Here is a 41304-nt window from a genome sequence, read left to right as displayed (position 1 = left end):
GGACTTGTCATGTATGTGGGCAGCGAAAATTTTGTCCAGGATGTTTACACAGTGGCCTATTTGACCGTTTCCGGAGCAGCGCAAACGGATTCACTGCTGGATGAGTATGACGATGTAGTCGACGATATCGTTGACAAAATTGAGGATATCAGCGCAGCTCGTTGTGAGATTCGTTACGATGAAGTCAAAACGGAAGCGCAGCAGGAGCTGGACGACGCTCGTGCCGAATATGAGGAGAAAAAGGCAGACGCCGAGCAACAACTGGCAGAGGCGCAGCAGGAGCTGGACGATGGACGCGCAGAAATTGAATCGGGCGAAAAAGAGCTGGCAGATGCCAAAAACCAGATTGAGAGCGGAGAAAAAGAGCTGGAACAGAATCGGGAGACACTTCCCGATACATTGGCTCAGGAAAAAGATAAACTGACCCAGGCAAAAAATAGCCTGATTGATGCAAAGGCTCAATACGAAGACGGTGTGAAAGAGCTGGAGGACAAAGAGCAGGCGTTAGAAGATGCCAAGGTACAGTTGGAAAACGGTCGGGAACAAATCGAGCTGTTGGAGTCTGCTTTAAAGGAAGCAGAGAGTCTGTTGCCTTCCCTGGAAACTCAGTATCAAGCGTTAGAAGCTGCTGCACAGACGGCCGAGCAGGCGGCACAGGAAGGCCATGCCAACAGCAATATTGGAGATCTTCAGGCATCTGAGAGCGAGGCAAAGGCTGCCTATGAGGCGGCATACAATCAGCGTGTAGCGCTTGAAGAACAACTGGCCGGAATGACTCCGGAAGACCCCGATTATGCTGCAGTGCAGGAACAACTGGCACAAGCGCAAGCTTTGGAACAAAAAGAGCAACAAACGTATGAAGCTGCACAGCAGGCAGTTCAAACAGAACAAAGCCGATTGGATGCGCTGGATTCGGCCGCAGCTACTGCACGTTCCCAGGCCGATAGCGCAAAGCAAATTTATGATGAGGCGGTCACTCAGCTAAACAACGGTCGGGTTCAGTTGGAGACTGCCAAACAGGAACTGGAGGCCAACGAACAGAAGATTGCTGATGGCGAGTCGCAGTTGGCCGCAGGCAAGGCAAAGCTGGCAGAGGCCAAAAAGCAGATTACCGAGGCCGAAAAGCTGATTGCCGCGGGCGAGACGGAGCTGAATTTGGCACCGGGATTGGCCCAACTGGAATTTGAACAAGCACAACAGAAATTGGATGCTGCTCAGGAGCAGTATGAGCAGGGAATTGCCGAACTCGAAGATGCGAAAAAGCAATGGGAGGACGGCGAAAACGAATATCAGGTGCAGAAACAGGACGCGGAACAGGAACTGGCGGATGCAGAGCGGCAATTGGATGATGCTCAAAAGACTATTGATGAGCTTGAAATGCCCGAGTGGTATGTTTTGACCAGGGATACGAACGTGAGTTTTGCATCTTTTGAATCCAATGTTCAGAAAGTAGATGCCATTGCCAAAGTATTTCCTGTGTTCTTCTTCTTGGTAGCTGCTTTGGTGGCCTTAACGACGATGACCCGCATGGTGGAAGAGGAACGTCTTGAGATTGGCACAATGAAGGCCTTGGGATATACCAAACGGGCCATTATGCTCAAATATATTCTTTATGCCATGACTGCTTCCATTGTGGGATGTGTTGTCGGCTTGACCGTAGGTTTCCATTTGTTCCCCACGGTCATCTGGAACGCTTATTCCATGATGTATAATTTGCCGGATTTATACTGTCAGTTTAATGTAAAATATGCGGTTTTGTCATCGGCAGCAGCCATTATATGTACGCTGATGGCCACACTGAATGCCGGATGGGCTACATTGAAGGAAACACCTGCTCAACTGATGCTTCCCAAAGCTCCCAAAGCGGGAAAACGCATTTTGCTGGAGCGGATACCGGCTGTGTGGAAGCGTATGAAATTTACTTACAAGGTGACCGCACGGAATCTGTTCCGCTACAAAAAGAGATTCTTCATGACGGTTGTAGGAATTGCAGGATGTACGGCACTGTTAGTAACGGGATTTGGGCTGCATGATTCCATCAGTGACATTGTCTACAAGCAATTCGGCGAGGTGTTTACTTACGATGTTTCCATCTCGCTGAAAAATCAGCAGGCTTTGGATAAGGATGGTATGCAGGAGATTCTCAATGACACACAACTGGTAGAAGGATACTTGCCGATTCATCAGGAGCAGAGTACCAACTCCATTGGATCGGACAGCTTTACCACTTATCTCGTAGTTCCGCAGACGATGGAAGACTTGCCGCAATTTGTCGATTTGCACACCCGAAAGGGCGGCGATCCGGTGGATGTCCCGCAGGATGGACAGGTGGTCATCACAGAGAAGATGAGCCAGCGGATGGATGTAGGCATAGGTGATACGGTGGAATTGGAGAACAATGACGGACAGACTGCGAGCTTCACGGTCAGCGGCATTGTAGAGAATTACGTGGAAAATTATGTTTACATGACGGCCAATACCTATCGGGACGGATTTGGAGAGGAACCGGAGTTCAACACTGTGTACGCTAGATCGGCAGACTCAAGTCAGGAAGGCCGAGATACTCTGAGCGAGGCTCTGTTGAGCGCAGAGGGAGTGTCTTCTGTTAGCTTTACAGAAGATTTGAAAGAAACCTTCTCCAATATGCTGGAAAAAATCGACACAATTGTTGTAGTTTTAATTGTATCGGCGGGAGTACTCGCCTTTGTGGTGCTGTATAACTTGACCAATATCAATATTACCGAACGAGTGAAAGAAATCGCGACCATTAAAGTTTTGGGCTTCTATGACAAAGAGGTCTCGGCTTATGTGTACCGCGAATCCATTGCACTGAGTGTGATTGGAACACTCGCAGGACTGGTACTGGGAATCTTTTTGCATATGTTTGTCATTCGTACCGCTGAGGTGGATGCCGTGATGTTTGGGCGCAGCATAAAAGTTATGAGTTATGTGTATAGCGCGATTTTGACGATGGTGTTTAGCTGCCTTGTCAATTTGGTTATGCACCGGAAATTGCGTTCCATCAGCATGGTAGAAAGCATGAAAGCACCAGAATAAAGCACAGAGCGGGCGCGCCGCACAGGACTTGTTCTTGTACGGCGCGCCCGCTTTTTCATATCTGGCAAGGGCGCCGGCATATCTATTCCCAGAGGGGGGATAAAAATGCTGTTTGCGTTGCTGCTCAGCGGTCTTGCCGGTTTATCCACAGGGATCGGTGGTCTGGCGGTCCTTTTTTTTCGTCGTCCGGGAAATAGAATGATGTCTTTTTCCATGGGCTTTGCCGCCGGTGTTATGATGACAGTATCTTTGTCGGATATGTTGCCTCATACGGTGGAAACCTATGGAGAGACGATGCCAATTACGCAAGCGGCATTTTATTCGGCGAGTTTGTGTCTGATGGGAATGATCGTGGCATTGCTTTTGGAGCGCTGCATTCCCTCAGAGTGTGAACTTGCGGCTGGTCGCGAAGGCGCGTCAGCAGGTGCTTTGCGAAGCGCTATGGTCACCACGGCCGCAATTGTGATGCATAATCTTCCCGAAGGAATTCTTACGCTGTTCACAACTTATGCGGACCCAACGCTGGGGCTTACATTGGCGGCGGCAGTAGCCTTGCATAATATTCCAGAAGGGTTTGCGATTTCCGTACCGGTATATTACGCAACAGGCAGCCGCGCGCGAGGCGTTTTGTATGCACTGTTTTCCGGTTTGGCCGAACCGGCAGGCGCAGTATTGGCATTTTTATTTTTGAGAAGTTTTTTGTCTGCGCTGTTTCTCAACGGGCTGATCGCCCTTATTGCCGGAGTGATGTTGTATGTGTCGGTGAGTGAACTGATTCCGCAAGGATTCTCAAGCGGAGATCGCGGCGGTACTGTGGCGGGGCTTTGCGTGGGAATCTTAATTATGAGCATTGGGATTCATCTTGTTTAAAGAGTACATGTATGGTATACTATTTGTAACTGTTTTTTTACTTTTTGAACAGAAAAGGAGGGGCGGCGATGGCTGTCTGGAAACGGCTGGCCGCTCTTGTGGCGACTGTGGCTCTGCTGACTGGATGTGGCGGATTTCCTCCAGGAGAAGATGTGGAGGAGATGTTGCGCGTTCCGCAGGCCACACAGCAGCAGAGCGCTGTGCAGAAAGCACTGACCGCAGCCATGGGGGATACCCTTCAGCTTAAATACCCCCGAGGCGGGGATGAGATGGCGCCATTGCTCTTGGATGATTTTGATGCCGATGGTGAGACCGAGGCTCTAGTATTTTATACGTTGAAAAATAAAAGCCAAAATGTGAATTTTGCTGTATTGGAACAACAGGAAGGCGAATGGGTCGTCGTTCAGCAGGTCAGCGGTCTTTCCAGTGAGTTGGCAAGCGTGGAGCGTGTGAGCTTTTTACAGACGGGGATTCAGTTCGTTGTAGGTTACGCCAACACCAATTTAGCGGACAAGTATTTGGCGATTTATTCATACGATGGGCAGCAGGTATCAACTCTCTATACACAGGCGTACGACTCGTATGTGGTTGCTGACTTCACAGGCAGTGGAACACCCGAACTGGTTTTGATTCCTACGGTGGCTGAGTCTGGCGCTTTGAGTATTCAGCTAGCGGGTGTGACCAATGGAAAAATGGAGCTTTGGCACACGGTTCAGATGGATGAACGGTTTACTTCTTGTTCCAGTTTGATGTTGTCCATCTACGGAAATGTTCGTGGACTTGTGGTGGATGGAACGTTTTCGTCCGGAGCACATGCCAGCCAAGTTTGGCGCGTCATGGGAAAAAGTTTGGTGGAGTGTGCTGGCTCCAATGCGGAGGATATCCCTCGGCAATCCGTCCGTTATATTACATCTTTGAATTCTACGGATATGAGCAATAACGGGTTGATCTTAGTCCCGCAGGTCTTGGGAAGCGCGGCTCCGGATCAATTGGTAAATCGGCTGTACTACGTACAGTGGAACAATTATCTGGCAGTGGATTCAGCACTTCAGTTTGGCATTTATGATTCAGAATACAGTTATTACATCCGGCTTCCGGAAGCATGGCGGGATACCATAGAAATTTCTTTGAGTACGGCTCAAGATGATTCGTGGAGCGTGTTGGACGCACAGACGCAAAGGATTCTTGTAAATGTTCGGATTGTAGAAAGTCCTTCAACACTTCCCAACTCCTTTGTACAGGGAATACGTGTAGGAGATAAGTATGTAATGTTCTATTTCAGCGGCGAATGTTCTACTCTGGATGCCCAGATAATTCAGCGCGGCATCCGCGTGATTGAATGATGAGGAAGGCGAAGCGGCATGAGAAAGATACTGGTAGTAGAAGACGAAGAAGCGATTCGTGAGGTAGTGGGGCTGAATCTGCGATTGGCAGGGTACGAGGTATATGAAGCGGCCAGCGCCGAGGAGGCGTTGTCGGTGTTTAAAGAGCATAAGCCCTTTGATGTGGCGGTGCTGGATATTATGTTGCCTGGAATGAACGGCTTTTCCCTATGCGAGAATATTCGGCGGGATTCTGCTACGGTGGGAATTATTATGCTCAGCGCAAAAAGCCAGGAAACGGATAAAATTCGCGGCCTGTCTATCGGCGCGGATGATTATATGACCAAACCGTTTAGCATTAGCGAATTTTTGGCCCGTGTGGATGCTTTGGTGAGACGGGTTGCCCGAAATGCGCCTCAAACCCAAGACGAGGACGATGGGCGTATGGTGTCCGGTGTGTTTGTACTGGACCAAAAAAGCCGCATTCTTTATAAAAATGGACAACCCATTGATTTGACACAGGTAGAGTTTCAGATTATGGAATTGTTTTTTGCCAATCCAGGCGTTGCCTTGGTTCGCGAGAAAATTTTGGAGGGCGTTTGGGGCGAAAATTATTTCGGCGACGTAAAAATTGTAGACGTAAATATTCGGCGTTTGCGCATGAAAATTGAGGACGAACCTTCGGCGCCTAAGCATATTATGACGGTCTGGGGATACGGATATCGATGGAATGGCTAAGCGGAAGCCGGAGAGGAGCAAAAAGGAGGCGGCCTTGGCTTGAACAGCATTACAAAACGTTGGGTGCGTGGTAGCCTTCTTATCACCATTTTGGTGCTGCTGCTGGCAGAAACCGTATTTTTGTATTTTTCCATTTCCAATTATTATGAAGGTGCGCGCCGTGCGCTGGCGTCCCGGAGCAGTACCATTCTTACGCAACTTTCTGCATCAGGAAGTCAGACAGGGGAAAGCCGTGAGAATGTGCTACGCCGCATGGTGGAGCAGTTTTCAGAAAAAGACAAGTTTGAGTTGATGCTGGTAGATAATAACGGTCGGGTTGCCGTTTCAACGACTGGTTTTTCTCGGGATACCGTAGCAGGAAGTGATTTGGTAAAGGCTCTATCCAGCGAGGACGGTACCGGATATGCAGTTTATGAGAGTGAGATGGGCGAAAAGGTGATGGCCATGACGGCGCTTTTGCCTTACCCTTCTGGCGATTTATTGGCGGTGCGCCTGGTTACCAGTTTGGCTCTAGTGGACCGCAGCATCGAAACCTTGATTCTTCTCAGCTTGGCAGTGGTGGCGGCCATTGTTATGTTCAGCATTTGGTCGGGTATGTTTTTTATCCGCAGCATCGTGCGGCCTTTGAATGAAATCGAAGCAACCACTGCAAAAATAGCATTGGGTGATTTGTCTATTCGGTTGGAACAAAAGTCGGATGACGAGATTGGAAAATTGTCCGCTGCAATTAACCACATGGCGGGCGAACTGGACAAAACCGAACGCATGAAAAATGATTTTATCTCTTCGGTGTCCCACGAACTGCGCACGCCGCTTACTTCTATCAAAGGTTGGATCGAGACCATTGCGGCCATTGAGGATCCAAAAGATCCCGCTTATAAGCGGGGCGTACAAGTAATTGCCAATGAAACGGATCGATTGTATGCGATGGTAGAGGAATTGCTGGATTTCTCTCGTATGCAAAACGGACTTACCCTGAAGCCAGAACTTTTGGATTTGGCCGCTGAAATTTCGGACGCTGTCATTATGATGGAGCGTCGCGTGGAATTGGAAGGGCTGCATCTGATCTGGGAAGAACCTGCACAGCCCGTACCGGTGCGGGGAGATCCGGCACGTTTGCGCCAGGTATTTGTCAATGTCTTGGACAATGCGGTCAAATACTCGCCTAAGGATGGCTCCATCACGATCGAACTTTTGACCGATTCTAGCAATGCTTATGTAAGCATTGCGGACCAAGGGCCGGGCATATCTCCTGAGGATTTGGAGAATGTGCGTATTAAGTTTTACAAGGGAAAGGGCGCTGTGCGCGGGTCCGGCATTGGTTTGGCGGTGGTGGACGAGATTATGCAGGCACACGGCGGTGCCTTGGACATTCAAAGCGAATTGGGCAACGGCACAGTGGTGACACTGCGCTTACCCATTTACCGAAAGGAAAAAGAAGCGGAAGAACGGAAAGGAACTTTGATTTGAAACAATATACACCAGAAGAAAAATTTAAAACAAGTGTAGGCGGTCAGGCGCTGATTGAAGGCATCATGATGCGAGGACCTAAAAAAATGGCTTTGGCTGTGAGAAAGCCGGATGGTGAAATTTACATCGAAACGAAGGAATTATCTACACATACTTGGCAGAAGTGGCCGCTTGTGCGTGGGGTATGCGCTTTTGTGGAAAGCTTGGTGAGCGGATACCAGTGCTTGATGAAAAGCGCAGAGATCTCCATGGGTGAGGAGGCGTTTGAGCAGGAAGAAAGCCGATTTGATAAATGGGTAAATGACACATTTGGCGATAAAGCAGGAAATTTTATTATGACATTGGCCGCAATCGCGGGTGGCGCACTGGCACTGGTGTTGTTTTTGGTCATTCCTACTGCGTTGACCGGACTTTTAGGAAAGTTCGTAGAACTTGGTTTGTGGCGTGCGTGGATTGAAGGCATTTTAAAAATCGTTATGCTTGTGGGTTATATGGCGCTTGTCAGCCGTATGAAAGACATTAAACGAATGTTTGCTTATCATGGGGCAGAGCATAAGACCATCGCCTGTTATGAGGCTGGTTTGGAATTGAAAGTAGAAAATATTCGTCGTTGTTCCCGTTTTCACCCTCGCTGCGGTACAAGCTTCTTATTGATTGTTGTGCTTTTAAGCATTTTGGTTGGGGCATTGATTACTAGTACGAACACCTTGCTTCGCATCGCACTGAAATTGCTCCTTTTACCGGTGGTCATGGGAGTAGGTTATGAGATCATTAAATTTTGCGGTCGTCACAACAATGTGATTACCCGTGCAATTTCCGCACCTGGCCTGTGGTTGCAGCACATTACAACCAATGAGCCAGATGACAGCATGATCGAATGCGCCATTGCTGCGGTTCAGCCGGTTTTGCCGGACGACCCCAACGAGGGAAAATGGTGACCGCGCGTGAGCTTTGGCGTGATGCAGTATGCCGTTTAAAGCAAATGCAGGTGGAAGATGCAGAATTTGATGCTGCACAGCTTGTCTATTTCGTGACTGGACTAAATGCGTACAGCGAAACCGGTGTTCCACCTGAGAGTCAAACAGTGCTGGACGGCTTGCTTGAACGGCGCTGTCATCATGAACCATTGCAATATTTGCTTGGCGAGTGGGATTTTTTGGATTTGACGCTTTGCGTAGGGCCAGGCGTTTTGATTCCACGGCCGGATACAGAATTGGTGGCACAGCAGGCGATTGAGGCTGCGCGCAAGAAAGAAGCTGCACGGGTAGTGGATCTTTGCAGCGGAAGTGGAGCCATCGCATTGGCGGTAGCATGTCATGTGCCGGATTCGCAGGTAACTGCGGTGGAGCTTTCTTCACAGGCGCTAAAGTATCTTGACAGGAATAATCAAAAGTATGGTTCACCTTTGCGTGTGGTGCAGGCGGATGTGCTTTGCTGGGACAGCGGGTTAGAAGATGAGAGTTTTGACATCATCGTTTCTAATCCGCCCTATATTTCTCCGGATGAAATGCAACAGTTAGCGCCAGAGTTGGCTTTTGAGCCACGTATGGCTTTGGAGGCCGGGGAAAGAGGATTGGAATTTTATTCTCACATTGCACCGGCTTATTTTTCCAAACTTTCTCCTGGCGGTGTTCTTATATTTGAAATTGGATGGCTTCAGGGCAAGGATGTGAGCTGTATCTGCCAAAAAGCCGGATATATTGACGTAACGGTCTTAAAGGACCTGGGTGGCCGCGATCGATGTGTGTGTGCCAAACGTCCCAGAGGGGAAGCTATACCGGAAAACTCGGAATAAATTGCATTTTGTACGTGTTTGGGGTATACTAATTCCGTTCTCCATAGAATTTCTTTACAAGTCCGATTTATTGGACATATGATGTGATATTTTAAAGATATACTAAAACAGCATTTTGGAGGAAACAATGGCAGAGAAAAAAGCAATCGTGTCTCCCACCAAGAAGGCGGCGGGCGATAAGAAAACAGCGCTTGAAACGGCGCTTTCGCAAATTGAAAAGCAGTTTGGCAAAGGCGCTGTTATGAAATTGGGCCAAAATGTGACTATGAACGTGGATGCAATTTCCACGGGCAGTTTGTCACTGGATTTGGCACTGGGGATTGGTGGCCTGCCTCGCGGACGCATCGTGGAGATTTATGGACCGGAGTCTTCCGGTAAGACGACGCTGGCGCTCCACTGCATTGCTGAGGCTCAGAAAAACGGTGGTGAAGTTGCGTTCATCGATGTAGAGCACGCATTGGATCCAGTTTATGCAAAGGCGTTGGGCGTGGATATTGATTCTCTGCTTGTCAGCCAACCGGATACCGGTGAGCAGGCTATGGAGATTTGTGAGGCGTTGGTCCGTTCGGGTGCGATTGATGCCGTTGTAATCGACTCGGTGGCTGCTATGGTGCCGCGCGCCGAAATCGAAGGTGAAATGGGCGATTCTCATGTTGGTCTGCAGGCCCGCTTGATGAGTCAGGCCCTGCGAAAACTGACGGGTGTAATTGGAAAGACGGGCACAATTGCGATTTTCATCAACCAGTTGCGCGAAAAAGTTGGCGTAATGTATGGAAATCCGGAGACGACGCCTGGCGGCCGTGCATTGAAATACTATTCTTCCGTACGTATCGATGTTCGCCGAATCGAAGGATTAAAGGATTCCACAGGTTCGTTTATTGGCAACCGCACACGTGCAAAAGTGGTCAAAAATAAAGTGGCTCCGCCTTTTAAAGAAGCGGAATTTGATATTATGTTCGGTCAGGGTATTTCAAAGACCGGAGAATTGCTGGATCTGGCTGTCAAATTGGGCTTTATTCAGAAAAGCGGCGCATGGTTTTCTTATGGCGATACGCGTCTGGGACAAGGACGTGATAATACAAAAGTCTATTTGGATGAACATCCCGAAATGTTCGAAGAGATTGAGAAGCTGGTACGTGAAAATGCCGGCAAATTGTATACGCTGAAAAAAGGAGAAGTGCTGAAACGCCCGGCCAATTTGGACGATGCGCCCAGTAAGGCGCCTGTCAGTGCGCAAGCACCGGATGACAAAATTGAAGTTAAGCCCGCCAAACGTCCGGAGAAAGCCAACATCGATATCATGGTTGAGGATGACGAGGCATGATGATCGGCAGCATCCGCGAGACAAGAAGAGGCAGATATGCGTTGTTCGATGAAGAGGAACGTTTCTTGTTTTCGGTGGACGATGAGACATTTGTTAAAAATCACATCCGTGAGGGAATGACGCTGGATGCGGCGGCCCTGGCGGAACTGCAACGACAAAGCGATACCCGCAGGGCCAAGGAAAAGGCCCTGGGGTATCTTTCTTTGCGCGACTATTCTTCCGGTGAGCTGTACCAAAAACTTTGTCGTGTATTTGATGAGCATTCTGCTGCAGCGGCTGTGGCAGAAATGAATCGTTTGGACTTACTGGACGATGAGCGTTTTGCCCGCAGCAGAGTTGCTTGGCTGGTAGGACAGAACAAATCGGTCCGAGAGATTCGATACCAGTTGGAACAAAAGGGCCTTGATCGGGAAATGATAGAGCGTGTATTGACCGAATTGGAGCCAAATGAGTTCGAGGCGTGCTGTGCGTTGATCCGCAAAAGTTATCTGCGGAAGCTGGCAAACGGTGAGAGAGAAAAAGTGTTGGCGGCTCTAGCGCGCCGCGGATTTGCTTATGGAACGGCGCGGGAAGCACTGGAGTGTTGCTTTGAAGAATTGGAACGGGAAAGAGAGGACTTTGAATGACAATCGCCATGATTTCATTAGGCTGCCCCAAAAATCAGGTGGACGCCGACGTGATGTGTCATGCGCTGATCAGCGCCGGGCACACTACTACCGCGGATTTAGACGAGGCGGATGTAATCTTGGTCAATACCTGCGGGTTTATTGAAAGTGCTAAGCAGGAGGCCATTGAAAATATCCTGCAAGCATGTAGTTACAAACAGGATCATCCGGCGTTGAAGGTAGTCGTCACCGGTTGTTTGGCGGAGCGTTATCGGTCGGAGATCCTAAAGGAGATTCCCGAGGTGGATGCAGTGGTCGGAATCGGTTCCAATGCGGCCATTGTACAAATTTTGGAGCGCCTGGCAGGAGAGACGCACATTGAGAGTTACGGCGCAAAAGAAGCACTGCCCTTGGGTGGACGCCGTGTGATTTCAACGCCGCATCATTACGCATACTTAAAAATTGCCGAAGGTTGTTCCAACGGATGTTACTATTGTGCGATTCCATTGATTCGCGGCGGTCTGCGGAGCCGTACCGTAGAAGATTTGGTAGCAGAGGCACGGTTCTTGGCATCTGAAGGCGTGAAAGAACTGATTGTAGTTGCCCAGGATGTAACTGCGTTTGGTGCAGATCGCGGAAACGTTGAGATTGCTCAGTTGCTGGACGCTTTGAATCAGGTGGAGGGCATTCAGTGGATTCGTCTTTTGTATGCTTATCCCGAACGCATCACCGATGAATTTATCGACGCTATGGTGCGCAATGAAAAGGTGTTGCACTATTTGGATGTTCCCATTCAGCATATCAATTCAGAAGTTTTGAAGAACATGAACCGTAAGGGCGATCGTCAGACCGTTCTAAACGCTCTGGATCGTTTGCGCGCTTCTATGCCGGATTTGACGTTACGTACCACTCTGATTGCTGGCTATCCGGGCGAGACCGAAGCACAGTTTGAAGAGCTATGTGATTTTGTGCGCCAGTATCGTTTCGATCGGTTGGGCTGTTTTGCATACAGTGAGGAAGAAGGCACTGTGGCTGCCCGGATGGAGCAATTGCCCCAGGAATTGCGTCAGCAACGTGCAGATACGATTATGCGTATTCAAACCGAGATTATGGCGCAAAAGCAGGCTGAAAAATTGGGATGTGAACTCACAGTACTGTGTGATGAATACGATGAAGAGAATGATTTGTATTTGTGCCGCAGCAAAGCGGATGCGCCGGATATTGATGCCGTAGTGTGTGTAGCCAGCGAGAGCCCTATTGAGCCGGGAACCATGCTGCGTGTGCGGGTAACAGACAGCGATTTGTACGATTTGTACGCTGAACCTGTGGAGGAATAAAGGGAGGATACAACAATGAATCTGCCAAATAAATTGACGATGTTGCGTATTTTGCTGGTGCCAGTATTTATGCTTTGCGCTGCTTATCACTGGATGTTGGCTGCGGGAATCGTGTTTGCAGTGGCAAGTTTTACGGATTTTTTGGATGGAAATTTAGCACGAAAGTATCACTTGGTCACCGACTTCGGAAAGTTTGCCGATCCACTGGCGGATAAGTTGCTGACCACAACGGCTTTTGTGTATATGATGGCGGATGGTGTGTGTCATCCGGTGGTGATCGTACTGATTTTGGCACGAGAGTTTGCAGTGTCCGGCTTGCGGATGGTAGCTGCCGGTGCCCCTGGCGGCAAGGTCATTGCTGCGAATATGTGGGGAAAGGTCAAAACCGTATTGCAGATGCTCACCATTATTTTCTATTATTTTGGTTATGCCATTGAGCAGGCGGTGTCGGACGGCGCATACAGCGTGTACACTACGCAGGTTATTTCCTTTATTCTGTGCTGGGGTGTGGCGGCCATTACGCTTATTTCCGGCGCGAAATATCTATGGGACAACCGCTCCTTTATCAATACCGCAAAATAAAAAAAGCCCCGGATTTGATCCGGGGCTTTTTTATTGTGAACTTTCCATGTTTCATGACATCTGATGAGAAGAGAAAACGGGCGCTTCTACCCATCAGACTTTGAAAAGAAAAACTGATGGCCACTGCTCAAAATTACTTTTCTTCCTGAGCCAGAGCAAATTCCTCCATCACGGTAGCAGCCATCTTGATGGCGTTAATATAGTCTTCCAAAATAATATTTTCATTCGGAGCGTGAATGTTGGAGCCCTCGTTGCCGGCGCCGAACATTACTGCATCCAAATTGGCCTCATGGCAGAACTGATACATGGCCGTAGTACCTGAGCTGCTCACGAAAACTTCCGGATCCATGCCATATACGGGTTTGACACATTTGATTACTGTTTTGGCAAACAAACACTCCGGATCGGCACGGAAAGGAGGTTCTCCGGAAATAGGCACTACTTCAATATCCGTGAAACCATGGCGGTCCAAATGCTCGCGTACAAGTTTCAAAATTTCCTCGGGTTTTTGATCCGGTACCAAACGCAGGTCCATTTTAACCACTGCCTGTCCCGGCATGATGGTTTTAGCGCCATCACCCAAGTAACCAGCTTTGAATCCAGCGATGTTAGCAGTGGGTTCGTAGTAAAGTTTCTTTAAAAGAGGAATTCCTGTCAGATCATTGATAAATCCATCCAGTCCCATACGTTCTTTGGTTTCCTCTTCACGGAACTGCAACGTTTTCAGACAGTCCATCTCATATTGGGTGGGTTCTTTTACGCTGTCATAGAAGCCGTCGATAGTGACATGATCGTTTGCGTCTTTCATGGTGGCCAATGCCTGTACGAGCCGCCAAGCCGGATTCTTTACAATGGCAGCGTTGCAGGAATGCAGATCACTGGCCGCTGTTTTGCAACGCAATTCAATGTACAACAGACCTTTAACACCGAAGCATACTTCCAGCGGTCCATTTAATTGCTTGGAACCACCTTCCCAAGCGAATCCATCTGTTTTCAGACGATCGGGGTACTTTTGTGCAAATTCCGACAGATGAGGACTTCCGATTTCCTCTTCTCCCTCATAAATGAATTTCAGATTCAATGGAAGTTTGCCGTAAACCGCCTGATAAGCTTTTACAGCGCATAAACGGCTCAAAAGGCTTCCCTTGTTGTCTGTAGCACCGCGGGCATACATTTTTCCATCACGGATTTCCGCACCAAAGGGGTCGCTTTTCCACTCCTCCAGTGGCTCAGCCGGCTGAACGTCGTAATGATTGTAAAAAGAAAGTGTGCGTTCGCTGTTTTTGCCGGGTAGTTCTGCGTAGATGATAGGATTTCCGCTGGTTTCAATAATCTCGGGGTTCACACCAATGGAATGCATTTCTTCTTGAATCATATCCACCATTTCCCGGATTCCCAAGTTCTGGGCGGAAATACTGGGTTGCCGGCAGAATTTTTGCAAAAGCTCAATGTATTCCTGGGCGTGAGCATCTACATAGTCGTATAGTTCTTTTAAGTCAGCCATTCTTTTTCATCCCTTCTTCCGCACAGAGAGAACCATGGAGTGTGCGGATGTTTTATTGCTAAATGATTTAGAAGCTTGGAGTCATCATAGCACGCACGGAAAATGAAGTCAATAAAAAAACAGGAATTGTGAATATGTGTCCTTGAACGAAATACAAGTATTTCGTTCAAAATAGAAAGTTGACTTTGTAGGACACAGCGTTTATAATGAAAAACAATGCCAAAATTCGCCAAAAGCGCTTGCATTGAGGAGGCTACCCTATGATGCCGAACAAAGAAGAGAAAATTGAGGAAATGGTTTACCATTCCGCACATAGACCTGGATTGGTGTATGATTTTGTCACAGTGTGTAGTTCTATGAACGGAATTCCAAAAGCATATTCACCAGAACTAACATTGACGATGACAGAAGCAAGTACGGTAGAAGAGATTGCCGAACATCCGGGTGTCACAGCCGCCCAACTTTGCAAAAAATGGAATCGGACGCGGGGAGCCCTCTCTCAATTACTGAAAAAATTGGAACAAAAAGGTTTTATTTGTCGGGAAAAGTGTGAAGATAACGATCGTATGCAACTTTTGTACCCTACAGTAAAGGGAATGCAACTTCACCGCATGATGGAAGTGAACGAAAAAAAATATCATGTGGAGCTTTTTAGCGAGCTTTTGGAAAGAGGATGCTCCCGTGAGGAAATAGAAGCGTTTTACAAAGTGATGGCAGGCTATACGGATGTCCTGCAAGCTCGTCAGGATTTGCGGTGGAACAACATTTTGCCCCAGGCAGGTAAGTGAAGAAAGGCTTTCAGAAGGAGTCGTCAAGTTTTGACGACTCCTTTTTTGTGCAATTTGTCGATTTGTACGCCCACGGAAGATGGTTTATATGAATATATAAACGAATTTGTACATGGTTTGTTCATAAAGAATTGACAAGTGCGCCTTTTTTGTATAAACTGTGTTCAACGACTAAACACAGTTGTACAAGTGGACCGGACAATAATGTGTTGGCCGTCAAGGAGGGTGTGGGCACCTGGAAGAGGAGGGTGTACCACGGCGAAAAGCAAAATGATGAAAGAGGTGTCTTAGATGAAAAAGAAGCTGGCTTTTGCGATGGCGCTGGTGATGGCGTGTTCGATGCTTCTTGCCGGCTGTGGCGGATCGAGTTCGTCCAGTGGGCAGAGTGGTTCCACGGCGGGCAGTACGGCTGTCCAGACGGATGCAGATTCGAAAGTATTGACGATTGGAGCCGCGAGCGACATTATTACTACGGATCCACACAATCAGAACCAGACAAACAACCAGGACTTGTTTTCCAGCATTGGTTCTACGATGTTCCATCGTGACCTTGATTTCCAGTTGGTAAATGATTTGTGCGTAGAGTATTCCCAGGAAAGCGATACGACTTGGGTATTTAAAATTCGCGACGATGTAAAATTCAACAATGGCGATCCCCTTACCGCGGAGGATGTAAAGTTCTCTTATGATCGTGTAAGCCAGGATGCTTCTCTGGTAGGCAATACTTATTTGAAGTGCATTGTCAGCACAGAGGTAGTGGATGATTACACCGTGCGTGTGACTACGGATACAGCGCGCCCCGATTTGCCGACGCTGTTGTCTATGTCCTGCTCGATGATCCTGCCGAAAAATTACGTTGAAGAAAATGGCATCGATGCTTATATGGATTCTCCGGTTACTTCGGGATGCTACAATTTGAAAGAGTGGATTCCGGATGACCATTACACCCTGGTTCCCAATCCTGATTACTATGGCGAAGCCGCAACTTGGGATGAAGTTACCTACCGTGTAATTCCTGAATCTTCCACGCGTGTTTCCGAGCTGCTGGCCGGCGGTGTTGATTTGATTTACAACGTGCCTGTCAATGAATGGGAGCGTGTCGGCAATAACACCGATGGTTTTGGCACATCTCTTGTATACGGCGAAACTTCTCGAATCATGCTGCTGATTTTGCGTTGCACCGATGGTTGGGCTTGCTCCGATCCCAAGGTCCGCGAGGCTCTGGAGTATGCCATCGACAAGGATGCCATTTGCGAGACTCTGCTTCAGGGCGCAGGCACCCCGACCCGTACTCGTGTAGGCAGCGATGTTCCGGGCTTTAATGAGAGCTTGTATGGCAGTGAGAATGCAAACCTGTATGATCCCGAAAAGGCTAAAGAACTGTTGGCCGAAGCTGGATACGGCGAAGGCGGTAAGACACTGGAACTGGATATGCAGTCTCCCAACGGCCGTTATCTGATGGACAGTGAGATGGCTCAGATGATCGCTGCTTATCTGGAAGCTGTTGGCGTGAAGGTCAATCTGGAACTGATTGATGGCACTGTTTTGAACAATACGTTCACAAGCAAAGAGAATAAGGACCTGCTGTTCATCGGTTTGTCGGATGGACAGTACGACGGTCTGTATGCGTTGGGCAACAATGCTGACCCGCAGCGTGCTACCGGCCAAACAGACTATTTCAACGATGAATTGACAGAACTGTACAATTCTGCTCGTGTAGAGATGGATGAGGCGGCTCGTACCGAGATGGAAGAACGTATGCAGGAAATCCTGGCAGAAGATCGTCCTTTCATTCAGGTCTGTCAGATGAAAGCCATCTTTGGCGTGAGCAACCGTGTGCAATTGGATCCGAGAATGGATTCGAATATTAGGCCGGACGAAGTCACTTTGGCGCAATAATTTTCGTTCGAGCGGAAAGCGATTGTTGAAAGGCAGGTTCGCAGGTGTCAGCTTGCGGACCTGTCGCTTTTGAGAGGTGAAATCCATGGGAAAATATCTGGTGAAGCGTGTCCTACAGATCATTCCGGTACTGTTGATTATCACGCTGATTGTATTTTTGCTGGTCAATGTGGCGGGCGATCCAACCGCCTCTATGCTGCCTTTGGATGCTACGGAAGCGGATCGGCAGGCGCTGCGGGAGGCTCTAGGTTTGAACCGTCCATTGTATGTGCAATATTTTGATTTCTTGGGCGACGCGGTCACCGGAGATTTCGGAGATTCTTATCGATATGGAAAGCCCGCAATGGAGCTTGCATGGCAGCGTATTCCTGCTTCGGTACAACTGGCAGGCGCAGCATTGCTGTTTTCAATTGTTCTTTCCATTCCTTTGGGAATTCTCAGTGCCCAATTTGTAAATTCCCCCTTCGATTTGGTCGTTAGTGGCGTTTCGGTTTTGGGCCGTGCTATGCCGAACTTCTGGGTTGGCATTATGCTGATTCTTCTGTTCTCGGTTGAACTCAAGTGGTTCCCGGTTTCGGGGTCAGGAACGTTGGCACACCTTGTGCTTCCGGCTCTAACGCTTTCCATACAGTCGGCCGCACAGATCATCCCTTTGATACGCTCTAACATGCTGTCCATTATGCACGAGGATTATATCCGGACTGCGCGTTCCAAAGGCCTGAAGGAGAGCGCGGTGGTTTGCATTCATGCCTTTAAAAACGCATTGGTGCCGGTTGTAACCATCGTGGCATTGGAAATCCCCGGTCTGATCGGTGGCGCGCTGATCACGGAGACTGTATTTGCATGGCCTGGCCTTGGTCAATTTTTGATCCAGTCCATCAACAATCAGGATATGAGTGTGGTGCAGGTATGTATTTTCCTGATCGCACTGATTACTCTTGTAGCCAATCTGATTGCGGACATCGTGTATTGCCTCATCGATCCGCGTATCCGTTATTCGTAAGGGGGGCATTTTTGTGAAGAAGAAAACATCGACCGGAACCGGGAACAAGCGTCATGTGTTTCCGCGTTGGATGCGTATGCTGTGGCGCAGTAAGACGGGTCTTGTAGGATTTATCATTGTTTCGGTGGCCATGATTTTTGCGATTTTTGCACCTTGGATTGCGCCTTTTGATCCGAACCAGATGAACCCGCTGGCAATGCTCAAACCGCCTGCCTTTATGGAGGGCGGTGACCCGCAGTATCTGCTGGGAACGGATAATCTGGGACATGATATTTTTAGCCGCATTGTGTATGGCGCACGTGTTTCTATGCTGATTGGTGTATTCAGCGTAGTAGTGGCCGGAATTATCGGAACCTTGTTTGGCCTTTTGGCCGGTTATTACGGCGGCATCTTGGATTCCATCATTATGCGTATCACCGATGCGTTTCATTCCATTCCGCGTACATTGCTCGCACTGGTGGCTGTCAGTGTAATGAGCGGAAGTGTCTTGACTTTGATTATTGTCATTGGTGTTACTGGGTGGATTACCTATGCCCGTCTGATCCGAAGCGAAGTATTAAGCTTGAAACAAAGAGAATTTGTGAAGGCGGCAATCACCATTGGTACGCCGGATTATAAAATTATTTTGAAACACATTCTGCCCAACGTTTTTTCTTCTTTTATTGTAGTATCCACGTTGGCGGTCGCAACCAGTATCATTGCCGAGTCGAGCCTGAGCTTTTTGGGCCTTGGAATCCAGCCGCCGAATGTTTCTTGGGGCGGAATGCTCAGCGATGGCCGCGACTATTTGGCAACCAACTGGTGGGTGGCTACAATGCCTGGTATTGCACTGACGGTGACGGTTCTCGGAATTATGTTCTTGGGTAACTGGCTGCGCGATTTGCTGGACCCGTACAATCAGGGCTTACAGTGAGGAGGCGCGTTTTATGAACGAGAGAAAAGACGTATTGCTGCAGGTTGAGCAGCTCAATACATATTTTAAAACGGAGAATGGACGCCTGCAGGCTGTTCGCGACGTTTCTTTTCAGGTGCGAAAAGGCGAACTGTTGGGTGTCGTAGGCGAGTCCGGATGCGGAAAAAGTATTACATCTCTGTCCATTATGGGGCTGCAGGCCAAAAACTGCGAGGTAGAAGCAAAGCATCTTTTGTTCGAAGGAAAAGATCTGGTGGGAATGAGCGACAAAGAGATGCGGATGATGCGCGGCAAAGATATGGCGATGATTTTTCAGGAGCCGCTCACAAGTCTGAACCCGCTGTTTACCATTGGTTATCAATTGACGGAAACCTTGCGTCTGCATAATAAGGTCAGCAAGAAACAGGCTACCGATATGGCGATAGAGATGCTTAAAAAGGTGGAAATTCCTCGTCCCGAACATGTGATGAAGGAATATCCCAATGCGCTGTCCGGCGGTATGCGCCAGCGTGTGATGATTGCCATTGCACTGGCCAATAATCCGAAACTGCTGATTGCCGATGAGCCAACTACAGCATTGGATGTGACCATTCAAGCGCAAATTTTGCGCCTGATGAAGCACTTGATGAAAGAATATGATACCGCGATTATGCTGATTACCCACGATCTCGGTGTGGTAGCAGAAGTGGCGGATTATGTGTTGGTCATGTATGCAGGCCAGGTAGTGGAAGAAGCGAGCGTATACGATTTGTTTGCCAAACCGCTTCATCCGTATACCAAGGGCCTGATGAATAGCACCATTAAGGTAAATCAGACCAATCACAAACTGGATACCATCAAGGGAACCGTGCCCAGTTTGGCAGATATGCCGGAAGGATGCCGATTCCATCCGCGCTGTCCTTATGCTACGGATGCTTGTCGGTCAACGGCTCCCGATTTGTTGGAAGTTGCACCTGGCAGAAAGGTGCGCTGCCTGCGCTGGCAGGAAATAGGAGGTGGAAAAAATGGCTGAAAATTTGCTAGAAGTGCGCCATTTGAAAACCTATTTTAAAATCGGCGGCGGTTTTGGAAAAAAAGCAGAATACCTGCGTGCGGTGGATGATGTCAGTTTCACTTTGAAAAAAGGAGAGACATTGGGCATTGTAGGTGAATCCGGCTGCGGCAAATCTACTTTGGGAAACACGATCATTCGTCTGTTGGAACCGACCGATGGCGAGATTTTGTTTGAAGGAAAAAATATTGTAAAAATGAGCAAACGGGAGCTGGCACGCCTGCGTCCCAATATTCAGATGATTTTTCAGGATCCTTTCTCTTCTTTGGATCCTCATATGCGAGTGTTCGATATCATTGCGGAACCTCTTCGGGCCCACCATGTTATGCATGGCAAAGAGCTGGAAGACCGGGTAATGGAATTGATGCATGTAGTAGGATTGGATCCTTCGTATGCAAAACGCTTCCCGCATGAGTTTTCCGGTGGTCAACGTCAACGTATTGGAATCGCACGAGCCTTGGCTTTACGGCCGAAATTGGTGATCTGCGATGAACCTGTTTCCGCTTTGGACGTTTCCATTCAGGCCCAAATTTTGAATTTGATTTATGAATTGCAAGAAAAGTTCGATCTTACCTATATTTTTATTGCGCATGGTTTGCCCAGTGTTAAGCACATCAGTAGCAAAGTGGCGGTCATGTATTTAGGTAAAATCGTGGAATTGGCGGACAGAGATGATTTGTTCAGTCACCCCATGCATCCGTATACCCATGGCCTTTTTGAGGCGATTCCTATTCCGGATCCTAAATTCCGTTCGCAGGAAGATAACAGGGAAATTTTGAGCGGTGATATTCCCAATGCGCTTCATCCGCCCAAAGGATGCTATTTCCATCCGCGTTGCCCGTATGCTACGGAAGAATGCAAGTGCAATACACCGGAGTTCCGTGAACTGGAGCCCAATCATTTTGTGGCATGCCATCACCCACTGGCTTGCGGGCAGGGGACTTTGAAAGAATGAAGAAATATTTACCTTTGCTTGCAAACCTGGTTTCTCAGGTGCTGTTTGGATTTGCCTATCTGTTTATGAAGATGGGCATGGCAGTGGTAAATCAAAACACCGTCAAATTCCTCTCTTTTCGATTTACTTTGGGCTTTTTGGTCATGAGCCTGCTTTTGATTGTAGGTCTAAAAAAGGTCCATTACAAAGCGCGTCCGATTGGTTTGATCGTGTTGTGCGGACTGTTCAATCCATTGATCAGCCAAATTTTGGAAACGACGTCTACTACTTATGCGCCTACATCGCAGATTGCCATGTATAATAGTATCTTACCGGTGATCATGTTGGTGTTTTCGGCACTAATCAATCATGAATACCCTACGCGCAGACAGTTTTTGTTTGTTTTGGTGACTGTGCTTGGCGTTTTCATCACGACGTTGGTCGACAAAGCAGAAAGCGGCATGACCACTTTGGGCCTTGTGCTCATCATAGCCACGATGTTGGCGGTATCCATCAATCGCGTTTTGGTGCGGCGTGCGTCCGCTCAGTTTTCCTCATTTGAGATTATCTATTTGACAACTGGAATGGGAGCTGTTGCTTTTACAGGTGTTTCCCTGGGAAGCCATGCGTTGACTGCACCACTTTCCACCTATTTTGATGGACTTTTGTGCCCGGAATTTGCGATTGCCGTTTTGTATATGGGAATTGGTTCTTGCGTATGTGCATTTTTGCTCATGACGTATGCATCGGCCAATCTTCCGTTTGCGGTTTATGCATCAACTTGTACGTTGAGTACTGTGGTTGGAATTCTGTCTGGCGTTTTTTTACTGCACGAAGTCTTTTTGCCGGTGGAGATCGTGGGTACGATTGTGATTTTGGCAGGAATCATCGGCATCAGTTTCTCTTATGATAAACAAGATGCCGAAGGAAATAAGTTTCACTTGAAAAAAACAAGCAAATCAAAATAGAAGAGGTAATTGTCCAATGAATCACGTGAAAATGATTGCAAAAGAACAGATTGAGAAAATTTTGGATATGAAGCGCTCCATCGATATGGTGGAAAAAGTATACGAGCTGCACGGAAAAGACCAAGTGCTGATGCCGGCCAAAATTACTTTGGATACCGGCGAGAGCAATGATTGGCCTCCCTATGGCGGTTCTTACAATGCAATGCCCGCTTATATTGGCGGTGACATTGACATTTCCGGTATCAAATGGGTGTGGGGCTTCAACGATAACCGTGCCAAGGGTATCCCTTACATCGGCGGTGTGATTATTCTGAATGAGGCTCGCACCGGCGAGGTGCTGTCCATTATGGACGGCAGTTACATTACCGATATCCGCACGGGTGCCTCTGCCGGTGTGGCGGCGCGGGATCTGGCCAATAAGGATTCCAAAGTTTTGGCCATCATCGGTGCCGGTGTGCAGGGACGCATGAATGCCCGTGCGATTATGGAAGAGCTGGACATCGAGGAATTGCGCATCACAGACATTCGTCCGGGAGCAGCGGAAGAGTACGCCAAAGAGATGAGCGCCGAGTTGGGTGTGCGAGTGGTACCTTGCGCTACCAACGAAGAGGCGTGCCGCGGTGCAGATGTGATCATTACGGTCACCATCGCAGATGAACCGCTGGTTATGAACGAATGGCTGAAGCCTGGCTGCACGGTATTGAGCTTGGGCTCTTTCCAAGAGCTTGATGAAGAAATTCCTCTGCGCTGCGATAAATTGGTGGTGGATAGCTGGGCCCAGAACGCCCATCGCGGAGAGCTTTTGAAATTGGTGAAAGCGGGCCGTTTGACCGAGGCTGATGTGCATGCTGAGATGCCTGACATTGTGGTGGGCAAAAAGGCCGGTCGTGAGAGCCACGACGAGATTATCTGTGCATGTATTATTGGAATGGGTTCTACGGATATCGGCATTGCAGGTGCTCTGTACAAAGAGAACTTTGCCGATGATAATACCCTCACCGAGTTTGCTTTGCGCAGTTACGACAAATAATAAAACGCCGTCCGACACTGTCGGACGGCGTTTTGATTTTTAGTCATTAGCCATGCATACCGCTGGTTTGTCGCTCCATATTTTCCACCACAATGTCGTGGATTTCGCCTAGGCCAGCGCAGTATTCCAGCACTTTCCAAGGCACATTTGTGTGAAAATGAATTTTGATTAGATCTTCATCTCCTACGGCCAAAAGGCAATCGCCGGGGATGTTATTTAAAATGTAGTCATGGATTTGATCTTCACAAAGATTTTCTCCCTCAATGAGAAGCTGTGTGTCAAATTTGTATTCCAACATTATAAATTCTCCTCTCATTTTAAAAGCCGATGAAGCAATTTCTCTTTTCGGGCGGTATAAGGCTGGTAACGCAATGCGAGATCGGGCCAGAGAGCCTTTTTTACAATGCTTTTTTCGTGAGAAAAGCTGTCAAAACTGCGTTTGCCGTGATAGGAGCCCATTCCGCTTTCTCCGACGCCTCCGAAGCCTATGCGACTCGATGCCAGATGAAGAATGGTATCATTTACACATCCACCGCCGAAACTGCACCGTTCCAGTACGGTGTGTTCGGCCTGTGAGTTGCGTGTAAATAGGTACAACGCCAAAGGTTTAGGACGTTGATTGACGAATGCGATGGCGTCGTCTAATTTGTGATAAGTGAGAATCGGAAGAATTGGACCAAAAATTTCCTCTTGCATCACCGGATCCTGTTCCGTGACGGAGTCTAAAATGGTGGGAGCAATGCGCCGGTTTTCAGGCTCGCTCTGACCACCGCAGACGATCTCTCCGCTTTTCATCAATCCGCACAGCCGCTGAAAATGCTTCTGGTTGATGATGCGCCCATAGTCTTGCCACTGAAGGGGCTGATCGCCGAAAAATTGGTGGATGGAGTTTTTCAGTTCTTGGATAAGAGCCTGTTTTATACTCTCTTGACAGAGAACATAATCCGGTGCAACACAAGTTTGGCCTGCGTTGAGAAATTTACCGAAAGCGATTCGTCGGGCTGCCACGGCCAAGTCTGCGGTTTCATCCACAATACATGGGCTTTTGCCGCCCAGTTCCAAAGTGACCGGAGTCAAAAAGCGAGAGGCCTTTTCCATTACCAGTTTGCCCACGGACACACTGCCCGTGAAGAAAATTTTGTCAAACCGCTGGTCTAGTAAAGCGGCATTTTCAGCGCGCCCTCCTTCCACTACGGCCACGTATTCAGATGGAAAACAGTCTTCCAACATTTTTCGCAAAGCGGTGCTGGTGGCAGGTGCATAAGCACTTGGCTTGAGAATGGCGCAGCATCCTGCACAGATGGCGCCTACTAAGGGGTCCAATGACAGCAAGACCGGATAATTCCAAGGACTCATAATGAGACTTGTGCCCAATGGCTCGTTGACCACAAAACACCGGGCAGGCATTTGGCTGGTAGAGGAACGCACACGCCGAGGACGCATCCAACGAGCAAGATGACGTTTGGCAAAGTGAATTTCTTCCAGAACAAAACTGATTTCACACATATAGCTTTCATAATAGGATTTGCCGAGGTCCTCTTTCAACGCACGGCAGAGCACTTCCTCATTTTTGCGAATCGCCTGCTCCAGCGCAGTCAGAGACTGAATCCGGAACGTATAGGAACGGGTATTGCCAAGATCAAAATAGGCGCGTTGAGCCGCGCACAGAGCTTCAATGTCGTGCATAATTCGTACCTCCTGTTTTGTTAGTATACCACAAAACCATTGCTTTCTACTATGGCTCGCAAATGAGGTGTATAAAAAATGAGGTGCCGTTCAGTATGAAAAGGGTGCAATGCGTACGGTGGCTTGCCGAACATGAATTTTTATGATAAAATAAATCGCTAAGGTGGTGCATATCCTATGAGCGAAACATTTACACCGCTTGCGCAGTCTCGTGCAAGCTATTATTGTAAAGGAAGCCCTGTGCACTTTGTCCAGGTGGAGTTGTTCCGCATGGAACCGGAAGGAAGCACAGTGGTAACGCTAACGTTTAAGAATTTTTATTCCCGTCCCATTCAAAGCTTTGTGGCCCATTATCGGTGCAAAAATCGGCAGGGCGAAGTGATTGGGGAGGACGATTTTTCGTATGACGATGTAGATGCTTGCAATGGCGAAGTGTTCGGATACGATGACGCGGTTTTCGTATGTGAGGAACCCTTGGGCAGCGTGGAAGTGAAGCTGGTGGCGGTTACGTATGATGATGGCGTTCTGCACAGTTTGCAGCGCTGCACGCCGGTAGCTCTTCCTAAGCTGCGGCCGTTGCCTTCCAATGAGCGCGCCAGCGTGCGTGCGGCATTGGGAAATCCCGAAATCAGCTATTATACAGAAGAGGCAGAAGACGGCTGGCGCTGCGGCTGTGGAGGATTCAATTATAATGTAGGTCAGGGCAAGCGTGTGTGTTCTGAATGTGGAGCGGACAAGGGCCTTCTGATTGCGGCGATTCATGACGCACAGCGTGCGTCGGCTCCTCAGAGACCTATGTACGATGCAGGAATGCAATTTTTGCCGGTTCAGGATGAAAATGTGATGCCGGCTTCCGGCAGACCTCGTGGACGCTATTGATTGCATGATTTGTGAAAACGCCGCGCGCGGACCTGTTTAGGGCCTTGCGCGGCGCCTTTCTGTGTGTTTTTAGGAGGTAAATTGATGGCGAAAAAGAACGCCGCCTATACCAATGAGAGTATTGTCAGCTTAAAAGGCGCCGACCGTGTGCGAAAGCGGCCAGGCGTTATTTTTGGCTCCGACGGAGTGGACGGATGCGCCCACTCTATTTTTGAGATTCTGTCCAACTCCATCGACGAGGCGCGGGAAGGATATGGAAATCGCATCCTCATCACGCGGTTTAAAGATAACTCCGTGGAAGTGGAAGACTTCGGCCGTGGTATGCCGGTGGATTATAATAAGGCCGAGGGCCGCTACAACTGGGAACTTTTGTTCTGTGAGATGTATGCGGGCGGCAAATATACGGCAGGTACGGACAATTATGAGTATTCTCTGGGTCTGAATGGTTTGGGTTTGTGCGCTACGCAGTACTCGTCTGAGTGGATGACGGCTGATGTTTATCGGGACGGCTTCCACTATCATTTGGATTTTGAAAAAGGAGAGAACGTAGGCGGCCTTCGCAAAGAGCAAGCGCCTCGTCACAAAACAGGTTCTAAAATCCGCTGGAAACCGGACCGCGAAGTGTTTACGGACATCAATGTTCCATCGGAATATTATCTGGATGTGCTGAAGCGGCAGGCGGTTGTAAATGCGGGCGTAACGTTTGTGTTTGCCGATGAAAGCGGCTCCGAGCGAAAGGTCACTGAGTTCTGCTATGAAAAAGGCATTGAGGACTATGTGGAGGAAGTGGCCAATTTAGAGAGCCTGACTCCGGTCCAGTTCTGCCAATCTTCTGCAGAAGGACGCGACCGTGAGGATCGGCCCGACTACAAGGTAAAAATGAGCGCCGCTTTCTGTTTTTCAAACAAACATCAGCTTTTGGAGTATTATCACAACTCCTCTTGGCTGGAACATGGCGGAAGTCCGGACAAAGCGGTGAAAACTGCGTTTGTAGCTCAAATCGATGCGTATCTGCGGACGAAAGGCCTTTACAAGAAAAACGAGAGCAAGATCAAATTTGAGGATGTGCAGGACTGTCTGATTTTTGTGTCCAGTTCTTTTTCTACGCAGACAAGCTATGAGAACCAGACCAAAAAGGCCATCAATAACCGGTTTATTCAGCAGGCCATGACAGACTTTTTGAAGCACAATCTGGAAGTGTATTTTCTGGAAAAGCCGGAGGAAGCACAAAAGATTGCGCAGCAGGTGTTGGTGAATAAGCAAAGCCGTGAGCACGCCGATAAGGTGCGTCAGGGTGCCAAAAAGGCGCTGACCGAAAAAATTGATATTGCCAACCGAGTTCAAAAGTTTGTGGACTGTCGTTCGAAGGATCTATCCCGGCGCGAACTATATATTGTGGAGGGTGACTCGGCTATGGGCGCGGTCAAGACAAGCCGTGACTCAGAGTATCAGGCCATTATGCCTGTCCGTGGAAAGATCCTGAATTGCCTGAAGGCAGATTACGACCGTATTTTCAAAAGTGATATCATTACCGATCTTATCAAAGTGCTGGGGTGCGGTGTAGAGCTGCGGGGAAAATCCAAAAAGGATCTGTCCAGTTTCGATGTGAACAATCTGCGATGGAATAAGATTGTCATTTGCACCGATGCGGACGTGGACGGATATCAGATCCGCACTTTGATTTTGACCATGTTGTATCGGTTGGTCCCTACGCTGATCGAAGAGGGGTACGTTTACATCGCCGAATCTCCTCTGTATGAAATCGAAAGCAAAGGGCACACCTATTTTGCGTATACTGAGGCGGAAAAGGCCGAGTTCCTTGAGCGGATCGGCGATGCCAAATACACGATTCAGCGCTCTAAAGGTTTGGGCGAAAACGATCCGGAGATGATGTGGCTGACGACTATGAATCCAGCCAGCCGGCGTTTGATCAAAGTGGCCCCTACCGATGCTCAGCGAACCGCCGAGGTGTTTGACCTGCTGTTGGGGGACAACCTGGCTGGTCGTAAAGAGCACATCGCGCAGCACGGTTGTGAATATCTAGATGAGTTGGATGTTTCTTAAAAAAGAGCAAGAGGAAAAAGTATGGCGAAAAAATCAACGAAAAAGACAGGTCCTGTCCGGCCGCAATTGGGGGACAATGTAGAGATTCTTTCTGCGGGCAGTGTTTTGGAGCAGCCTATCACGGATACGCTGGAGACAAACTACATGCCCTATGCCATGAGTGTGATTGTTTCACGTGCACTGCCGGAAATCGACGGCTTTAAGCCGGCTCATCGCAAGGTTTTATACACCATGTACGACATGGGCCTTTTGAAGGGGGCACGTACCAAAAGCGCCAACGTAGTCGGAAATACGATGCATCTCAATCCTCACGGCGATCAGGCTATTTACGATACAATGGTCCGCCTGGCTCGAGGCAACGAAAGTTTGCTGGTACCGTACGTGTCCGGAAAAGGCAACTTTGGCAAGGCATATAGCCGGGATATGGCTTATGCAGCTTCCCGTTATACCGAAGCCAAACTGGAAGATGTGTGTGCAGAGCTATTTGGGGATATCGACAAGGATACGGTCGATTTTGTGCCAAACTACGATGCGTCCACCACCGAACCCACTCTGTTGCCCGTCACCTTTCCCACCATTCTGGCCAACAATACGCTGGGCATTGCGGTGGGCATGGCTTCCAGCATCTGTTCGTTTAACTTGCGCGAGTTGTGCGAGACTACGATCGCCCTCATTAAAGATCCGGAGCATGAGTTGTTTTCTACAATGCCTGCACCGGATTTTGTGGGCGGAGGATATATCCTCTATAACGAAAAAGAGCTAAAAAATGTTTATGAGACCGGTCGAGGCAGCGTACGGGTTCGTGCTCGTTACCGGTATGAAAAAGATGGAAACATGCTGGAGATCACCCAGATCCCGCCGACCACCACCGTAGAGGCCATCATGGACAAGATTGCCGAGCTTGTTAAAGCGGGTCGGGTGCGGGAAATCAGTGATATGCGTGATGAGACTGATTTGAATGGCCTGAAACTGACCATTGATCTCAAGCGCGGGCAGGATCCGGATAAGGTTATGCAGAAATTGTTCCGTCTGACTCCGTTGGAAGACAGCTTTTCGTGTAACTTTAATATCCTGATTGCAGGAATGCCTCGTGTAATGGGTGTGCGCGAGATTCTGAACGAGTGGACCGCTTTCCGAACAGAGTGTGTGCGTCGGCGTACCTATTTTGATTTGACCGGAAAAGAAAAAAGGCTGCATTTGCTCAAAGGTTTGGAAGCCATTTTGCTGGACATCGACAAAGCGGTGCGCATTGTGCGGGAAACTGCGGAGGAAGCCGAAGTAGTGCCCAATTTGATGATTGGGTTCGGAATTGATAAAGTTCAGGCCGAGTATGTAGCGGAGATCAAACTTCGTCATTTGAACCGCGAGTACATCTTGAAGCGCACACAGGAGATTGAAGAGCTTGAGGCGGAAATTGTCCGGTTGAAAGATATCTTGAACAGTCCGGCTAAGATCCGCCGGATCATTATCGATGAATTGGGCGCGGTTGCCAAGAAATATGGTGAGCCTCGACGCAGCGAAATTTTGTATGAGGCACAGAGCCCGGAGGAGGAAGAGCAAGAAGATTCCATGCCGGATTATCCGGTGACGGTATTCTTCACGCGCGAGGGCTATTTCAAAAAGATTACGCCGCAGAGTTTGCGCATGTCCGGCGATCAGAAACTAAAAGATGGCGACGCCATTGTATTGCAGAAGGAAACGAAGAACAACGCGGAGCTGTTGTTCTTCACCAACCGTTGTCAGGTGTATAAGTGCCGTGCAGGCGACTTCGCGGACGGAAAGGCAAGCCTGATGGGGGAATACATCCCGGCGCGGCTGGGTATGGACGAGGGCGAGTTGCCCGTTTGCATGGCGGTGACAGAGGACTACAAAGGTCATATGTTCTTTGTGTTTGAAAACGGAAAGGTGGCCAAGGTGCCCATGTCCAGTTATGCCACCAAACAGAACCGCCGAAAACTGGTCAATGCATTCAGTGATAAATCGCCGTTGTTCTGGGTATCCTATTTGCACGAAGAGTGTGAATTGGCCATTCAGACCAGTGCAGGCCGTATGCTGCTTGTCCATTCGGCGCAGGTGCCGGAAAAACAGACAAAAAATACGGCTGGTGTGAATGTGATCACTCTCAAGCGCAACCATCGTATCACATTGGTTCGCTCGGCAGAGGGGATGGAATTAGCGGATCCTCACCGCTACCGTGTGCGCACATTGCCTGCTATGGGGGCAATCCTGAAAGCAGAGGATACGGCTGAGCAGACGCGACTTGTGTAAAATTGTATTTTTCAGCTTGCTTTTTCCTTTGTTTCATGCTATGATGAAACCGTTAATGTGACTGGAGGTTTAACGATGGGTGTTTTAGAGATCATCAGCGGTGTTTTGCTGATTTTGTGTAGCCTGGCCATTTTGGTGATGGTCCTTTTGCAGGACTCCAAGGGCAGAGGCCTGTCCGGTGTGATTGGCGGTGGCGAGATGATGGCAGCAGAGGGCCGCAGCAGCATGCCCAAGACGATGCTTGCCAAATATACAAAGGTGGCCGCGATCATCTTTTTTGCGTTGACCATTTTGGTAGGCGTATTCAGCATTTATACAAAATAAAACCGAGTTTGAAGGCCCGCCATTTGGCGGGCCTTTTTGCAATATGCAAAAAGGAGAGACTATTTATGAGCCTCAAGGGAAAGATTCTCAAAGAACTGGAGAAAAAACCTCGCCGCCTAAAAGAGTTGAAGGCGCGTTTGGGCAATGATAAAAAGGTGGCCCGCTTGCTGGATGAGCTTGTGAAGAAACGGCAGGTCACCGTGCGAAATGGTTTGTATTGCCCGGTTGCGCGAGGCGTTGAAAATGCGGTGGAGTGCCGCTTGGTAAAGCTGGCGCGCACATTTGGGTTTGCACAGCCGCTGGAAGGTGGTCCGGATGTGTTCATCCCGGGCAAGTATCTGATGGGGGCCATGCCAGGGGATCTTATTTTGGTCACGCTGGACGAGCATCCCCGTAAAGCCGGTACGTTGGAGGGCAAGGTGGCTGCCATTTCTGAAGAGAATACGCGCTTTTGCGGTGTGGTTACGAAAATCGACGGGAGACTTGCTTTGATTCCGGATGTATGTCCACATGTGCCGATTCTGATCAAAAAAAGCGCGGATGGCGGTGCCCGTGTGGGGGAGAAAGCGGCCGTGGAGATTCTGGAAAGAGGCGAAGCACATGGGGACCACCGTGCAGGGGTAGCCATGCGCTTTGGATCTGCAGATGTAGCCGCGCACTGTGCAAAAGCGCTCTTATACAGTGTAGGAATTTCTCGGCATTTCCCTGCGACAGTAAAGGAAGAAGCAAAAGCCTATGAAAATGTCAAACTGAAAGAAAAGGATTGGAAGGACCGTCGGGATTTGCGGGACTGGCCTATTTTTACCATTGATTCTGCATCTACTAAGGATATCGACGATGCCATCTCTGTGTCGCGTACAGAGGCCGGTTATATGTTGGGGGTACACATTGCGGATGTGAGTCATTATGTGAGGTCGGGTTCTGCACTGGACAAAGAAGCATTGAATCGAGGAACTTCCGTATATTATGCGGACAGTGTGGTGCCGATGCTTCCCAGACAATTGTCCAATGGCATTTGCAGTTTGAACGAAGGGGAAGATCGTCTGGCCTTTTCCTGCTTGATGCACTTGGATGTTGAGGGCAGTGTGGTGGATTATGAGTTTTGCAAAACCGTCATTCATTCCCGTGTGAAAGGCGTATACAGTGAGGTCAATGCTTTGCTGGATGGGACGGCGGACAACGTGTTGAAGGTTCGATATGCACATGTGGCAGAGGAATTGCTGTTGATGCAGGAAATATACGCAAAGCTGGCGGCTCAGCGTCTACACAGAGGAGCCATGGACATTGAAAGCGATGAGGCGAAGATCCTGGTGGATGAAAGCGGGCGCTGTGTGGGGGTAGAAAAGCGTACTCGCGGTGTAGCAGAGTGTATGATTGAAGAGTTTATGCTTCTGGCCAATACCTGTGCTGCCCGGTTTGCCAGAGAGCAGGAACTTCCGTTTGTGTATCGGGTGCATGCTCAGCCCGAGCCGGAGCGGGTAGACGCTTTGAAAAAAGCTCTGCTTGCCATGGGAGTGGACGCGCATTTTTCTGGCGAGATGCCTACCGTAAAAGAGTTGGCGGCATTGCTGGATGCCACAAGAGGCACGTCGCTGGAGCGCGCGGTGCATACCAATGTGTTGCGCAGTATGGCAAAGGCAAAATACGAGCCCGAACCCAAGGGACATTTTGGTTTGGCACTGGCGGATTATGCACACTTTACGTCCCCTATTCGCCGTTACCCGGACCTTGCGATTCATCGCATTCTCAGTCAGGTGTGCGCAGGAGTTTCGAAAGATGAAATTCGAAAGCAGTTTGCTGACTTTGCGGTACAGGCTTCAAAACAGTCGTCAGAGTGCGAATTGCGTGCAATGAAGGCCGAGCGCGACATTGACGACTGCTACAAAGCAGAATATATGCAGCAGTTCATTGGCGAAGAGTTTGACGCAGTGGTATCCAGTGTCACTAACTTCGGATTGTATGTGGAGTTGCCGAATACGGTGGAGGGCCTTGTGCGTGCAGATGCACTGTCCACACGGGAATTGCAACTGATTGACGGAGTTGCTTTGGTGGAACCCGCCGGAGGACGCCGCTGGGCTGTGGGAGACGTCATGCGCGTGACTTTGGCAGGCGTGGATGTAACTGCAGGGAATGTGGATTTTGAACCGGCTCAAGGTGAATAAACCGTTGCCTTGTCCGCATACAATGCGGTGAGGTGAAAGAAGATGACGTTTGTTCAAACTGTCGCGCTCTGTTGGGCGTTTGTTTGTATTGCCGGAGTGGCCGCCGTACTCAGTAAAACAAAACATCCTTTTTTCAGCGCACTAAAAAGTGCGTTTTGCGGCGCCGCAGCTTTGGGAGCGGTCAATTTAATGGCGGGATTTACGGGTGTGACCATCGCGTTGAATTACGCGACTTCTTTTGTTGCGATCGTATTGGGAGCCCCCGGTGTTGTTTTACTTTTGCTGATGCGCGTGTGGATATTGTTTTGAAATAGGAGATCGTTTTATGGAATATCAATGGTTCCCCTTTTCAGATAAGCGTGTGGAACAGGCACATGCTTTGCGTCGGGAAGTCTTTGTGGACGAACAGGGGTTTTCCCTTGAAGATGATTTGGACGAGCAGGATAAAACCTCCTTGCACGTGTTGGGGTTACTGCCTCAGGGACCGGTGTGCTGTGCCAGAGTCTTTTGGCAGGAGCCGGGAGTGCTTCATGTTGGCCGTGTTTGTGTGAAACGTTCACTTCGTGGACAGAGGTTGGGCAGTGGCCTCATGCAAGAAATTTTGCGCAAGGCTCGAGAAATGGGTGCACAAAGAGTGGAATTGGGTGCTCAGTGTGGGAAAGAAGGATTCTACGAAACACTGGGGTTCCATCCGTTTGGAGAGCGATTTTTGGATGCCGGAGCTTGGCATATTTCCATGGGTTTGGATTTGTAATATAAAACTGGACCAGTGCCGGCATTGCGTAAAAACATCAGAGCCACGCGGGAGCAGAAAATCTGCGTGTGTACGAAGACTTAACCAGAATGAAATAAAAAATGTGAGGTCGGTTGGGTTTTACTCGACCGGCCTTCGTTTTATACTTCGTATACGAATCTCGCCATTTTTGATAAAATATAGCATTTGAAATGAGTGACAAAATATGAGTATATGGAACGAATTATATCAAGCAGCGGGTAGCGTACAAAATGCCAGAAGTATTTCGCCTTTTATTGATGCAGGTGGAGTGGCTGCGGCGATTCTGACGAAAAACGGAAATATCTATGTCGGCGTATGCATTGACACCGCTTCAACATTGGGCATGTGTGCCGAACGAAACGCGATTGCGAACATGATTACCCATGGAGAAAGCAAAATTGATAAAGTTGTCGCCGTAATGCCGGATGGCAGTGTTGGTTCCCCGTGCGGTGCTTGCAGAGAGTTTATGATGCAGTTGGACAAGGATAGCGGTGAAATTGAAATATTGCTTGATTTAGAAACACAAAAAGCGGTTCAATTGAAGGAGTTGATTCCGGATTGGTGGGGAAAGGATAGATTTGCAGAATCCTCCAACAAAACCATGCAATGATCTATTTACATAGCCTATCCATTGAGAAACTCATAAAAGAATTTGCGACTGTCAAACCAGCGAATAATTCATATCCGCAACGGAAGTTTTCATCAAAAGAGCAATGCGCAAGGCGACCGCTCAATGCAGGAGCCTGGTGTAGCTGCGGTTTAAAAGGATATTGATTGCTTGCGCAAACAATTATTGCTTGGTATAATAAAATATGAGCCCTCAATGGGCTGAATCGGTTCCTTTTAAAAGTGAGGATTGTAGTGATGGAATGGATGAAATGGCTGTCGATTGCGGATCGTTATGCGAAGATGGATTTGGACAAGCAATTGGCCGCTTTAGGTTTGAACAGTAGTCAGCATATGTACATCATACGCGTGTGTAATACCCCTGGTGTTCAACAGGATCAATTGGCGGAAATGTTTCATATTCATCCGAGCAATGTCACACGCAGTGTGGCTTACTTGGAAAAGCAAGGGTTTCTTCGCCGGGAACAAAATCCGGAGGACAAGCGGACTTGCCGTTTGTATCCTACGGCTCGTGCACAGCAGGTGTGCAAAAAAATTGAAGCCATTTGTGAAAGCTGGCAATGCGCTGTGACAGAGGGTTTTACACAAGATGAGATTTGCGTGTTGGATCGTCTTTTGCAGCGTGTGGCCAGCAGTGCAGTCATGCGCATTGAACATCAAATTATAGGAGAGGAGGCGGCGATGGAGTGACAACTCAAAATCCACTTGGGTATGAACCGCTGCCCAAATTATTGAAAAAATTTGCGGTGCCCAGCATTATTGCAATGCTGGTAAGTTCTCTGTACAATATTGTGGACCAAATTTTTATTGGGCAGGGAGTTGGATATCTCGGAAATGCAGCTACAAACGTGGCGTATCCACTGACGACGATCTGTATGGCCATTGCGTTGCTGATTGGCATTGGTAGTGCATCTCGCTTTTCTCTGTATTTGGGAGCGGGCGAAAAGGATAAAGCGGCTCAGGTTGTAGGAAACGCTTTTTTGATGATGCTTACAGGCGGTGTTCTGTATACCATTCTGGTAGAGCTATTCCTTCGTCCTCTTTTAACGGCTTTTGGCGCCACTCCGGATGTGATGCCTTATGCCGAAAGTTATACTCGAATTACGGCTCTTGGCATGCCTCTTTTGATTGGGACAAACGGAATGAGCAACTTGGCGAGAGCGGATGGAAGTCCCAAATATTCCATGGTGTGTATGCTGCTAGGAGCAGTAATCAATACCATACTGGATCCTATTTTCATCTTTTGTTTTGAATGGGGCGTAGCGGGTGCAGCTTGGGCTACGGTGATTGGCCAGTTCTTCTCTTTTTTAGCGGCCGTGAGATATTTGAAGCATTTTCAGCATGTGGAATTGCAAAAAAAGATGTTTCGCATGCATCCGTCGGAGTGCGTGCGGATTGCTTCTCTGGGGATGAGCAGCAGCCTAAACCAGTTGGCCATTACGCTGGTGCAGATTGTGTTGAACAATTCGCTTACTTTTTATGGAGCAGCTTCAGAATACGGTACGGATATTCCTCTGGCAGCCAGTGGGATTGTAATGAAGACCAACGCTATTTTGCTGGCAGTAATTATCGGCATTTCCCAAGGCTCACAACCGATTGTGGGATTTAACTACGGAGCAAAACAGTATCAGCGAGTTCGCGGTATCTATAAACTGGCTGTCAGTTGTTGTGTAGCAGTGGGCAGTGTAGGTTTTGTTTTGTTTGAGTTCTTCCCCACGCAGATCATTTCCATTTTTGGCACAGGTGACGAGTTGTATTTTGAGTTTGCGGTCAAGTTCATGCGCATATTTTTGATGATGATTTTTATCAATGGCGTTCAGATGATTTCTTCAAACTTCTTTGCAGCTATCGGAAAGCCTGTCAAAGGTATGATTCTTTCCTTGACCAGGCAGGTGTTGTTTTTGATTCCGCTGCTTTTAATTCTTCCTTTGTGGTTCGGAATGGACGGAATTTTGTTCGCGGCCCCTGTGGCGGATTTTGCTGCTTTTCTTACCACAGTGGCGCTCATTCGGCGCGAAATGCAGCACATCCGTGCCCTTGAGGCTGTGCAACAGGCATAAAATAGAAAGCGAGGAGTTAATTTGATCAAGGATCTGACACAGGGAAGTCCGGCCGCTGTGCTGTGGAAATTTTCCATTCCTATGTTTATAAGCGTAATTTTTCAGCAAATGTACAACATTGCAGACAGTGTCATTGCGGGCAAATTCGCCGGTGAGGACGCTCTGGCCGCCGTCGGGGCATCCTATCCAATCACCATGATTTTTATGGCGATTGCCGTGGGCAGCAACATTGGCTGTTCCGTAGTCATTTCCAATTTGTTTGGTGCACGGGAATATAAACGCATGAAAACTGCCGTCAGCACTACGCTTCTGGCTTCTCTGGCATTGTCTGTGTTTTTGACGGTGGCGGGGCTGATAGGTACCCGTGCGCTCATGCGTATGGTCAATACCCCTGAAAATATTTTTGAGGATGGCGCATTGTACCTGGCCATTTATGTGGGTGGATTTACGTTTTTGTTTTTATACAATGTAGCCACGGGTATTTTTACGGCGTTGGGAGATTCTCGCACACCACTGTATTTTTTAATTGGATCCTCTTTGGGCAACATTGCCTTGGACTACATTTTTGTCAGATATTTTCAGTGGGGTGTGGCCGGTGTGGCTTGGGCTACTTTTATTGCCCAGGGCATTGCTTGCGTGTTGGCGGTTTGGACGGTAATCTTTCGGCTTCGTGATGTGCCCACAGATGGCAAGGCACCGTTGTTTTCCTTCCATATGCTCCAGCGTATCGCGGTGATTGCCATCCCCAGTATTCTTCAGCAGAGTTTTATTTCAGTGGGAAATATTTTTATTCAGGGAATTGTCAATAGCTATGGCTCTTCGGTCATTGCGGGGTATTCCGCAGCGGTGAAGTTGAATACGTTTGCTCTGACAAGTTTTACGACGCTCGGCAACGGAATTTCCAATTTTACGGCACAGAATCTTGGTGCGGGAAAGCCGGATCGTGTGCGTCAGGGATTTCGTGCTGGCGCGATGATGACATTGCTGGTCGCAGTGCCGTTTTTCGTCGCATACTTTGTGTTTGGCAAGCAGATGATTTTCCTGTTTATGACCAGTGACAGCGGCAAAGCATTGGAGACCGGTGTAGAATTTTTGCATATTATTTCGCCTTTTTATTTTGCGATTTGCATTAAGTTGATGGCCGACGGCGTTCTGCGTGGCGGTGGGGCTATGAAGGAATTTATGGTGGCCACTTTTTCGGATTTGATTTTACGCGTGATTTTGGCGTTTATTTTTTCCGGCCTTTGGCAGGAGACGGGCATTTGGCTGTCTTGGCCTTTGGGCTGGGTCGTGGCGGCGATTATGTCCATTGTGTTTTACAAAAGAGGAGTATGGATGCGGCAGCTAAAATCGTGTTAAGAGCTGCTTGCAGTGTTTTACATAAAAAATCACCTCCCGCTCGGAAATCCAGAGCAGGAGGTGATTTTTTACACGGAATACCAATATTTTCGATCTAAGTTTCGATACTGTACCGCTTCACTAATATGCCAGGATTCCAGCTTTTCGCTTGCCTCCAAATCGGCAATTGTGCGGCTGACTCTCAGCACCCGATCGTAGGCACGAGCTGAGAGGCCCAAGTTTCGAAATGCTGCCTCCAGGATACTTTCGGCCTCGGATGTCATAGGGCAGGCGTCGCGAAGCATTGAAGTGGGAAGTTGCGCATTGCAGGAGATTCCTGTGCCTTTATAGCGTTCTGTCTGAATAGAACGTGCAGCGCACACGCGCTTGAGAATATCTGCGCTGCATTCTCCGCCGCTTTCTTTTCGCAATTCGTCGTAGTTTACCGGAGCCACCTCTACATGGAGATCGATGCGATCCAAAAGAGGGCCTGAAATCTTTTGCAAATACCGGTTAATGGCTCCCGAACTACAAGTACATGCTCGGGTGGGGTGACCGAAATATCCGCAAGGGCAAGGGTTCATAGCAGCTACCAGCATGAATTGACAAGGAAATGTAGCACTGCCGGATACACGGCTCACCGTGACTTGGCCATCCTCCATGGGCTGGCGCAAAATTTCCAGCACATCCCGACGGAACTCGGGAAGTTCGTCCAAAAATAAGACGCCATTGTGAGCAAGACTCACCTCTCCGGGCCGTGGAATGGTGCCACCACCTGCCAGACCCGCAGCGCTGACCGAATGGTGGGGAGCGCGAAAGGGGCGACGAGTTACCAGGGCACTGCCTTTTTCCAAAAGACCGGCTACGGAATAGATTTTAGTGCAATCCACAGCTTCGCTATGTGTTAAGGGAGGAAGAATTCCGGGCAACCGTTTGGCCAACATGCTCTTGCCGGTTCCGGGTGCTCCAATCAACAAAATATTATGGCCACCGGCGGCTGCAATCTCCATTGCACGCCGAGCCTCCGGCTGCCCATGAACGTCGGAAAAATCTGGAACATCCGTACTCATTGCGGCGGCAAAAGGGACAGGTTTCGCAGGTTCAATGACTTGTTCCCCCCGTAGATGGCGAACAACATCCAAAGCGCTGCGAACAGGATAGACCGTCATTCCGCTGGCAGAGGCCTCAGATGCATTTTCAGCAGGTACAAACAAAGCGCTCAAACCGGCTTGACGAGCAGCCAGCGCCATAGGAAGAACACCACTCACACCACGCACCTGACCATCTAAGGATAATTCTCCCAGAAATGCAGCATCTTTTGGCAGACCTTCCAACTGCCCACTGGCGCATAGGATTGCCAGCAATACCGGAAGATCGTAAACAGCGCCACTTTTTTTGATATCCGCAGGGGCAAGGTTTACGGTGATACGGCTGACCGGCCAGGTAAAAGCCAGGTTTTTCAACGCACTGCGCACGCGGTCGGCCGATTCTTTGACGGCACTGTCCGGAAGTCCAACAATCGCAAATTGTGGCAGACCACCGCTCACATCGGCTTCCACCTCAACGACAAATCCGGACAACGCGTACACTCCCAGGCTGTTGACCGTTGCAAACATTCCGACATCGACCGCCTTTTCGACAAAACTTTGTTCTTTCAGTATATCTTTTTCAGGCTTTTTACACAAGAGCGAATTGACATTGTACGGGGAAAAGTTTATCATTTAAACAGGTCGATGTGACCTGTGCAAATGCTGAGAAAGCGGGGTATAGAAACATGGAATACAAGGCCGAATATGAGCGCTGGCTTGCCGCGGATCTGGAAGATAAAGATCTCCGCCCGGAATTGTTGAGCATTCAGGGAATGGATGAGGAGATCAAAGATCGCTTCGCGGTGAAACTGGCCTTTGGCACCGCCGGTTTGCGTGGCGTTTTGGGCGCGGGAACCAATCGAATGAATATTTATGTAGTGCGTCAAGCGACGCAAGGGCTGGCCAATTGGGTCAAAACCCAGGGCGGAACTCAGACAGTGGCAATCAGCTACGATAGCCGCATTAAGAGCGATGTGTTTGCTAAAGAGGCTGCCTGCGTGCTGGCCGCGAATGGAATCAATGTTCGTATCTACAAAGCGTTGATGCCGGTTCCGGCATTGAGTTTTGCCACTCGATATTACCATTGCAACGCTGGCGTTATGGTCACGGCCAGCCACAACCCTTCAAAATACAATGGTTACAAAGCATATGGCCCTGATGGCTGTCAGTTGACAGATGAAGCGGCAGATATTGTATACAATGAGATCCAGAAGATCGATGTGCTGAACGGTGCCGCTATGATGAGCTTTGAAGAGGGAATGGAAAGCGGACGTATCCAATATGTGGAGGATGCCTGCTATGAGGCGCTGTATGAAGCGATCAAAAGTCGCAGCGTGCGTCCCGGTTTGTGCAAAACGGCAGGCCTGAAATTGGTGTACAGCCCCCTGAATGGTTCCGGTTTGGTTCCTGTGACTCGTGTGCTGAACGACATTGGAATTACCGATATTACCATTGTGCCCGAACAAAAAGACCCGGATGGCAATTTCCCCACCTGCCCTTATCCCAATCCCGAGATTCGTGAGGCGCTGGCCCTTGGTTTGGAATTGGCGGAAAAAGAGGGAGCCGACTTGATGCTGGCCACCGACCCGGACGCGGACCGCGTGGGTATTGCGGTTCGTTGTAATGACGGCAGCTATCAATTGTTGACCGGAAATGAAGTGGGTGTGCTGTTGCTGGACTACATCTGCAAAGGTCGTATTGAAAATGGCACCATGCCCAAAGATCCTGTGTGTGTAAAATCCATTGTTTCGACCCCGCTGGCGGATGTGGTAGCGGCTCATTATGGTGTGGAATGCCGCAATGTATTAACTGGTTTTAAATGGATTGGCGACCAAATTGCCAATTTGGAGGCCGCAGGTCAGGTAGAGCGCTTTATCTTTGGCTTTGAAGAGAGCTACGGATACTTGGCAGGCAGCTATGTACGCGATAAAGATGCAGTGATTGGCTCCATGCTCATTTGTGAGATGGCGGCCTATTACCGCAGCATTGGTTCATCCATTAAAGAAGAATTAGAGCGCATCTATTCCCAATATGGACGGTATTTGAACAAGGTGAACAGCTATGAATTCCCGGGACTTTCAGGAATGGAAACCATGGCGGGGATCATGAGCCGTCTGCGTGAGAATCCACCCAAGGAATTTGCAGGGTATGCTGTGGTAAAGGTGACAGACTATAAAAAGCCAGAGCAGACCGGTCTGCCTGCCGCCAATGTCCTGATTTACGAATTGGAAGGCGGAGCCACAGTGGTGGTACGTCCATCCGGTACAGAACCAAAGATTAAGACTTATTTCACCACTTTGGGAAAAGACCTGGCCGAGGCCGAAGCACAGGAGAAGGCATTGGCTGCTGCAGTAGAGCCGATGTTGAAATAAGACTTGCGCTTTTGAAAAAAATGTGGTATAGTATTTGGGCAATCGTTCCGACGGCTGCTCCATACGCACAGGATGGCGTATGCTGGTAGCCTCCATTGAAGGTTGTGATTGGGCGCATGTATTGAGCATGGCCCCCAAGGATCAAAACCAGAAAGAGGTGAACCTGAAATGAAAGAAGGAATCCATCCGAAGTACCAGGACTGTGTGATCACTTGCGCTTGCGGAAACACGATTCACACTCGTTCCACTAAGCCGGAGATTCACGTTGAGGTGTGCAACAAATGCCATCCCTTCTATACCGGCAAGCAGAAGCTGGTCGATACCGGCGGACGTGTGGACCGCTTCAAAAAGCGTTTCAACCTGGACTGATAACGAATTTGCAAAGGGCGGTTTTACGACCGCCCTTTGTTTTGTTGTTTAGAGAGGTGCAGTGTGATGGAAGAATATCGTACCATTGAGGGAACGGCTACG

At 48.8% G+C, this 41304-nt stretch carries 37 protein-coding genes; 33 read left to right on the top strand and 4 right to left on the bottom strand.

What is annotated here, in order from left to right; translation table 11 throughout:
- The 11 genes from AB5H98_RS05420 to pgsA all read left to right on the top strand — a co-directional run.
- Window positions 1-3057, top strand: a 3057-nt coding sequence (locus tag AB5H98_RS05420) for an FtsX-like permease family protein (protein WP_367924908.1), incomplete at its 5' end; no start/stop codon positions are given.
- A 105-nt stretch (window positions 3058-3162) separates the two neighbouring features.
- Window positions 3163-3927, top strand: coding sequence for a ZIP family metal transporter (locus AB5H98_RS05415; RefSeq protein WP_367924907.1), 765 nt, complete (start codon window positions 3163-3165; stop codon window positions 3925-3927).
- 68 nt (window positions 3928-3995) lie between these two features.
- On the top strand, window positions 3996-5270 hold the full coding sequence (locus AB5H98_RS05410) for a hypothetical protein (RefSeq protein ID WP_367924906.1): 1275 nt from the start codon (window positions 3996-3998) through the stop codon (window positions 5268-5270).
- Between the two features lie 18 nt (window positions 5271-5288).
- Window positions 5289-5987 carry a response regulator transcription factor gene (locus AB5H98_RS05405; RefSeq protein ID WP_367924905.1) on the top strand — a complete coding sequence of 233 codons (699 nt, stop codon included), beginning with the start codon at window positions 5289-5291 and terminating at the stop codon, window positions 5985-5987.
- A 39-nt stretch (window positions 5988-6026) separates the two neighbouring features.
- Window positions 6027-7457 (top strand): sensor histidine kinase, encoded by a 1431-nt coding sequence (locus tag AB5H98_RS05400; RefSeq protein ID WP_367924904.1) that lies wholly within the window; start codon window positions 6027-6029, stop codon window positions 7455-7457.
- Between the two features lie 65 nt (window positions 7458-7522).
- Window positions 7523-8395, top strand: a complete 873-nt coding sequence (locus tag AB5H98_RS05395; RefSeq protein WP_367924909.1) for a DUF1385 domain-containing protein — start codon at window positions 7523-7525, stop codon at window positions 8393-8395.
- Window positions 8389-9252 (top strand): peptide chain release factor N(5)-glutamine methyltransferase, encoded by an 864-nt coding sequence (gene prmC / locus AB5H98_RS05390; RefSeq protein WP_367924903.1) that lies wholly within the window; start codon window positions 8389-8391, stop codon window positions 9250-9252. The genes AB5H98_RS05395 and prmC overlap by 7 nt, the downstream gene beginning before the upstream one ends.
- Before the next feature lie 127 nt (window positions 9253-9379).
- Window positions 9380-10576, top strand: a complete 1197-nt coding sequence (gene recA / locus AB5H98_RS05385; RefSeq protein WP_367924902.1) for a recombinase RecA — start codon at window positions 9380-9382, stop codon at window positions 10574-10576.
- Window positions 10573-11202 carry a regulatory protein RecX gene (locus tag AB5H98_RS05380; RefSeq protein ID WP_367924901.1) on the top strand — a complete coding sequence of 210 codons (630 nt, stop codon included), beginning with the start codon at window positions 10573-10575 and terminating at the stop codon, window positions 11200-11202. Before recA ends, AB5H98_RS05380 begins: the two co-directional genes overlap by 4 nt.
- The gene (gene rimO / locus AB5H98_RS05375; protein WP_367924900.1) at window positions 11199-12518 is read left to right on the top strand and encodes a 30S ribosomal protein S12 methylthiotransferase RimO; all 1320 of its coding nucleotides are present in this window, start codon (window positions 11199-11201) and stop codon (window positions 12516-12518) included. The genes AB5H98_RS05380 and rimO overlap by 4 nt, the downstream gene beginning before the upstream one ends.
- A 15-nt stretch (window positions 12519-12533) precedes the next feature.
- On the top strand, window positions 12534-13100 hold the full coding sequence (gene pgsA, locus AB5H98_RS05370; RefSeq protein WP_367924899.1) for a CDP-diacylglycerol--glycerol-3-phosphate 3-phosphatidyltransferase: 567 nt from the start codon (window positions 12534-12536) through the stop codon (window positions 13098-13100).
- Window positions 13101-13233: 133 nt separating this feature from the next.
- Here the strand turns inward: pgsA and AB5H98_RS05365 are convergent, their stop codons facing one another.
- On the bottom strand, window positions 13234-14604 hold the full coding sequence (locus AB5H98_RS05365) for a M20/M25/M40 family metallo-hydrolase (protein WP_367924898.1): 1371 nt from the start codon (window positions 14602-14604) through the stop codon (window positions 13234-13236).
- Between the two features lie 260 nt (window positions 14605-14864).
- Here AB5H98_RS05365 and AB5H98_RS05360 point away from each other — a divergent pair, with 260 nt between their 5' ends.
- From AB5H98_RS05360 to AB5H98_RS05325, 8 genes are all read left to right on the top strand, one after another.
- The gene (locus AB5H98_RS05360; RefSeq protein WP_367924897.1) at window positions 14865-15392 is read left to right on the top strand and encodes a MarR family winged helix-turn-helix transcriptional regulator; all 528 of its coding nucleotides are present in this window, start codon (window positions 14865-14867) and stop codon (window positions 15390-15392) included.
- A gap of 291 nt (window positions 15393-15683) precedes the next feature.
- Window positions 15684-17291: an ABC transporter substrate-binding protein gene (locus AB5H98_RS05355; protein WP_367924896.1), complete on the top strand. Its 1608-nt coding sequence runs from the start codon at window positions 15684-15686 to the stop codon at window positions 17289-17291.
- Between the two features lie 85 nt (window positions 17292-17376).
- On the top strand, window positions 17377-18294 hold the full coding sequence (locus tag AB5H98_RS05350) for an ABC transporter permease (protein WP_367924895.1): 918 nt from the start codon (window positions 17377-17379) through the stop codon (window positions 18292-18294).
- A 13-nt stretch (window positions 18295-18307) separates the two neighbouring features.
- Window positions 18308-19207, top strand: a complete 900-nt coding sequence (locus AB5H98_RS05345) for an ABC transporter permease (protein WP_367924894.1) — start codon at window positions 18308-18310, stop codon at window positions 19205-19207.
- 13 nt (window positions 19208-19220) lie between these two features.
- Window positions 19221-20219, top strand: coding sequence for an ABC transporter ATP-binding protein (locus AB5H98_RS05340; protein WP_367924893.1), 999 nt, complete (start codon window positions 19221-19223; stop codon window positions 20217-20219).
- Window positions 20212-21213, top strand: coding sequence for an ABC transporter ATP-binding protein (locus AB5H98_RS05335; protein WP_367924892.1), 1002 nt, complete (start codon window positions 20212-20214; stop codon window positions 21211-21213). Before AB5H98_RS05340 ends, AB5H98_RS05335 begins: the two co-directional genes overlap by 8 nt.
- Complete coding sequence (locus AB5H98_RS05330; protein WP_367924891.1) at window positions 21210-22160, top strand: DMT family transporter; 951 nt, start codon at window positions 21210-21212, stop codon at window positions 22158-22160. The genes AB5H98_RS05335 and AB5H98_RS05330 overlap by 4 nt, the downstream gene beginning before the upstream one ends.
- Before the next feature lie 16 nt (window positions 22161-22176).
- Window positions 22177-23190, top strand: a complete 1014-nt coding sequence (locus AB5H98_RS05325; RefSeq protein ID WP_367924890.1) for an ornithine cyclodeaminase family protein — start codon at window positions 22177-22179, stop codon at window positions 23188-23190.
- Window positions 23191-23236: 46 nt separating this feature from the next.
- Here AB5H98_RS05325 and AB5H98_RS05320 read toward each other — a convergent pair whose 3' ends face one another.
- Together AB5H98_RS05320 and AB5H98_RS05315 are read right to left on the bottom strand one after the other, a co-directional pair.
- Window positions 23237-23488 carry a kinase to dihydroxyacetone kinase gene (locus tag AB5H98_RS05320; RefSeq protein ID WP_367924889.1) on the bottom strand — a complete coding sequence of 84 codons (252 nt, stop codon included), beginning with the start codon at window positions 23486-23488 and terminating at the stop codon, window positions 23237-23239.
- A 14-nt stretch (window positions 23489-23502) separates the two neighbouring features.
- Window positions 23503-24876, bottom strand: a complete 1374-nt coding sequence (locus AB5H98_RS05315) for an aldehyde dehydrogenase (RefSeq protein ID WP_367924888.1) — start codon at window positions 24874-24876, stop codon at window positions 23503-23505.
- Between the two features lie 177 nt (window positions 24877-25053).
- On the opposite strand from AB5H98_RS05315, the gene AB5H98_RS05310 reads away from it, so the two are divergent.
- From AB5H98_RS05310 to AB5H98_RS05260, 11 genes are all read left to right on the top strand, one after another.
- On the top strand, window positions 25054-25755 hold the full coding sequence (locus AB5H98_RS05310) for a hypothetical protein (RefSeq protein ID WP_367924887.1): 702 nt from the start codon (window positions 25054-25056) through the stop codon (window positions 25753-25755).
- 84 nt (window positions 25756-25839) lie between these two features.
- Window positions 25840-27819, top strand: a complete 1980-nt coding sequence (locus tag AB5H98_RS05305) for a type IIA DNA topoisomerase subunit B (protein ID WP_367924886.1) — start codon at window positions 25840-25842, stop codon at window positions 27817-27819.
- Between the two features lie 21 nt (window positions 27820-27840).
- Window positions 27841-30087 carry a DNA gyrase subunit A gene (locus AB5H98_RS05300; RefSeq protein WP_367924885.1) on the top strand — a complete coding sequence of 749 codons (2247 nt, stop codon included), beginning with the start codon at window positions 27841-27843 and terminating at the stop codon, window positions 30085-30087.
- A 75-nt stretch (window positions 30088-30162) separates the two neighbouring features.
- Window positions 30163-30411 (top strand): preprotein translocase subunit SecG, encoded by a 249-nt coding sequence (gene secG, locus AB5H98_RS05295; RefSeq protein ID WP_367924884.1) that lies wholly within the window; start codon window positions 30163-30165, stop codon window positions 30409-30411.
- 65 nt (window positions 30412-30476) lie between these two features.
- The gene (gene rnr / locus AB5H98_RS05290) at window positions 30477-32573 is read left to right on the top strand and encodes a ribonuclease R (protein WP_367924883.1); all 2097 of its coding nucleotides are present in this window, start codon (window positions 30477-30479) and stop codon (window positions 32571-32573) included.
- Between the two features lie 42 nt (window positions 32574-32615).
- A complete protein-coding gene (locus tag AB5H98_RS05285) occupies window positions 32616-32882 on the top strand; it encodes a pro-sigmaK processing inhibitor BofA family protein (protein WP_367924882.1) in 267 nt (88 codons plus the stop codon).
- A gap of 16 nt (window positions 32883-32898) precedes the next feature.
- On the top strand, window positions 32899-33327 hold the full coding sequence (locus AB5H98_RS05280; protein WP_367924881.1) for a GNAT family N-acetyltransferase: 429 nt from the start codon (window positions 32899-32901) through the stop codon (window positions 33325-33327).
- 205 nt (window positions 33328-33532) lie between these two features.
- Window positions 33533-33958, top strand: coding sequence for a cytidine deaminase (locus AB5H98_RS05275; RefSeq protein ID WP_367924880.1), 426 nt, complete (start codon window positions 33533-33535; stop codon window positions 33956-33958).
- A 254-nt stretch (window positions 33959-34212) separates the two neighbouring features.
- Complete coding sequence (locus AB5H98_RS05270; protein ID WP_367924879.1) at window positions 34213-34665, top strand: MarR family winged helix-turn-helix transcriptional regulator; 453 nt, start codon at window positions 34213-34215, stop codon at window positions 34663-34665.
- On the top strand, window positions 34662-36035 hold the full coding sequence (locus AB5H98_RS05265; RefSeq protein ID WP_367924878.1) for an MATE family efflux transporter: 1374 nt from the start codon (window positions 34662-34664) through the stop codon (window positions 36033-36035). Before AB5H98_RS05270 ends, AB5H98_RS05265 begins: the two co-directional genes overlap by 4 nt.
- Before the next feature lie 21 nt (window positions 36036-36056).
- Window positions 36057-37394 (top strand): MATE family efflux transporter, encoded by a 1338-nt coding sequence (locus AB5H98_RS05260; RefSeq protein WP_367924877.1) that lies wholly within the window; start codon window positions 36057-36059, stop codon window positions 37392-37394.
- Window positions 37395-37462: 68 nt separating this feature from the next.
- Here the strand turns inward: AB5H98_RS05260 and AB5H98_RS05255 are convergent, their stop codons facing one another.
- Window positions 37463-38989, bottom strand: a complete 1527-nt coding sequence (locus AB5H98_RS05255; RefSeq protein WP_367924876.1) for a YifB family Mg chelatase-like AAA ATPase — start codon at window positions 38987-38989, stop codon at window positions 37463-37465.
- A 158-nt stretch (window positions 38990-39147) separates the two neighbouring features.
- Here AB5H98_RS05255 and AB5H98_RS05250 point away from each other — a divergent pair, with 158 nt between their 5' ends.
- Genes AB5H98_RS05250 through rpmE form a run of 3 tightly spaced genes read left to right on the top strand, consistent with a single transcriptional unit; the run spans window position 39148 to window position 41202 of the window.
- Window positions 39148-40833, top strand: a complete 1686-nt coding sequence (locus AB5H98_RS05250) for a phospho-sugar mutase (protein WP_367924875.1) — start codon at window positions 39148-39150, stop codon at window positions 40831-40833.
- Window positions 40834-40867: 34 nt separating this feature from the next.
- Window positions 40868-41005, top strand: a complete 138-nt coding sequence (locus AB5H98_RS05245; RefSeq protein WP_367924874.1) for a hypothetical protein — start codon at window positions 40868-40870, stop codon at window positions 41003-41005.
- On the top strand, window positions 41002-41202 hold the full coding sequence (gene rpmE, locus AB5H98_RS05240) for a 50S ribosomal protein L31 (RefSeq protein ID WP_367924873.1): 201 nt from the start codon (window positions 41002-41004) through the stop codon (window positions 41200-41202). The genes AB5H98_RS05245 and rpmE overlap by 4 nt, the downstream gene beginning before the upstream one ends.
- Window positions 41203-41304: the final 102 nt, after the last annotated feature.

Origin of the sequence: uncultured Ruthenibacterium sp. (assembly GCF_963558415.1) — a bacterium.
Lineage (GTDB): Bacteria > Bacillota > Clostridia > Oscillospirales > Ruminococcaceae > Ruthenibacterium.
The sequence above is the reverse complement of the archived record's forward strand: the minus strand, read 5'-3'. Positions and strand labels throughout refer to the sequence as shown.

Bases quoted from the DNA above. Each gene is read 5' to 3' on its own strand.
- AB5H98_RS05305 (WP_367924886.1), top strand. From the start codon at position 25,840: ATGGCGAAAAAGAACGCCGCCTATACCAATGAGAGTATTGTCAGCTTA.
- recA (WP_367924902.1), top strand. From the start codon at position 9,380: ATGGCAGAGAAAAAAGCAATCGTGTCTCCCACCAAGAAGGCGGCGGGC.
- rnr (WP_367924883.1), top strand. From the start codon at position 30,477: ATGAGCCTCAAGGGAAAGATTCTCAAAGAACTGGAGAAAAAACCTCGC.
- AB5H98_RS05275 (WP_367924880.1), top strand. From the start codon at position 33,533: ATGAGTATATGGAACGAATTATATCAAGCAGCGGGTAGCGTACAAAAT.
- AB5H98_RS05270 (WP_367924879.1), top strand. From the start codon at position 34,213: ATGGAATGGATGAAATGGCTGTCGATTGCGGATCGTTATGCGAAGATG.
- AB5H98_RS05285 (WP_367924882.1), top strand. From the start codon at position 32,616: ATGACGTTTGTTCAAACTGTCGCGCTCTGTTGGGCGTTTGTTTGTATT.
- AB5H98_RS05315 (WP_367924888.1), bottom strand. From the start codon at position 24,876: ATGCACGACATTGAAGCTCTGTGCGCGGCTCAACGCGCCTATTTTGAT.
- rpmE (WP_367924873.1), top strand. From the start codon at position 41,002: ATGAAAGAAGGAATCCATCCGAAGTACCAGGACTGTGTGATCACTTGC.
- AB5H98_RS05415 (WP_367924907.1), top strand. From the start codon at position 3,163: ATGCTGTTTGCGTTGCTGCTCAGCGGTCTTGCCGGTTTATCCACAGGG.
- AB5H98_RS05355 (WP_367924896.1), top strand. From the start codon at position 15,684: ATGAAAAAGAAGCTGGCTTTTGCGATGGCGCTGGTGATGGCGTGTTCG.
- AB5H98_RS05360 (WP_367924897.1), top strand. From the start codon at position 14,865: ATGATGCCGAACAAAGAAGAGAAAATTGAGGAAATGGTTTACCATTCC.
- AB5H98_RS05255 (WP_367924876.1), bottom strand. From the start codon at position 38,989: ATGTTTGCAACGGTCAACAGCCTGGGAGTGTACGCGTTGTCCGGATTT.
- AB5H98_RS05310 (WP_367924887.1), top strand. From the start codon at position 25,054: ATGAGCGAAACATTTACACCGCTTGCGCAGTCTCGTGCAAGCTATTAT.
- pgsA (WP_367924899.1), top strand. From the start codon at position 12,534: ATGAATCTGCCAAATAAATTGACGATGTTGCGTATTTTGCTGGTGCCA.
- AB5H98_RS05325 (WP_367924890.1), top strand. From the start codon at position 22,177: ATGAATCACGTGAAAATGATTGCAAAAGAACAGATTGAGAAAATTTTG.
- AB5H98_RS05365 (WP_367924898.1), bottom strand. From the start codon at position 14,604: ATGGCTGACTTAAAAGAACTATACGACTATGTAGATGCTCACGCCCAG.
- AB5H98_RS05280 (WP_367924881.1), top strand. From the start codon at position 32,899: ATGGAATATCAATGGTTCCCCTTTTCAGATAAGCGTGTGGAACAGGCA.
- AB5H98_RS05380 (WP_367924901.1), top strand. From the start codon at position 10,573: ATGATGATCGGCAGCATCCGCGAGACAAGAAGAGGCAGATATGCGTTG.
- AB5H98_RS05395 (WP_367924909.1), top strand. From the start codon at position 7,523: ATGATGCGAGGACCTAAAAAAATGGCTTTGGCTGTGAGAAAGCCGGAT.
- AB5H98_RS05350 (WP_367924895.1), top strand. From the start codon at position 17,377: ATGGGAAAATATCTGGTGAAGCGTGTCCTACAGATCATTCCGGTACTG.
- AB5H98_RS05340 (WP_367924893.1), top strand. From the start codon at position 19,221: ATGAACGAGAGAAAAGACGTATTGCTGCAGGTTGAGCAGCTCAATACA.
- AB5H98_RS05335 (WP_367924892.1), top strand. From the start codon at position 20,212: ATGGCTGAAAATTTGCTAGAAGTGCGCCATTTGAAAACCTATTTTAAA.
- AB5H98_RS05320 (WP_367924889.1), bottom strand. From the start codon at position 23,488: ATGTTGGAATACAAATTTGACACACAGCTTCTCATTGAGGGAGAAAAT.
- AB5H98_RS05300 (WP_367924885.1), top strand. From the start codon at position 27,841: ATGGCGAAAAAATCAACGAAAAAGACAGGTCCTGTCCGGCCGCAATTG.
- AB5H98_RS05410 (WP_367924906.1), top strand. From the start codon at position 3,996: ATGGCTGTCTGGAAACGGCTGGCCGCTCTTGTGGCGACTGTGGCTCTG.
- AB5H98_RS05405 (WP_367924905.1), top strand. From the start codon at position 5,289: ATGAGAAAGATACTGGTAGTAGAAGACGAAGAAGCGATTCGTGAGGTA.
- secG (WP_367924884.1), top strand. From the start codon at position 30,163: ATGGGTGTTTTAGAGATCATCAGCGGTGTTTTGCTGATTTTGTGTAGC.
- rimO (WP_367924900.1), top strand. From the start codon at position 11,199: ATGACAATCGCCATGATTTCATTAGGCTGCCCCAAAAATCAGGTGGAC.
- AB5H98_RS05330 (WP_367924891.1), top strand. From the start codon at position 21,210: ATGAAGAAATATTTACCTTTGCTTGCAAACCTGGTTTCTCAGGTGCTG.
- AB5H98_RS05250 (WP_367924875.1), top strand. From the start codon at position 39,148: ATGGAATACAAGGCCGAATATGAGCGCTGGCTTGCCGCGGATCTGGAA.
- prmC (WP_367924903.1), top strand. From the start codon at position 8,389: ATGGTGACCGCGCGTGAGCTTTGGCGTGATGCAGTATGCCGTTTAAAG.